Origin of the sequence: Thalassospira lucentensis MCCC 1A00383 = DSM 14000 (assembly GCF_000421265.1) — a bacterium.
Lineage (GTDB): Bacteria > Pseudomonadota > Alphaproteobacteria > Rhodospirillales > Thalassospiraceae > Thalassospira > Thalassospira lucentensis.
Genome location: NZ_ATWN01000001.1, coordinates 576,347 through 634,017 on the forward strand (window position 1 = coordinate 576,347; position 57,671 = coordinate 634,017).

The 57,671-nt window shown below is 52.3% G+C and carries 48 protein-coding genes (1 of these 48 cut by a window edge); 29 read left to right on the top strand and 19 right to left on the bottom strand.

Features of this window, described 5'->3' with window-relative positions:
• Positions 1-52 precede the first annotated feature (52 nt).
• Positions 53-2,482, top strand: a complete 2,430-nt coding sequence (locus K355_RS0102770) for a tetratricopeptide repeat protein (RefSeq protein ID WP_028791255.1) — start codon at positions 53-55, stop codon at positions 2,480-2,482.
• Positions 2,483-2,550: 68 nt separating this feature from the next.
• On the opposite strand, the gene K355_RS0102775 is transcribed toward K355_RS0102770, so the two are convergent.
• From K355_RS0102775 to K355_RS0102785, 3 genes are all read right to left on the bottom strand, one after another.
• Complete coding sequence (locus K355_RS0102775) at positions 2,551-3,054, bottom strand: universal stress protein (RefSeq protein ID WP_022730588.1); 504 nt, start codon at positions 3,052-3,054, stop codon at positions 2,551-2,553.
• Positions 3,055-3,293: 239 nt separating this feature from the next.
• Positions 3,294-4,058 carry a TIGR02186 family protein gene (locus K355_RS0102780; RefSeq protein ID WP_022730589.1) on the bottom strand — a complete coding sequence of 255 codons (765 nt, stop codon included), beginning with the start codon at positions 4,056-4,058 and terminating at the stop codon, positions 3,294-3,296.
• Positions 4,058-4,981, bottom strand: a complete 924-nt coding sequence (locus K355_RS0102785; protein ID WP_028791257.1) for a sulfite exporter TauE/SafE family protein — start codon at positions 4,979-4,981, stop codon at positions 4,058-4,060. The genes K355_RS0102780 and K355_RS0102785 overlap by 1 nt, the downstream gene beginning before the upstream one ends.
• A gap of 24 nt (positions 4,982-5,005) precedes the next feature.
• Here K355_RS0102785 and K355_RS0102790 point away from each other — a divergent pair, with 24 nt between their 5' ends.
• Complete coding sequence (locus K355_RS0102790) at positions 5,006-5,353, top strand: sulfurtransferase TusA family protein (RefSeq protein ID WP_309471169.1); 348 nt, start codon at positions 5,006-5,008, stop codon at positions 5,351-5,353.
• 83 nt (positions 5,354-5,436) lie between these two features.
• A complete protein-coding gene (locus K355_RS0102795) occupies positions 5,437-5,919 on the top strand; it encodes a GNAT family N-acetyltransferase (RefSeq protein WP_022730592.1) in 483 nt (160 codons plus the stop codon).
• Between the two features lie 53 nt (positions 5,920-5,972).
• On the opposite strand, the gene K355_RS0102800 is transcribed toward K355_RS0102795, so the two are convergent.
• The 3 genes from K355_RS0102800 to K355_RS0102810 are packed head-to-tail and all read right to left on the bottom strand — an operon-like array spanning position 5,973 to position 10,945.
• Complete coding sequence (locus K355_RS0102800; RefSeq protein ID WP_022730593.1) at positions 5,973-7,358, bottom strand: DUF2336 domain-containing protein; 1,386 nt, start codon at positions 7,356-7,358, stop codon at positions 5,973-5,975.
• A 12-nt stretch (positions 7,359-7,370) separates the two neighbouring features.
• Positions 7,371-9,095, bottom strand: coding sequence for a sensor domain-containing diguanylate cyclase (locus tag K355_RS0102805; RefSeq protein ID WP_022730594.1), 1,725 nt, complete (start codon positions 9,093-9,095; stop codon positions 7,371-7,373).
• Positions 9,092-10,945 (bottom strand): EAL domain-containing protein, encoded by a 1,854-nt coding sequence (locus K355_RS0102810; protein WP_022730595.1) that lies wholly within the window; start codon positions 10,943-10,945, stop codon positions 9,092-9,094. Before K355_RS0102810 ends, K355_RS0102805 begins: the two co-directional genes overlap by 4 nt.
• A 600-nt stretch (positions 10,946-11,545) precedes the next feature.
• Between K355_RS0102810 and K355_RS0102815 the strand changes: the two genes are divergently transcribed.
• Entirely contained in the window at positions 11,546-12,925 is a 1,380-nt protein-coding gene (locus tag K355_RS0102815; protein WP_022730596.1) for a flavin monoamine oxidase family protein, read from the top strand.
• 51 nt (positions 12,926-12,976) lie between these two features.
• Here the strand turns inward: K355_RS0102815 and K355_RS0102820 are convergent, their stop codons facing one another.
• Complete coding sequence (locus K355_RS0102820) at positions 12,977-13,672, bottom strand: GGDEF domain-containing protein (protein WP_022730597.1); 696 nt, start codon at positions 13,670-13,672, stop codon at positions 12,977-12,979.
• Positions 13,673-13,818: 146 nt separating this feature from the next.
• Here K355_RS0102820 and K355_RS0102825 point away from each other — a divergent pair, with 146 nt between their 5' ends.
• Positions 13,819-14,127: a DUF5818 domain-containing protein gene (locus K355_RS0102825; protein WP_022730598.1), complete on the top strand. Its 309-nt coding sequence runs from the start codon at positions 13,819-13,821 to the stop codon at positions 14,125-14,127.
• A gap of 24 nt (positions 14,128-14,151) precedes the next feature.
• On the opposite strand, the gene K355_RS0102830 is transcribed toward K355_RS0102825, so the two are convergent.
• The 3 genes from K355_RS0102830 to K355_RS0102840 form a co-directional block, all read right to left on the bottom strand.
• Positions 14,152-14,964 (bottom strand): SPOR domain-containing protein, encoded by an 813-nt coding sequence (locus K355_RS0102830; RefSeq protein ID WP_081649439.1) that lies wholly within the window; start codon positions 14,962-14,964, stop codon positions 14,152-14,154.
• Positions 14,912-17,296, bottom strand: a complete 2,385-nt coding sequence (locus K355_RS0102835; RefSeq protein WP_022730600.1) for a Lon protease family protein — start codon at positions 17,294-17,296, stop codon at positions 14,912-14,914. Before K355_RS0102835 ends, K355_RS0102830 begins: the two co-directional genes overlap by 53 nt.
• Positions 17,297-17,548: 252 nt before the next feature.
• A complete protein-coding gene (locus K355_RS0102840; protein WP_022730601.1) occupies positions 17,549-18,991 on the bottom strand; it encodes an aminotransferase-like domain-containing protein in 1,443 nt (480 codons plus the stop codon).
• 79 nt (positions 18,992-19,070) lie between these two features.
• Here K355_RS0102840 and K355_RS0102845 point away from each other — a divergent pair, with 79 nt between their 5' ends.
• The 10 genes from K355_RS0102845 (at position 19,071) to K355_RS0102890 (ending at position 31,778) form a co-directional block, all read left to right on the top strand.
• Positions 19,071-19,355 (top strand): DUF1127 domain-containing protein, encoded by a 285-nt coding sequence (locus tag K355_RS0102845; protein ID WP_022730602.1) that lies wholly within the window; start codon positions 19,071-19,073, stop codon positions 19,353-19,355.
• A gap of 117 nt (positions 19,356-19,472) precedes the next feature.
• Positions 19,473-20,438 carry a threonine dehydratase gene (locus K355_RS0102850; protein WP_022730603.1) on the top strand — a complete coding sequence of 322 codons (966 nt, stop codon included), beginning with the start codon at positions 19,473-19,475 and terminating at the stop codon, positions 20,436-20,438.
• Positions 20,438-21,871 (top strand): pyridoxal phosphate-dependent decarboxylase family protein, encoded by a 1,434-nt coding sequence (locus tag K355_RS0102855; RefSeq protein ID WP_022730604.1) that lies wholly within the window; start codon positions 20,438-20,440, stop codon positions 21,869-21,871. The genes K355_RS0102850 and K355_RS0102855 overlap by 1 nt, the downstream gene beginning before the upstream one ends.
• Positions 21,872-21,932: 61 nt before the next feature.
• Positions 21,933-22,757, top strand: a complete 825-nt coding sequence (locus K355_RS0102860) for a PhzF family phenazine biosynthesis protein (protein ID WP_022730605.1) — start codon at positions 21,933-21,935, stop codon at positions 22,755-22,757.
• A 274-nt stretch (positions 22,758-23,031) separates the two neighbouring features.
• Positions 23,032-24,903, top strand: a complete 1,872-nt coding sequence (locus K355_RS0102865) for an SLC13 family permease (RefSeq protein ID WP_022730606.1) — start codon at positions 23,032-23,034, stop codon at positions 24,901-24,903.
• A gap of 175 nt (positions 24,904-25,078) precedes the next feature.
• The gene (locus K355_RS0102870) at positions 25,079-26,260 is read left to right on the top strand and encodes a phosphoserine transaminase (protein ID WP_022730607.1); all 1,182 of its coding nucleotides are present in this window, start codon (positions 25,079-25,081) and stop codon (positions 26,258-26,260) included.
• 154 nt (positions 26,261-26,414) lie between these two features.
• Entirely contained in the window at positions 26,415-27,581 is a 1,167-nt protein-coding gene (locus tag K355_RS0102875) for an ATP phosphoribosyltransferase regulatory subunit (RefSeq protein WP_022730608.1), read from the top strand.
• A gap of 35 nt (positions 27,582-27,616) precedes the next feature.
• Entirely contained in the window at positions 27,617-28,912 is a 1,296-nt protein-coding gene (locus K355_RS0102880) for an adenylosuccinate synthase (protein ID WP_022730609.1), read from the top strand.
• A 250-nt stretch (positions 28,913-29,162) separates the two neighbouring features.
• Positions 29,163-31,295, top strand: a complete 2,133-nt coding sequence (locus K355_RS0102885; protein ID WP_028791262.1) for a serine/threonine-protein kinase — start codon at positions 29,163-29,165, stop codon at positions 31,293-31,295.
• Positions 31,296-31,304: 9 nt separating this feature from the next.
• Positions 31,305-31,778 (top strand): hypothetical protein, encoded by a 474-nt coding sequence (locus K355_RS0102890; protein ID WP_022730611.1) that lies wholly within the window; start codon positions 31,305-31,307, stop codon positions 31,776-31,778.
• A gap of 115 nt (positions 31,779-31,893) precedes the next feature.
• Here the strand turns inward: K355_RS0102890 and rpoH are convergent, their stop codons facing one another.
• Together rpoH and K355_RS22950 are read right to left on the bottom strand one after the other, a co-directional pair.
• Positions 31,894-32,760 (bottom strand): RNA polymerase sigma factor RpoH, encoded by an 867-nt coding sequence (gene rpoH, locus K355_RS0102895; RefSeq protein ID WP_022730612.1) that lies wholly within the window; start codon positions 32,758-32,760, stop codon positions 31,894-31,896.
• Positions 32,761-32,871: 111 nt separating this feature from the next.
• Positions 32,872-33,870, bottom strand: a complete 999-nt coding sequence (locus K355_RS22950; RefSeq protein WP_022730613.1) for an RluA family pseudouridine synthase — start codon at positions 33,868-33,870, stop codon at positions 32,872-32,874.
• A 291-nt stretch (positions 33,871-34,161) separates the two neighbouring features.
• On the opposite strand from K355_RS22950, the gene K355_RS0102905 reads away from it, so the two are divergent.
• A complete protein-coding gene (locus tag K355_RS0102905; protein WP_022730614.1) occupies positions 34,162-34,548 on the top strand; it encodes a hypothetical protein in 387 nt (128 codons plus the stop codon).
• Positions 34,549-34,583: 35 nt separating this feature from the next.
• Positions 34,584-35,078, top strand: coding sequence for a M67 family metallopeptidase (locus tag K355_RS24950; protein WP_022730615.1), 495 nt, complete (start codon positions 34,584-34,586; stop codon positions 35,076-35,078).
• A gap of 51 nt (positions 35,079-35,129) precedes the next feature.
• Here the strand turns inward: K355_RS24950 and K355_RS22960 are convergent, their stop codons facing one another.
• The 3 genes from K355_RS22960 to K355_RS0102925 all read right to left on the bottom strand — a co-directional run bounded on the left by K355_RS22960 (position 35,130) and on the right by K355_RS0102925 (position 38,202).
• Positions 35,130-36,224, bottom strand: a complete 1,095-nt coding sequence (locus K355_RS22960; protein ID WP_147250374.1) for an HD-GYP domain-containing protein — start codon at positions 36,222-36,224, stop codon at positions 35,130-35,132.
• 89 nt (positions 36,225-36,313) lie between these two features.
• On the bottom strand, positions 36,314-37,342 hold the full coding sequence (locus K355_RS0102920) for a quaternary amine ABC transporter ATP-binding protein (protein ID WP_022730617.1): 1,029 nt from the start codon (positions 37,340-37,342) through the stop codon (positions 36,314-36,316).
• Positions 37,342-38,202, bottom strand: a complete 861-nt coding sequence (locus tag K355_RS0102925; RefSeq protein ID WP_022730618.1) for an ABC transporter permease — start codon at positions 38,200-38,202, stop codon at positions 37,342-37,344. Before K355_RS0102925 ends, K355_RS0102920 begins: the two co-directional genes overlap by 1 nt.
• 310 nt (positions 38,203-38,512) lie before the next feature.
• Between K355_RS0102925 and K355_RS0102930 the strand changes: the two genes are divergently transcribed.
• A complete protein-coding gene (locus tag K355_RS0102930) occupies positions 38,513-39,103 on the top strand; it encodes a PDC sensor domain-containing protein (RefSeq protein WP_022730619.1) in 591 nt (196 codons plus the stop codon).
• Between the two features lie 83 nt (positions 39,104-39,186).
• Positions 39,187-40,854, top strand: coding sequence for a methyl-accepting chemotaxis protein (locus K355_RS0102935; protein ID WP_022730620.1), 1,668 nt, complete (start codon positions 39,187-39,189; stop codon positions 40,852-40,854).
• A 128-nt stretch (positions 40,855-40,982) separates the two neighbouring features.
• Here K355_RS0102935 and proX read toward each other — a convergent pair whose 3' ends face one another.
• From proX to proV, 3 genes are all read right to left on the bottom strand, one after another.
• Entirely contained in the window at positions 40,983-41,999 is a 1,017-nt protein-coding gene (proX, locus tag K355_RS0102940) for a glycine betaine/L-proline ABC transporter substrate-binding protein ProX (protein WP_022730621.1), read from the bottom strand.
• 100 nt (positions 42,000-42,099) lie between these two features.
• Positions 42,100-43,215 (bottom strand): glycine betaine/L-proline ABC transporter permease ProW, encoded by a 1,116-nt coding sequence (proW, locus tag K355_RS0102945; RefSeq protein ID WP_022730622.1) that lies wholly within the window; start codon positions 43,213-43,215, stop codon positions 42,100-42,102.
• Positions 43,208-44,413, bottom strand: a complete 1,206-nt coding sequence (proV, locus tag K355_RS0102950; RefSeq protein WP_022730623.1) for a glycine betaine/L-proline ABC transporter ATP-binding protein ProV — start codon at positions 44,411-44,413, stop codon at positions 43,208-43,210. The genes proW and proV overlap by 8 nt, the downstream gene beginning before the upstream one ends.
• Before the next feature lie 241 nt (positions 44,414-44,654).
• Between proV and K355_RS22965 the strand changes: the two genes are divergently transcribed.
• On the top strand, positions 44,655-45,191 hold the full coding sequence (locus tag K355_RS22965; protein ID WP_022730624.1) for a MarR family winged helix-turn-helix transcriptional regulator: 537 nt from the start codon (positions 44,655-44,657) through the stop codon (positions 45,189-45,191).
• Between the two features lie 84 nt (positions 45,192-45,275).
• Here K355_RS22965 and K355_RS0102960 read toward each other — a convergent pair whose 3' ends face one another.
• The gene (locus tag K355_RS0102960) at positions 45,276-46,310 is read right to left on the bottom strand and encodes an ABC transporter substrate-binding protein (protein ID WP_022730625.1); all 1,035 of its coding nucleotides are present in this window, start codon (positions 46,308-46,310) and stop codon (positions 45,276-45,278) included.
• A gap of 322 nt (positions 46,311-46,632) precedes the next feature.
• On the opposite strand from K355_RS0102960, the gene K355_RS0102965 reads away from it, so the two are divergent.
• From K355_RS0102965 to K355_RS0103005, 9 genes are all read left to right on the top strand, one after another.
• A complete protein-coding gene (locus K355_RS0102965; protein ID WP_022730626.1) occupies positions 46,633-47,466 on the top strand; it encodes a 3'-5' exonuclease in 834 nt (277 codons plus the stop codon).
• A 214-nt stretch (positions 47,467-47,680) separates the two neighbouring features.
• On the top strand, positions 47,681-48,697 hold the full coding sequence (locus K355_RS0102970; protein ID WP_022730627.1) for a Fe(3+) ABC transporter substrate-binding protein: 1,017 nt from the start codon (positions 47,681-47,683) through the stop codon (positions 48,695-48,697).
• Positions 48,698-48,923: 226 nt separating this feature from the next.
• The gene (locus K355_RS0102975; protein WP_022730628.1) at positions 48,924-49,949 is read left to right on the top strand and encodes a Fe(3+) ABC transporter substrate-binding protein; all 1,026 of its coding nucleotides are present in this window, start codon (positions 48,924-48,926) and stop codon (positions 49,947-49,949) included.
• Between the two features lie 216 nt (positions 49,950-50,165).
• Positions 50,166-51,902, top strand: coding sequence for an ABC transporter permease (locus tag K355_RS0102980; RefSeq protein WP_114091520.1), 1,737 nt, complete (start codon positions 50,166-50,168; stop codon positions 51,900-51,902).
• A 68-nt stretch (positions 51,903-51,970) separates the two neighbouring features.
• Entirely contained in the window at positions 51,971-53,224 is a 1,254-nt protein-coding gene (locus K355_RS0102985; RefSeq protein ID WP_022730631.1) for a molybdopterin molybdotransferase MoeA, read from the top strand.
• A gap of 214 nt (positions 53,225-53,438) precedes the next feature.
• Positions 53,439-54,641, top strand: a complete 1,203-nt coding sequence (locus K355_RS0102990; RefSeq protein ID WP_022730632.1) for a glycosyltransferase family protein — start codon at positions 53,439-53,441, stop codon at positions 54,639-54,641.
• A gap of 22 nt (positions 54,642-54,663) precedes the next feature.
• Positions 54,664-55,944, top strand: coding sequence for a glycosyltransferase family 4 protein (locus K355_RS0102995; RefSeq protein ID WP_022730633.1), 1,281 nt, complete (start codon positions 54,664-54,666; stop codon positions 55,942-55,944).
• Positions 55,945-56,022: 78 nt separating this feature from the next.
• Positions 56,023-57,096 (top strand): glycosyltransferase family 4 protein, encoded by a 1,074-nt coding sequence (locus K355_RS0103000; RefSeq protein WP_245562893.1) that lies wholly within the window; start codon positions 56,023-56,025, stop codon positions 57,094-57,096.
• On the top strand, positions 57,093-57,671 hold the 5' portion of the coding sequence (locus tag K355_RS0103005) for a histidine phosphatase family protein (protein WP_022730635.1). 39 nt of this gene lie beyond the right edge of the window; 579 of the gene's 618 nt are visible here — the first part of the coding sequence; its start codon is at positions 57,093-57,095; its stop codon lies beyond the right edge, outside the window. The genes K355_RS0103000 and K355_RS0103005 overlap by 4 nt, the downstream gene beginning before the upstream one ends.

The window sequence follows — 57,671 nt, forward strand, 5'->3', positions numbered from 1 at the left end:
TTGGCCCGTATGGTGACGGGATAAATTGATACTCTAACGGCGAAGGCATCCCTTGTCTGATTTCGACAACATATTCCGGTCTGCGATGGATCTGTATGAATCAGGCCAGCTTGCGGAGGCTGAACAAGCCTGTCGCAAGATGACACGCGCATTTCCACAGGCAGCAGAAGCAATGCATCTTGCCGGTCTTGTCGCCATGCGTCAGGGAAATCAGGCCGTTGCTGCCGAACGCATGGGACGTGCTGCCATTGCCGACGCCAACAGTGCCGAAATCCAGCATGATCACGCACAAGCCTTAAAATCCGTCGGTAAATTGCGTGATGCAATTGGTGCATTTAAACGGGCTATCCGACTGTGTCCGGATGCACCTGCACTTTATTGCAATATCGCCAATACATATCGCCAACTTGATGAACTCGACGCAGCCCGGGAAAACTACCAATATGCGTTGGAACTGGCCCCGGAAGTTGCCGAAATTCATGCTAATTATGCTGCCTGCCTTTATGCGTTGGGCGATGTTGGTGGGGCTGAAACGTCTTGTTTGACCGCGCTTAAAATGCGTGATGATATCGTCAATGCACTCGTTCTGATTGGCCAAATCAGGCTAGATCAGGGACGAACGGTTTCAGCGAGCGAGCCGTTACGCCGCGCGCTTGATCTTGAACCCGGTCATCAACGCGCCTTAACGGCCTATGGTGATGCTCTTTTCCGTTTGGGACAGTTTGCCGGGGCGCAGCATTGTTTGCGTCAGGTTCTTGCGCTTGATCCCACCGATGCGCCCGCACGTCGAACTTTGGCATTGCTCAATTTGCGGGTCGGGCAGGGAACAGAAGCCATTGGGGCGCTTGAGCCACTTTTAACGGCCAACCCCGAAGATCCTCAACTTTTGCTGATGATGGGCGAGGCGCTCAGCATTGTGGGACGTCATAGTGAAGCCGTTGAACGGTTTGGCGCGGCAATCGGTGTTGGGGGCGGCGATGACGCGGTATTCCGCCTTGCGGTCGAACTGGCCGAAGAAGGCGATACTGCATCGGCGCAATCGGTCCTGCAAAACGGCATTGATCGCAAGATCGCAGCAGGCGAAAACGCCGCCCTGTTTAGAACGGCCCGCCGGTTGCTGTTTGCCCCCGTGCCGACCAACATTGCGGCACAGAATGACGAAGTCGTTCGTGAGTTGCTTGATGACACGATGGATGAAGACTCGCTTGAACCGGGGCTGGAGTATGTCGGTGCAGACCGTATTGATCCGACTATTCTGACACGTTTTCCGCCAGTTTGGCGTGCCGCCCTTCGTCCTGAGGGGGACAAGCAACTGCGCGCGGTTGGTCATTACTGGGAGCAGCTGGTGTCGGGATACGACGTGCCCGAAGTCAGCAAGGACAAGGTCCATAACGGCGGTAAAATCCGCATCGGGGTCGTTTCCGCCAATATGTGCGAAAATGGTATTGGGCGATGGATTGTCGGGCTTGTGGATGCGATTGACCGGGATCGGTTCGATGTCACTGTCATCCGCCCGCCAACTGGCGAAGACGATATTACTGTGCGTATTGACGAACATGCCGATCTTGTCGTGCCATTGCCACTTGATCCATTGCATTCCGCGCGCGTTATTGCCGGGCTTGATCTTGATGTCTTGCATTATGTCGATCCGCAGGCTGATGCCTACACAATGCTGCTGGCAAGCTGGCGTTTGGCCCCGATGCAGATTTCCGGTGGCGGTATTGCCGCAACCAGTGGTCTTTCAAATATCGATTATCACTTGATTGCCGAAGACTGGGAAACCGCAGGCGGTGAAAAACGGTTTAGCGAAAAATTGATCCGGTTACCCGGATTGTTTGTCAATGCCACACGGCCAGATGACCTTGGTCTGACAACGACTGATCTGCAACGACACTGGCGTCTGGCGCAAGATAGAAATACCTATTTGTGTCCGCAGCCATTGGATGTTTTGACCGCCGAATTTGATCCGCTGATTGCCGAAATCCTGCGACTTGATGAAACGGCTGAACTTATTTTAATCGCACCGGAACGTGATAGTTGGGACGCGGCATGGGGACGGCGGTTTGCTGTCAATTATGCTGATGTTGCCGGACGCATGCGGTTTGTTTCGGTGCGCAATCGGTCCGATATGCTGTCACTTTTGTGTGCGGTCGATGTGGTGCTTGAAAGCCCGGCATGGAACGATGCAATGCTGGCGTTTGATTGCCTTGGGCTTGGTGTGCCGTTGGTGACCTTGCCCGGTAGTGCGGCACGGTCACGGCGCAGCCATACCTGTTATCGTCAGATTTCAGTGTTTGATTGTGTGGCGTATCATTCTGCCGATTACGTTGATACAGCACTCACGCTGGCGACCGATAAACGCCGCCGTTCGGTCGTCTCACAAGCAATCCGCAGTCGATCCCACATCCTGTTTGGGCAAAAATCATCCTTTGATGCTTACATGCAGTTTCTTGAGAAAACCATTCAACCGGCCTATGCCTAATCCCGATGTAGGAGGATAGGCGGCCGGTTGATTTGATGTTCCATCAAGGTTTTCAGCAAAAGCTTGCGTCAGCTTAACGCATCGATGTCTGCTTCTGACAGGGCGGCGGGGACGATGGTTAATGGCAAACGCAACTGGCCAACCGTGTCGCTTTTGGTCAGGTCAGTGATAAGCGGGCCGGGGCCCTCGGAATTGGTGCCAGCGGCGAGAACAAGAATGGAAATTTGTTCTTCTTCTTCAAGCAACGTCAGCAATTCGTCCTTCAGGCGGCCTTCGCGGATAAACAGAAGCGGCATGGCGCCGGTTTGTTCATGGACATAGGCGGCCAGTTCATTGACGCGGGCTTCTGCCTCCTCGCGGGCTTCTTCCTTCATCAGGTCGCCAACAGCGACCCAGTGCTGAAATTCTGCAGGTTCAATAACGCTCAATAACGCAACGCGACCACCCGTATGTTGCGCACGGCGGCAGGCATAACGAAGTGCCTTAGTCATCTCGTCACTGTCATCGACCACAACAAGAAACGTTCGGTTTGTTGATGTGCGCAGTTCCGCATCGGCATCGTGTGAAGTCATATGTAAGCCCTGATTAGTTTACCTGATCGGCAATCATGGCACTGAGTGTGGGACAGCGACATTGGCCTGTTCCATAAAGTGTGCCGTAATTCGAGGCCTGTTTCCAAGCTGTTTTTTAGCTCTTCGGGCAAAGAATTATCTATTGCGCAAGTGCGAGATAATTGCTGCGTACGCACAGTCAACTGTTTTGAAAGCAGGCAATAAGGGACGTTAGCCTTGTCAGGCGACGGTTTGGAAAATTATCCCTTGCGGAAGACGACGCTTGCGACCCAGCCAGAAATCACGGCAATGATCACGGCAATGATGCCGTAAAGTGCCGAGTAACGGTGGGCAAAGTCATAGACTTCTGCGCTGACCCCGGTTTTAGAAACCACCAGCGGGGTTGTTTTGACACTGGCAATGCGTCCATCGCGGATCAAATAGACATTGATCATGTAGGTGCCGGTCGGTGTGTTGGCCGGAAAATGGATATCGGTCCTAAACAACTGGTTTGACAAAAAACTGATTTTTGCCGGGCGCTGGTTAAACAAGCCAATGTTTTGCATGTTGCGCACCAGCGCGTCACGATAGGCCTTCTGGTCGACTTCCGTGATGTCGGTGGCTGCGATAAAACGCTGATGTTCCAAGCCAATACGATAATCTCTGAGCACATTGTCGTTGGCAATAATGTCCATCGGTCGGTTTGATGCGCTGGCGTAGTATGTCGGAACGTTTTTGAAGGTGGCACTTTCGCGGTTCACCCATATTCCGACAGTGCGTTCCTTGCGCCGCACGACCATATCCTGATCCGGGCCGCGCACAGTGACGATAATGTCGCCTTCGTTCTGAACCGCACCAAACAGCAAAACATCGGTGCCGGTAAAGCCGGTTGTGATGGCAACAAGGTGGTTTGACAAATCCACCACCAGCGCATCGGCACGGCTGTTCTTAAGCGGCAAGGTCGCTGCGATGACGGTAACAGCAGCCATGAATGCGATGCGAAACATGTGCGGGGAAAATGGCATCACAGGTTCCCCGGCATGATCGAATAAAGCTCGCTTGGTTCGATCACCAAATCAAACAACAGTTTGAGACAGACCGACAGCACAAGCAAACCAAGGAGCGCACGAAGGTGTTCTGCCTTCAGGCGCGATCCGAACCGCGCGCCAAACTGTGCGCCAATCACCCCACCAATCAAAAGCAAGGTCGCAAGGGCGACATCAACCGTTTGAGTCTGGATCGATTGCAGGAATGTGACGTTCGCAGTGACAAAGATGATTTGAAAAAGCGACGTACCGATCACGACGCCGGTCGGCATACCCAGAAGATAGATCATGGCGGGGACCATGACAAAGCCGCCACCAACCCCCATCAGGGCCGTCAGCATGCCGACGAAGAACCCAATAACAAGGGGCAAAAGCGCACTGATGTAAAGGCCCGAACGGTAAAACCGCATTTTGAACGGTAGGCCATGAATATAACTGTGCTGGTGTTTCTTACGGCGGCGGATGCCGCCACCTTTGCGGCGCGTACGGAAAATGGCGCGTGATGCCTCAAACAGCATCATGCCGCCAATGATGCCAAGGAAGATCACATAGCAAAGCGAAATCACAAGGTCGATCTGCCCGAGTGATCGCAACCAGGCAAAGACCCAGACACCAACCGTTGATCCGACGATGCCGCCGACCAACAAAACCAGCCCCATCTTCAGGTCAACATTACCGCGTCGCCAATGGGCGAAAACACCCGATACTGACGATGCGACGATCTGGTTTGCTGCCGTGGCAACAGATACTGCCGGGGGGATGCCATAAAAAATCAAAAGCGGCGTAATCAAGAAGCCGCCGCCGACGCCAAACAGGCCAGACAAAAAGCCTACCCCGCCGCCCAGTCCCAGAATAAGGAATATATTTACCGATATTTCGGCAATCGGGAGATAGATTTGCATCTTGGGGAGGCTAACAGCGTTTGATTGATTGTTATTATTCAGTCTAACATATTGTGCAAATGCAACAATCGCCAATTGGCGCTTTATCATACAGAAACCGCTTTTTTTATAAGGTCCTTCATGTCGACATCTTCAAGTGATGATTTTGATGTAATTTTGGATGCGCGGGGCTTGATTTGCCCGATGCCCGTACTCAAGGCGAAAAAAGCCCTCCGGGATGTTCCTGCGGGCGGTATGCTTAAGGTTATGGCCACAGATCCAGGATCAGTGGCGGATATGAAAGCATTTTGTGAGATGACCGGAAACCGGTTGCGATCGTCCGAGAAATCCGATGACGTTTTCATTTATCACATTGAAAAAGTCGCCCCCTGATCCGGCATCGCACAATCCCATCAATGCTGAACATCTGTGCATCTGTCTGACAATGCTAAACGCCCCTGAGAAAGACGATTTCCATGCAAGACGCCCCACAAAAACTGACATGGGTTTCCTGTCGTTTTGACGAGATGACCCCGCATCAGGTTTACAGCCTGCTAAAGTTGCGCCAGCAAATCTTTATCATCGAACAGGAATGCATTTTCCCCGAGATTGATGGTCTTGATCCGCTTTGCGATCACATCATTGCCCTTGATGGGGAGACTGTTCTCGCCGCCGTTCGCATCGTCGGACCGGGCATTGATCCTGATCATGTAGAACAAGGCGACCGACCTGCGATTGGCCGTGTCGTGGCAAGTGAAGTTTTGCGGGGGAAGGGGATGGGGCGCCAATTGATGACCCATGCGATTGACCATTGCGATCAAAAGTTTTCCGGCAAGGCGATCTATCTTAATGCGCAGCTATATCTAAAGAAGTTCTACGAAGACATTGGCTTTATTCAGTTTGGCGAGGTGTACGAGGAAGACGGCATTCCTCACATTTGTATGGAACGCCCGGCGTAATCTGCTTCTTGATACATTGATATGGGGGACGGAATTGCGCTGATTGTTAGGGATCAGCGCAAGCCGGTCGTTGTCATCCCGGTAAAGAATTCCAGCTGCCAGTTCATGTCATCCTCGCTAAGCGGGTATTGATTGCCGTTGCGTGGATTAAGCGTCTGACTTGGCGGGACGTGGCCCAATTTGACCTGAATTTTAACGGCAAGGTCGGCAGGCAGCCCGGCTTTCCATGTCAGGGCAACAACCCCTTTGGCTGAATGCGTGTTGAGCACCTTTGTCACAGCTTCCGGGGGAATACCGGCAAGAACGGAAAGGGCCGCACGGGCGAATTTAACATCATTGGCGGCAAGGGCTTTGGCGACTTCCTTGTCGGTCAGCTTCTTTTTGGCGTGCATGGCAACCGCCTTGTCATAGGCTGGTTCTTCTTCCTCTTCTCCGGCAGCCGCCGTTGCCGCATCCTTGCCATCGGCTTTGCCTTTGACCGATTCAGCTGGCGCGCCTTTTTTGGCTTTATTCTTGGGCTCTTCGGCAGGGGCTTCGCGTTTTTCGAACTCGCCAGATGCAATTCGACGCTGGACGACTTCGCGCACGGCCTCGAGTTGGTCTTTCTTAAGGTCCTTGCGCCGTTCAAGTACGCTGATCAGGTTTTCTGCAACAAACCGGGCAAGTTTACCCGCCGCAGTTGGTGGCAGTTCCGGGCGCTCGACCAATGGCTGGTGCCATTCTGGATAATCAGGGGCACGGTCAATCAGTTGATCAAGGGTTTCTTCGCGGATTTGTGCCGAACGGTTGCCCAAAAGATGCGAAATGGCATCTTTGTCACTGCTCGCAGCAATGGCATCAGCCAGTTTTTCGCCGACATTGCGTCGACGCGAGACAAAGCTCAGCGCGCCGCGACCAGAACTCCCCTCGATGATTTCAAGAAGGTCGTCTTCGCTTAGAACCGGCGAATATTGCAAGACCGGACCACACACGACACTTTCGGCATCACGCGCAAGCTGCTGAATGATCGGCTGCGGGGCGTCGGCGATGTCTTTAAGTGTTTGGGAAATAACCTGACGAACATGGACGGCCTGATCGCGCGCCAGTTTATCAAGTGCCTCATAGGTCATACGGCGGAGTTTGTCGCTTTCGTTTGGCGTCAGGCCAGCCGAAAGATGGGCGATTTTTTCGGCAAGGCTGCCACGAACGCTGTCATCTGTATCGTCGGTTAGAAAGACGTCAGCTTGCACCGGGGTTGCTTCGTTGGCGGCAATATGCCGACGCACCGAAGAATCGGTGTCGTTGGCAAGGAAATACAGGATTTCAGGGCGCGTATCATGGCGCTGGGCAAGCGTTCCTCGCACACCGGCATCAGGACTTGCCGCCATTTCCTTGGCTTCGTCGTAGGTGATGGGGGTTTCGCGTCGCTTGGTGAATACCCGCTGCAAAAATCCCTTCATCGGGCATTCCTCCTAATCTTCGATCTTAGCCGAATTGGTTGTACCGGGGGCAGATGCAATGCCAAAGCGGCCCTTGCCGAGTTTTTTAACTTGATACATCGTTTGGTCAGCACGCTGCACAAGGAGTTCCAAATCTTCTTTCGAACCGGCTTCATGCACGGCAATCCCCACTGATATGCCCAGCGGATGGTCCTTGTCACCGGAATACTTCGAAAGTATGGCGCTTTCTTTCATCAGTGTCTTGGCACGATTTGAGGCGGCCGCCACATCAGCACCTTCAAGCCATAAGACAAACTCGTCGCCACCCAGCCGCGCAACCAGATCTGATGGGCGGACATTTTCTTCGAGCACCTTGGTTAAGGCCAGAATGGCTTCATCTCCAACCTGATGTCCGTGGATGTCGTTGACCATTTTGAAGTTGTCCATATCGACATACATCAACGATGCTGGCTCAAGGTCGCGTTGCAGGCGGCTGTGACGGCGTTTGAGTTCATCAAAGAATGCCCGGCGGTTCAGAAGTCCAGTCATACCATCTGTACGTGACAAGGTCAGAATGCGTTCATGCTGAATTGCCTGTTCGATGGCGATGCCGATTTGATCAGCAACTTCCGTCATGATCGCACGTTCGCCGTCATTGGGGTCCGGATGATTACTATCAAACAGGAAGATGACTGCACCATTGTTACGCTGGTGATAGTGGCAGGGCAGGGCAAAGACATGCCATGTGTCAATCTGGGCGTCGAAAACTTCGCCCGATTGCTGGAGTTTCGCTAGTGCCTGTCTGGAAATCTCGTTTGCGTCTTTGTTGTCATCACCTGCTGCGATCTCCAGTTCGTTGGTTTCATCATTGCGTTTGAAAATGACACAATTTGCGCAGGCCAGTGCGCGTGTGCTGGCCTCCGACGCGCCCTTAAGAACCATCAACGGATCAATTTCATCACGCATGGTCCGCACGATATACGTCATCAGTCGATCACGGTTTCGCGCGATCGACACTTCGCTTTCGCGGCGGCGTTGTTCAGTGATGTCATGCGCAAGCCCGCGGGTGCCGATCCATTTTCCTTCGCGCGAATAAACCGGTGTTGACGATACTGCAAGACAGGCATCATTGCCGTTTGACCGGCGCAACCATACCGGAACATCGCGCACGGCCTTCTGGGTGCGGAAAACGTGCTCGGCATCCTGATCGGCGATATCAAGAATGAAATGACGTGGAAAACGGTCGACGATTTCTTCGGCGCGATAGCCAAGTGCACCGCGCGGCGAAACAAAGATAAACTTGCCGTTTTCGTCGGTTTCCCAGGCAAATGCAGACGATACTTCGACAATGTCGCGATACCGTTGCCGCGAATCAATCAGGGCTTCTCGCAAGTTGCGGTCCATGCTGACATCGCGCGGCAGCAACATCACATGGTTGTTGGTCGTCGGAAGCGCTGTTAACTCAAGTGTGGCTGTGCCGCGCTGAACTTCAAAGGTCAACATTTCAACCACACCGCCGGGTGTAGTTAACGCGCGGCGGATCAGTTGGTAAATTTCGGGAAACAACCCGTCGCGAATACCATTGGCAAAACCAACCGCATTCTTATTGGCAAACAATGGAACGCCATGCGCGTCCATGACAATCACTGGTGCTTCGGCATCTGCCATCACCTTTGGATCAAGCGCAAAGACTTCTGCGTCGTAACCTGTCAGGTCGTCACTATTATGGTCGATGGGGGCAGGATGACGGGTGTTCATGATCGTCCTCCTGAAACTGTTTGACTGCGATCTGTATTGCTTGAGCCCATTTCAAGGTCGCTGTTGGTTGGAGTACTGCCAATGGTTACCGGCGGGCCAAGGTAATACCCTTGACCATAATCAATCCCAAGCTCGCAGACCATCTCGTAACTGGCCTGATCATGGATCATTTCTGCAATCGTATGAATGCCAAGATCACGGCAAAGAAGGGCCGTTGCCTTAAGGAATGCGCGGCCTTTGGGGTTGGCAAGCGCTGTTCGCATTGCACCGCCGTCAAACTTGATGATGTCAACGTCAAGGGCACTCAGATATTCAAAATTGGCCGCCCCGGCGCCAAAATCATCAAGACAAATTTCGTGACCGCGTGCGCGCAGTTTCTGCAGGCCATTGTTCACGTCCTTAAGCCCACGAATGCGCGATGTTTCGGTTACTTCAAACAGAACATGTTCCGATCTAATATCATACTGATCGAGAAGGCTGATCAAATCAGGCAAGAAATCAGCTTGTTCAAGCGAATGCCCCGAAAGGTTAACCGCGACCGGATAGGGGATTTTATCAGGTGTGTCACGTACATGGTCGAGAACCTTGCGGCTCATCGCTAGATCAAATTCTGTAATCAGGCCCGTGCCCTCGGCAAAGTGTATGATTTGATCAACAGCAAGTGGGCTACTGCCATTGGTGAAGCGTGCCAGGGCTTCGAAATGGTGCATTTCCTGACTGCCCAAATGAACAATCGGTTGCAGGGCGACAGCAAATGAACCGTTTTCAACGATCTCACGAAAAGCCCGAACGGATTTTAATGTTTCCTGAATAAGGTGAGGCAAGCTGGCCGACAGGCGTTCGGCCGATACATCGCTTTGGCTTCGGTGCTGCATACGGTTAAGCGCATAGGCGACTGCGCGTGTCAGGTTGGTTTCACGATCATTGTCGCCACCAACAAAGTTTTCTGTGGTGTCAAACTGATGAAAATTCCGCGCACTTTCATAGTCGCTGCCAAACATATCCTTGTTAGATGATGTGGTCTTCTGTGTGCTGGTGACGGTTTCTGCCATGCCGTTGGTCAGAGACAATAACGCATCTGTCGTTTCACCCGTAGTGGCATCGCCAAGATCAACACGCAATGCGCTGGCATAGGCAACGATCCGGCGTTCAAGTTCGATCATCGGTTCATCAACCGGGTGGATCGGGTCTGATGTACGCTTACTCGCAGATGCAAACAAGTTCGATGATTGCACGGCACGCATGCCAATCAAGTGGGCTAATTCGTTGGTTGCGGCTGTTTCGGCCTGTGATCGTGATGCCGCCAGATTTTCAAGCACCACCAGTGCTTCGCTGTGATATTTCGACGATATATGATCAAGGCTTCGGGCCACCGACAGCGTGTCTGATCCGCGTTTTTGTTCTTGAACCGCACTTTGCAAGATCAATCGATCAATACCTGAACGTGCACGCGGGCGGATGGCCCGGTGGCGTGCTGCAATGTAATATCGGCTAGCTGGATTGGCGATCATATAACCGCTCAGTGACAGCGGTACGATATCCTGTGCCGGAGTGCCATCTGCATCAAACAGTTGGAAATCAAGATCAAGCTCTTCAAGCCGTTTTAGGCCAGATCCGCTGTGCAGGTAAGCCCGCAACAGTGGGCGTTCCGACTTCACAACAAGCTTTTCAAGCGCTTCGCCAATCAGACGGTCCGGGGTGCAACCCAAAAGGCTTTCGGTGGCACCGGCAACAAACAGCACATATCCGTTTTCATCAACTTCCAGCAGCATGTCTGCCCAGCAAAATGCCATTGCAGCCAAAAGGTCCAGATCGTTCGTTTCCGCTGAATAGCCAACGCTGTCTGTCATTGAGGACCCATCATCAAAAACGCCTGATTCACGTAGGCATAGTATTACCTGTCCATACTAAATAGCAATTCCGCAAGGGATTATGAAGGATTTGCATTTCATTCGGTCAAAAAAATCAAACGACTAGGGTCTGATCTCAACTCAACGATTGAAATGGTCACGATGCAATAGCTCTTAAAAGCCCCAAGATCCGAAAGACGTCAGAATGATCGACTACGTGTGTCTTCAATCCTCTTTGTCGGAGAAATGCCCCAGACAGCGGCGTTTCCTCAGAATGTCTTGATCGTTCTGGTGCCATTTTTCCATTGAGTTGAGTTTAGACCCTAGTCATCGACGGGGGCTGGCCTAGTCGGTTTTTATAGATGTCGTTAAAACAGGTGTTTTTAATGACAATGAAAATTAGGGTTTTATATCCAGCGCAAAATTTTCGCTGCGGCACCTTACCTGTGATCGCGAATCAGGTGAGCAATATAAGGGTTGCATAAATTAATGATTGTTGTTGGACGAGAGTGCGTGCCAATCTTGGGTTATGTTCTTTGGCGTTTGTGGATGGTTGACAGTGCCGTGTGCAGATACTTTTTATGATTGATTGGGGAAATTATGCAGCATCGAAACATCAATCGGCGTCATTTTATCAAATCTGTTCTGTTGGGGAGCAGTGCAATTGCTCTATCGACAAGGGTGGGGCTCAAAGCAGCCGGAGCGCTTGAAAATACTTCTGTAATTGTTGTCGGCGCAGGGATAGCCGGGCTCGGTGCTGCTGATATGTTGCGCAAGAATGGCGCAAGAGTAACTATTCTTGAAGCAAAACCTCATATCGGCGGCCGGTTACTCACCGATTGGTCTTTAGGCGCGCCATTTGAGGTCGGTGCGGGCTGGATACATGGTCCATCCTCCGACAATCCCACCAAGCAACTGGCGGACGCCGTGGGGGCAAGTTACGTGGTCACAGAAGATGAAAATGCCTGGTACTTTGATCCTGAAGGATATGAATACGACGATGACGAATTTGAACGCATTGTTAGTTCCTGGGAGGGAGTTCTTGACTACATCGACAGCAACTACGAGGAAAACGATCCACGCAGCTTGCTACAAGCGATCAAGGATTATCGCCCTGACTACTTGAATGATCCGGGAATCATGTGGGCGTTTTCCGCGTTTACAGAGTTTTCCAAAGGTGGTGCAATAGAAAAGCTCTCAGCCCCTCTTTTCAATTGGGATAGCGCGTTCGATGGTGCTGATGTTGTTGTCACATCTGGCTACGATGAATTGCTTAAACCACTCGCTCAGGGACTTGATATCAAACTATCCCATGATGTAACAGTGATCGACTATGACAATGATGATAAAGTGATTGTCAAAACCGACAAGGGATCGTTTGAGGCCGACTATTGCATTTGCTCTGTGCCGCTTGGCGTGCTGAAAGCTGGCAAAATGAAATTCAGTCCCGAATTATCCGGTGATTATAAGCTTTCGATTGAAAAGCTTGGTTTTGGCAGTGTCACCAAACTAGCTCTGAAGTTTGACAAACCTTTTTGGGATATTGAAACACAGTACTTTGGTGCAGCTACAGAACCTAAAGGCCGTTGGAATTATTGGCTTAATTACAGAACTTTCTCGGATGAGAACATTTTACTTGGGCTTAGCGTCGGTGACTATGCGCTTGAAGCGGATCGCATGAGCGACGAAGAAATGGTTGAAGATGCTCTCGAGGTCTTGCGCAATATTTGGGAAGATGACGTGACAGACCCGATTGAGGTGCTGGCCACTCATTGGTCAACCGATCCGTTTACCTTAGGGGCCTACACGTTTCCGCAACCGGGCAATCGTAAGTCAGATTTTGATGATTTGTCTGATCCGATTGCAAATCGTCTCTATCTTGCTGGTGAACATACAATCTTTGATTATGCAGGGACAACGCACGGTGCATACATGACCGGGTTACGTGCGGCAGAATACATCATTGATGAAGTATCCTAAGTTATGTGTAAGCAGCGCAGTAGCTTTGCTGGAAAGAGTGCCAAGCCTTGATTAAGCGGCGTTATGGTCAGTTTGGGCGGATTTTTGACTATCGCGGCCCGCGTGCTTGTTCTTATACATGTCTTTGTCAGCATCGCTTATCAGGTCGGAAATATCATTCTTGGTGGTGTAGACCGAAAAACCGAAACTGGCCTGAATACGAAGTGGCGTACCATGCCAGATCAGCGGGAAGCGTGCGGTTGCCTGTTGAAGCTGTTTAAGGCGTTTTTCTGCGGCATCCGGGTCGCTTCCGGTCATGAGGATGGCAAATTCGTCGCCACCAAACCGTGCAACAAAATCATCAGCCCGGGTATGAGTTCGCAGGTTTTGGCCAAAATGGCGCAAGACTGCGTCGCCCGCCGCGTGGCCGTGCTCGTCATTTACCTGTTTGAATCCATCAAGATCGGCGATCACCATAAGGCCCTTTTCGCCATTGCGCGCAGAGCGGGCAAGAGCTTCGCGGGTGCGGCGCATAAAGCCGCGACGGTTATACAGGCCGGTGAGTTCGTCGGTTTCGACCATTAGCTCAAGCTGGCGAATACGGTTTTGCTGCTGGTCCAGCCGGGCTTGCATGTCACGCGCCAGATCAACCAGCGTCGACAGTGCGTCGCTTTGCTCGGATTCCTCCGTCGCGCGATTGTTAATCGCAGTCTGTTGCTGAAATTCTTCAGCAAGTTCTGTCAGAAATTCGATTTGCGACTTTTCCATAACCCGTCTGGTAACCCATGACATCAGATTGCGAAACCCGTAAAAGGATGAATACCTTTTTACAGCTGGCTGCGTTACAAGAACCTTAACGCGACACGAAAGAGTTTGTGATGAAGAACAATCGTTCACACACAGGAGATTGAAGAATGAAGACCGGTTTAATGGCAGGGCTTTCAGGGAAAATTGCGATTCTTGCAGTCGCAGCGGCATTGTCAGCCTGTTCATTTATACAAAAGAACAATTTCACCATTGCCGGTGAAATTACGGATCAGGGGCAAGAATGCGTAACTTTCCGTGCCGATGATGGCACATTGTATGCGCTGGCGAACAAGGCAACGAAATTCCGCCCGGGCGATAAGGTTCGTGTCACGGGACATGAAGCCTTGATGACAACCTGCACCGAGGCGTCGACGCTTATTGTTGATAAGATCGTTTTGCTTGTGCCTGCGAAATAAATCGGGACTTTGCCTCGCCATCGTTTACGGACGGATGGCGAAACAATCAGTGCCGTCAGCAATAAGCTGACGGCATTTTTCATCGGCGGTTACCTGATTGGGAAAGCCCCCCAGACGAAGGCGATGAAAAATGCCTTTGCTTCCCAGGTTCGCCGTGGCGATTTCACGCGGGTGGGATTGGGCCAGGTCGGGATAGCGGATACGAAAACTGGCCCAATATGTTTGCGCACTGATGGTGTCGTGAAAGGCGCCAAGTTGTATCTGATACTGGCCCGTTGCCCGGCCAAGCGATGCGTTTTCAACGGATTGTGACGGTGTGGCTGCGACTGTCACAGTTTGCACCGGGGCAGGACGTTTGACTGCCGATGTTTTTTGGGGCGCCGAAGAGACTTTTGGTTTTTTAGGGGCTTGCTTGATAGCGCGCGGGGCTGTGCCGCTTATTGTCTGGTGATATTGCGCTGCTAACGACGGAACTTCTTCTAAGAATTCTGCTGAGTCGCTGATTGGGATGGTTCCGGGCAGCAGGCTTACCGGCTGTTTGGGATCGCGCACAGTTGAGGCATGCACAGGAATGTCTGTTGGAATGGCATCAATCCCGCTGATTGGTGCATCATCAGAATTTTGTTGTGCGATGGCCGCGTGTTGAGTGGCAATAGTCATCATAGAAAATGAAATTATGCTGGCTTTGCCGAAATTGAGAAACCCCCGCCATAAAACCACGCAAGGGTTATGCGAAGCGAGTTTCGCATAAGGTGGTCTATGGCAGGTGGGTTCTGACATTTTCTTAACGCTCGCCCCGTGGCGGATAGGCATATCTGTCACGCAATATAATGTCATTCTGGCGCAACCGTTCCATGGCCTTACCGTAAACACTTTCGGCCGGATATTGCCCGTCAGCACGGTCTCCAGATGGCATGCTGCTTAAAAGTTCAATCGCATCATTGATGTGTTCAATGGTCCAGATGTTGAACTTTCCCTGACGGATGGCTTGCACGACTTCTTCGCGCAAGACAACATTTTCGGCGTTTGGTTGCGGGATGATAACGCCCTGATCACCGGTAAAGCCCTGATCGGCACAAATGCGATAGAAACCTTCGATCTTATGCGAAATGCCGCCAACCGGCTGAGCTTCGCCAAACTGGTTCATCGAACCAGTTACGCCGATGTTTTGACGCATCGGAATGTTGGCAATCGACGAAATGATCGCGCAAAGCTCGGCCATTGATGCCGAATCGCCCTCTATCCCGCCGTAATTTTGCTCAAACGTAACGTTACATGCGAACGAAAGCGGGAATTGCTGAGCAAAGCGTGATTTCAGGAACCCTTCGATTGTCATGACCGACTTTTGCTGAAGCGGACCCGACATATCCACCATGCGTTCAATGTTTAAAACCCCAAGGCTACCGACATAGGAGCGTGCAGACACGCGCGCAGGCAGACCAAAGGCGTGATCGCCATAGTCGAGAACGGTGAGCGCGTTCACTTGACCGGCAACTGATCCGTAACTGTCAATCAGGATCTCCCTGCGTTGCACGCGTTCGTGGGATTTGTCTTCAAGGCGGCTGTTGCGGTGTCGGCGTTCTTCAATGGCTCGGCGCACGTCGGCAGCCCGAATGCTGTCACGGCCATCGGTTTTGGCAAGTGCGCCGGCTTCGGTGCCGACATCTTCCACCCGTTCGATCTGGGCGGTCAGTTTGTCGCGTTCGCCTGCCCAACGAGCGGCTTGGCCAAGAAGTTGGCGAATGGCCCCGTTATCGACCGGAATGCCGGACCGTGACAAGGCGGACTCGCGCAAGAGTCCGGTATAGATCGATATGTTGCGACCCGCAGCCGGCATATCGGCGTCAATATCGGCTTTGACCCGGAAATGGTTTCGGAAATCCACATCCAGCGAGAAGAAGCTGTAATAGAATTTCGGTGCCCCAACGATCACGACCTTAAGATCAAGCGGGATCGGGCGCGGCTCTGGCGCACCTGCGGTCGGTGGTCCGCCCTTATGGGTTTCTTCAATGCGGATTTCGCGGTCACGAAGGGCTGCCTTGAGGTAGCCCCAGCTGTCTTCATGTTCAAGTAGCGATTCAGCACGCAAAACCAAAACGCCACCATTAGCACGATGCAGCGCACCGGGCTTAATCAGGCTGAAATGCGGGTGCATCCCACCCCCCATTGGGCGGTACTGGATTTGCCCGAAAAGGTTGTCATAGCTTGGGCTTGGTTCCAGTACGACATCGGGGTGGGTATCGCGTGAATGATCGATTAAAAGATTAACCGCATAGCGATCATCCACGGTTTCGGGGATCTTGCCATCGCCACTTTCGATGGCGGGTTGATCGCTTTCTTCTTCAAAGGCATCAATATTATCAAGGATGTCTTTTTCAAGTGCTTCAAACCATGCCTTCAGGCCGGGGCTTGTGAATTTGTCGCGGAGTTTCTTGATGCGGGGTTTCAAAACCACCTTTGCGGCATCGCGGCGCAGGCTATCAAGGGTATCAGCGATTTGTTCTTCAAGGTCGCGGGTCGAAAGCAGGGTTTTGCGGGCTTCTTCGGCGACGTCTTCAAACGATTTTTCGGCCTCGCGACGGCGTTCCTTAGGGATTTCGTCAAGCGATACCGGCTCGCCTTCCTCGTTCAGGGCGACGATCATGACACCTTTTTCATTTTCCTGAACATCAAGGTCGCGTTCACGGGCGTATTCACGCAGGGCATCAAACTTTTCGCGCACCTGAGCACGGGCTTCTTCCGTTTGTGACTGGGTGTCGGTCAGATGTGCCGGGGCATTGAAGGCGGATGAAAAGGCTTCGCGCAGATGCGAAATCAGCGTTTCCATCGCCGTCATTAATTTGTGACCGTCACCGGCCGCCATCGCATAGGGGCGGGGCCGGTTGGTACGTGAGAAATTGTTTAGATATACCCAGTCATCAGGGGCCGCGCGTTCTTCCATGGCCTTGTTAAGGTAATCAAGCGTCGCGGTCATGCGGCCGGCCCGATCAAGTCCCAGAACAAAGATGTTGAACCCTGGTTCTTGCATGGAAAGCCCGAATTTCAGGGCCTCTGCGGCACGGTAATGCGATGAAAAATCAAAAATCTTTGGCGTTTGGTCTTTGTGTGGGCTTCTAATCCGAAAGTGCGGGAAACCGCAATCTTCTGCGTCGAGACGGGAAACTGGCATCTGCTGACTTTCTTCTGCCCAAGATAATAAATGGCGACGGGATTTTAGGCCGTGCGTCATATCTTGGAAGCAACGCAATACAGTGGTCAAGCGCTGCTTGGAGAAATTGTTGTTATCACAACAAAAATCATCGCCCCAAAGATCGCGGCGATTAAAAGAAAGACCAAAACAACAAGCTTTAAGTGCGTGATGGCAGGGGCGCGGTGCGCCCGAAGGTCCACGCCACGCCACACAACACCGCATCAGGTCACATTACATGACAACTGAATTGCCAAAATCGCTACTTTTAAGCAGTCGGTCGATTGTTTGAACCCCACGACGGAGCCGCTCAACCGACTTTTCGGCCCCAAAGCACAGGCGAAGCCCACGCGGGACCGGGCCGACAGCAAATTGCTGTGCCGCGGTTAACAACACACCGCTGTTGGCGGCGTTCATAACCAGTTCACCAGGGTCAATGTGGTCAGGAAGGTCAAGCCAGATGTGATAATTCGTCGGGTGCGATCGGATGTCGTATCCTTTGAGCGTACCAAGGATTATGGCAAGACGTTTGGCCGCTTCTTCACGGTGCCATGCTTCAAATTGTTGCAGGCTGCCATCCATGATCATCCGCGACACCAGTTCAAGGTTGATGGTTGAAACCATCCAGCAGGTTGCGCGGATGGCACTTGCCAGCTTGCCGATGAGTTCGCCCGGTGCATGGATATAACCAACGCGCAATCCGCCACCGATGCTTTTGGATACACCATCCAGGTAGATGCTGCGTTCTGGTGCAAAGCATGAAAGCGGGGGCGGGGCGTTCGGATCAAGGAAGTGGTAAATGCCGTCTTCTATCAAGGTCAAATCGTATTTGCGCAAGATTTCGGCGATATCAATGCGACGTTGCTGGCTCATGGTGCTGCACAGCGGATTGTGAAGGGTTGGCATCAGATAGATGGCGCGCGGACTGTGTGTGCGGCACAGGTTTTCCAAAACATCCGGGATGATGCCATCGTCATCCATTGCAACACCGCGCAGACGAAATTGCAGCAAATTGGCAAGGCTGCGCAAATTCGGATAGGTCATTTCTTCACAGAGAACCAGATCCCCGGGGCGAATGGTTGCCAGCAACGACACGGTCATGCCGTGCTGAACGCCTGCAGTCGGAACAACGCGTTCGGGGTTGTCGTCCAGCCCAAGTCGCCCAGCCGCAGCGGCAAGAGCCTTGCGCTGATGGGACATGCCATATTCCGACTTGTAGGTAACCATGTCGTCAAGCGGCATGGTTTGGGCAATTTCAAGCAACGTATTGCGCAAGTGATCATTCTGCGGCGGCAGAGGACAATTCATCCGAAAATTGATTGGTCCGGTGTTTTCGACTTCGACTTCCGGCGCGCCATGGCGCATCGGGCCGATGTTGTTGGTAAATGACGGTGGTAACGGCGTTGTTGCCGCCATGTCGAGTTGGGCCTGAATGTTATCAAGAACATACGTGCCGCGTCCGACTTCCCCGGCAACAAGCCCAATCCTTTCAGCTTCCCGATACGATCGGGTGATGGTCCCGACGGTAACACCCAGATGATAGGCGAGGTCACGGTGTGTGGGTAAGCGTTCGCCCGGCTTTAACGTGCCGTCGTCGACCGCCGTGCGGATGGCCTGTGCGATCTGTCGATAAACAGGACCACCGGCATCTTTAAGGTTTGGAAGCCATATTGTCATGGTGACAATGTTTAAATTGACACAATGACGATGTCAATGACAAAACAATATCGAGACAATTACCCGATAGGAGATGGATATGGTAAATTGTAACGATACAATTCGGATTTCCAATATCGGGGTCGATGATCGCAATGTGATGAACGGCCCCACGACGGTAAAGACCGTAACTTGGCGTTCAGCGATGATTGGCACTGCCATCTCCGTTGTCGAGAAGTTCCGCCATTTGCAAGAACGTGCGCGTGATCGTAAGGCATTGCAAAACCTTGATGATCACTTGCTTAAGGATATCGGAATGACGCGTGCCGAACTTGATCGGCAGTTGTCGCATTCACACTGGACCAATTTCCCCCCGCGCGGTTAGCCACTGCCGCGTTGAACGGAGACACCATGCTCCCGGTGTCTCCGTTCCGGTCCGGTTTCGATGTACTTTGCGTGCACATGTGTTGATGTTCTTCTTGTTATGGATTGAAGGGGTACAATGTCTTTGTTTAATGTGACTGAATTACGTGATGCGGCGGACTTTGTGCATCAGCATGTTGCGCCAACCCCGACGATACGTTGGCCGCTTCTGGATCGTGCAACGGGATTGTCGCTGTATGTGAAGCATGAAAATCACACCAAACTGGGTGCCTTTAAAGTCCGTGGTGGTTTGACATTCTGCCGATATCTGGGGAATTCCGTTGATGTGAGCCGCGGGGTGATCAGTGCAACACGCGGCAATCATGGACAAAGCATTGCACACGCTGCCAGCCGCTTTGGTATGGCTGCGACCATTGTCGTGCCGCACGGTAACTCGATCGAGAAAAATGCCGCCATGCGGGCATGGGGAGCCGAGGTCATCGAACACGGCGATGATTTTCAGGAAGCTGCTGAATTTGCTGCCAAGCATGCCACGAACGAAGACCTTGTAATGATCCCACCCTTTCATCGCGAACTTGTGCGCGGAGTGGCAACCTATGGACTTGAATTGTTTGATGCCGTTTCGGGGCTTGATCGCGTTTACGTGCCAGTTGGGATGGGATCGGGGATTTGTTCGCTGATTACGGCGCGTGATGCCCTTGGACTTGAGACTGAAATCATCGGTGTTGTCGCCAGCGGCGCGGATGCAATTGCCCAGTCGTTTAAGGCCGGTAAGGTTGTTGAAACGGCGGCTGCGCGTACCTTTGCCGATGGGGTGGCGTGTCGCAGTCCGAATCCGACTGCCCTTGATATCATCCTAAAGGGGGCGGCGGATATTGTAACGGTCGGTGAAGAACAAATTCGTGACGCCATGCGACTTTATTTCAGTTCGTGTCACACGGTGGCAGAAGGTGCAGGTGCTGTACCGCTGGCCGCGGCCATTGCCGGGCGCGACGACAATATCGGCAAAAAAGTCGCCGTCATTTTGACCGGCGCGAACATTGATCGGGCTGAATATGCCCGAATTCTAGCAGGAGATATCTGATGAACCGCGTCGAAAACCGTGCCGAAAGCAGCCCCACTGCCGATACAGCACGTCATCTGATGTTTGATGACCTTGAAAAGCTTGGCCGTATTCTTGTGCAAACAGGGGACGTCGCACACAGCTTTGTTCAAGGCGCGGATGACATGGATGCGACATGCCGCGACTTTTCTGCATTTGACCCTTCGCGCCCACTACCGCAGAAAGGTCGCGGCACACTCGATGCGTTGCGCGCAGTGCAGGATGAAATTCTGCCACTGCTAGCAGCCTCAATTGGTCCAAGATATCTTGGTTTTGTGACCGGCGGCACGACGCCAGCAGCCCTTGTCGGCGATTGGCTTGCCGGGGCCATCGATCAAAATGCCACTGGACCAGAAGGATCGGTAAATGCCGCCGTCGAAGAACAGGTCATCAATTGGTTGTGTGAAATTGCCAGCCTGCCAGCAAAGAAATTTGATGGCGTTTTAACAACCGGGGCCACCGTATCAAACCTTTTAGGGTTGGTCACAGGTCGCCAATGGTGTGGTGAAAAAGTTGGTGTCGATATTGACGCGGACGGTGCGGTTGCTTTGCCCGATTTGGAGCTTCTTGCCGCCAGCCCGCACGCCAGCATGGTCAAGGACCTTTCGATTGCCGGGATTGGACGGAACAACTTTACCAAGGTTGCGACCCTTTCCGGAACAGAGAAAACCGATGTTGATGACCTTAAAGCCAAGCTTGCTGCCAGCGATGCACGCGGTAAAATCGTGATTGCCTCGTCCGGGACGGTTAATGCGACGGACTTTGATGATTTGACTGTCATTGCAGATCTTTGTGCGGCCTATGGCGCGTGGCTGCATGTTGACGCCGCATTTGGAATGTTTGCCGCCCTTGATGATCGGAGGTCACACCTTTTGGCGGGCCTTGATCGGGCAGACTCGATTACGTCCGATGGGCATAAATGGTTGAACGTTCCTTATGATTGCGGAATTTTCCTGACCCGTCATATCGGCGTTTTGGAAAAATGCTGCCGGGCGTTTGCGCCGTATCTCGACACCAAGGCCGAAGGCAACATGTATATCAACCGCGGGGTGGAAAATTCGCGTCGGTTCCGAGCCTTGCCGCTTTGGGTGTCGATGCAGGCCTATGGCCGCGAAGGATTTGCCGGGATCATTCGTGCAAACTGTGACCAGGCAGCCGATCTTGCCGCGTGGGTTCGAACCCATGAAAAGCTTGAACTGCTTGCCGAGCCCAAATTGAATGTCACAATGTTTGCCAGTCTTGGATCGGATGATGACAATCGTGCCTTGCTCGCGCGGATCAATGCAAGCGGTAAACTGTTCCTCACGCCAACGGTATATGGCGGGCGGTTTGGTTTTCGCGCGGCATTTAGCAATTGGCGGACGCAGGACTATGATCTTGTCATTATCAAGCAGGCAATTGACGCTGTGTTGTAATGCTGCGGTGTTATAATAGGCTGCTATATATCGGAAAACAGTACTGTTTCAGGAAGTGACGATGACGACCAAGAATTTGCCCATCTATCAGATTGATGCCTTTAGCGACGTTTTGTTTGCCGGTAATCCGGCGGCTGTTGTGCCGCTGTCGACATGGTTGCCTGATGACGTGCTTCAGAAAATCGCAATGGAAAACAATCTGTCGGAAACGGCGTTTTTCGTGCCGGTTACGGCAGGGGGAGCAGATTTTCACATTCGCTGGTTCACTCCGACAGTTGAAGTTCCGTTGTGCGGGCATGCGACCCTTGCGAGCGCCTATGTGATTTTTAATCAGCTTGGGTTTGAGGGCGATATTGTCCGTCTTCAAAGCAAAAGCGGCATTCTGACTGCCCGCCGTTATTTAGATGCCATTGTTCTGGACTTTCCAAAACAGCCGATTGTGCCAGAAACAATCGCAGATGATGTGATTGCGGCCCTTGGTGGCGATACGCCGATGGAAACATTTGGCGTGGCAAGTCGCGATACTGATCTTGTTGCGGTTTATGACGATGCGGCGATTGTTCGTTCGATGACGCCCGATATGTCACTCTTGGCCAAGCTTGCTGATCGTGGGGTTATCGTGACGGCACCGGGGGACAAGACCGGGCTTGATATGATTTCACGCTATTTCGTGCCGGCCATTGGCATCAACGAAGACCCGGTGACGGGATACATGCACTGTGTTGTCGCACCGTATTGGGCAGACAAGCTCGGTCAGGACGATGTTGTCGGTTATCAGGCATCCGCACGTGGTGGTGTCGTTGCCTGCAAGGTGGTTGGTGATCGGGTGCATCTTACGGGGGAGGCGATGCTGTACCTAAAAGGTGAAATCACCGTTCCAGCCTAATTGGTTGAGAATGTCGAATATGAATTTCGCGAAACGGGCATCTAGTGAGGGTGCCCGTTTTTTGATGCGGATATCGTGAGGATTTACCTGTATTTTGGTAATCGTGCGACTACCGATTAATCCGCATTGCGCTGGTTTCGGTTTGTTTTTTATTGACCACGGTATGGGGCTTTCGTCTAAGTAATGGGAAAATACGATGATTGCGGCAGGGCCAGACGGGAAAATCCACTGGTCTGAAACCGCATGGGTTTGCAATAGCAGGGGAAGATAGATCGTGATCGAAAGTGTTGTCGCCAGTTCTGCAACACCAATGCAGATGTGGGTGGTTCTGGCACTTGTTGCTGGGTCGCTTGTTCTGTATGGGCTGGAGCGTATTTCGCTCGAACTGACCAGCATGGCGCTGATCGCGACCCTGTTGTTGTTCTTCAACTTCTTCCCACTTGCCGATGCCAATGGCGACAACATGATGGGGGCGGCAACCATCATGTCCGGCTTTGCCAATCCGGCATTGTTGACAGTGCTGTCGTTGCTCGTGGTCGGGCAGGGCATGGTTCTGACCGGTGGGGTAAGTTATATCGCCGGTCTCATTACCGAACATGGCGGCAAGCAGCCCGCTGTGGCCATCTTTATCGGCTTGTTCGTTGTGATGTTGATGTCGGCATTCCTGAATAATACCCCGGTTGTCGTTATCTTTATCCCGATCATTCAGGCGCTGTCCGAGCGTATTCAGCGATCGCCAAGTGCGCTTATGATACCGCTATCCTACGCGGCCATCCTTGGCGGGATGACCACCCTGATTGGCTCATCAACCAACCTTTTGGTGTCGAGTTCGTTGATTGAACTGGGCATGCCGCCGCTTGAATTCTTTGAGTTCACCGTCATAGGCAGTGTGTTGGCTCTGGTCGGCTTTGCCTATGTTTTGTTCGTTGCGCCGCGACTTTTGCCGGCACTGGCCTCCATGAGCAGCAAGCTTGCCAACCCTGATAGCAGTGGCAAACAGTTCATTGCCCAAATCACGGTCGGTCCTGCATCGCAAATGATCGGAACGCGTCCGGTTGCCGGGTTCTTTAAAAACTTGCCCAACATCACCATCCAAATGATCGTGCGCCGCGAACATGCCGACTTGCCACCATTCGAAGATGACATGGAAATTCAGGCAGGTGACGTTTTGGTGGTGGCCGCCACGCGCAAGGCCCTTACAGAAGCGCTGCAAAAAGACCCCGGTTTGCTGCATGCTGATGCCGCAGCGGTCAGTGATAGTGGCGAGGACACACCGCAAAAGTCGACCCAGCTTCTGGCCGAGGTCATGTTGCCGCCTGGTTCGCGCCTGATTGGTTTTAACCTTGAGCAGATCGGTTTCCGGTATCAGTACAAATGCCTTGTTTTGGGCATTCAGCGCCGGTCCCGTATGATCCGCACCCAGATGACAGAAATCCGGCTTGAGGCCGGTGACGTCTTGCTGGTGCAGGGCCGTTCCGAAGATGTCGAGGCACTTCGCACAATCCGTGATGTGGTGTTGCTGGAATGGTCAACACGTGCCTTGCCCCGCCCGTTCCACGCCCGTCGTGCGGCAACGATTTTCCTGACTGTGATTGCCTTGGCGGCGACGGGAATTGTCCCGATCATGATTTCAAGCTTTATCGGTGCGGGATTAATGATTGCGTCAGGCGCGCTTAATTTGCGTCAGGCATCGCGTGCGATTGATCGCAAGATTGTTTTGATGGTTGCCGCCGCCCTTGCGCTTGGCAATGCCTTGCAAATGACCGGTGGTGCGGAATTTGTAGCTGATCAGTTGCTTGCCGCGACGCGTGGTGCACCGGCCCCTGTGATCTTGTCATTGTTCTTCCTAATCGTTGCAGCCTTTACCAATGTGTTGTCAAACAATGCCTGTGCGGTGTTGTTTACCCCGATTGGAATCGGTATGGCACAGCAACTTGGCGTGCCCCCGCATGTGTTTGCGATTGCCGTGGTAATGGCTGCAAACTGTTCGTTTGCGTCCCCGGTTGGCTATCAGACCAACCTGCTTGTCATGGGGCCGGGGCATTATCGCTTTATCGACTTCCTTAAGGCCGGGACGCCCTTGATTATACTGCTTTGGGTGACCTTCAGCCTGTTTGCGCCCTGGTACTACGGTATCCCGTTTTGATCTGGGGCTTCACGCAATAGCAACCCTCAATGACTACCCGGGTCAGCCATGCAAATTTGGCTGGCCCGTTTGTGGTGATGGCGTTTGACTTTTGCCTTCGTCTCAATAGGATCAGCCCCGTAATTTGATCTGAAATAATCCATCCAGATCGTTCTTCTTGCTCAGGAATATGCCGATGGCCCAGAATGCTGTAAACGCCAAGCCCGTCCTTCGTCCTGCCAGTCCGAACTTTTCATCGGGTCCGTGTAAAAAGCGTCCCGGTTGGTCCGCAGATGCGCTTGAGACAACCGTGCTCGGTCGTTCACATCGTTCGAAGCTGGGTAAACAACGCATGGAAGAGGTCATTGACCGTTCACGCGCAATCCTGAACCTTCCTGATGATTATTTGCTCGGCGTTGTGCCCGCGTCCGATACCGGGGCGGTGGAAATGGCGCTTTGGTCGATGCTTGGCGCGCGCGGTGTGGATATGCTGGCGTGGGAAAGCTTTGGCGCGACATGGGTCACCGATGTGATCAAGCAACTGAAGCTTGAGGATGTCCGAACTCTTGAGGCCGATTACGGCACGTTGCCCGATCTCAATACAGTTGATTTTGACCGCGACGTGGTTTTCACCTGGAACGGAACGACCGCTGGGGTACGTGTGCCCAATGGTGACTGGATTGCCGATGATCGCAAAGGGTTGACCATTTGCGATGCGACGTCAGCGATTTTTGCTATGGAACTGCCGTGGGATAAACTCGATGTTGTGACCTATAGCTGGCAGAAAGTTCTGGGCGGTGAGGGTGGTCATGGTGTGATCATCTTGAGCCCGCGTGCCGTCGCGCGTCTTGAAAGTCATGTGCCAGCCTGGCCAATGCCAAAAGTTTTCCGCATGACCAAGGGCGGGAAACTGATTGATGGCATCTTCCGGGGCGAAACCATCAATACCCCGTCGATGCTTGTGGTCGAAGACGCGATTGATGCCTTGAAATGGGCTGAGGACATTGGTGGACTTGAGGGTCTTTTGAAACGGACTCGGGCGAACCGTGCGTATCTTGATGCTTGGTTGGCGACTAGCGACTGGGCCGCAGACCTGGCAGCGGACCCGGAAACGGCGTCAAACACGTCGATGTGCATCAAAATCGTCGATCCGTGGGCGTTGTCATTGTCTGATGACCAGCAAGCAACCTTGCCCAAGCGCATTTCACAGATTTTGGAAGCCGAAGACATTGCAATGGACATCAATGGCTATCGCGATGCGCCCCCGGGCTTGCGAATTTGGGGTGGGGCAACGGTTGAACCCGACGATGTAAAGGCTCTTTTGCCATGGCTTGATTGGGCATATTTGTCTGTAAAAGCTGAAATTCAGACTGGATAAGACGTATTTCGTACGTATTATTTGCGTTTTAGGACTTTTCCCCGTTGCCCTGTCCGGCACAAAGCGGTAGTAACCGCTACCGGATAGTGAGCCATGACCAAGATCAGGCTGCCATCAACTTGAATTTGCGCGCCCAGTCCGGAAAGCACACAAAATGACCGAACTCGCCAGGAAAGCACTTTTGCCCGCCGGCCTGCAGGATGTCCTGCCAGGAACCGCCGCACGGGAAGCTGAAATCCGTGAAAAGCTGATGGCCAGTTTGGCTCATGCAGGCTATGACCGGGTGAAAACCCCGTTGGTCGAGTTCGAGGAAAGCCTTCTTGAAGGTGCTGCCCCCGAACTTTCCACCCAGACATTTCGCCTTATGGATCCCGAATCACGCCGCATGATGGGTGTCCGGTCCGATATGACCCCGCAGGTTGGTCGAATTGCTGCAACCCGATTGGTTGATGCACCGCGTCCGCTGCGCCTGTCGTACTCGGGTGATGTTCTGCGGATCAAAGGATCGCATTTGCGTCCGGAACGTCAGTTCGCCCAGGTTGGTGCCGAACTGATTGGCGTATCAAGTGCCGCAGCCGATACCGAGATTGTTCTTTTGGCCCTCGAAGCCCTTGATCGCATCAATGTGCCATTTGTTTCGGTTGACCTGAATTTGCCGACTTTGCCCGTACGTCTGTTTGATGCCTTTGGCGTTAAGGGCGATCAGCGTGAGGCGCTCATTGAGGCGCTTGAGCGTCGTGATGTCGCCGCCCTTAAGGGGATTGATGGCAAGGTGACAGATGTTCTGGTGGCCTTGCTTGAGGCGGCAGGCCCTGCCAAAACCGCATTGCCAAAACTTAAAAAACTCGAATTGCCGCTTGGCGCGTCTGATGAGCTTTATCGCCTGATTGATGTTGCCGAACGCGTTCTGGCATCCGGGCTTGATGCGGCATTGACGATTGATCCGGTTGAAATGGCCGGTTTCCGGTATCAAACCGGCGTCAGCTTTACCCTGTTTGCCAAAAATGTTCGTGGTGAAATTGGCCGGGGTGGTCGTTACCGTGCCGGGGGGGCTTCCGGCGAAGCCGCAACCGGTATGTCGCTTTATATGGACAGTATCCTGCGCGGCTTGCCGGATGGTGACGCGATCGTGCGTGTTTACCTTCCGCTTGGAACGCCACAGCACGAAGCACGTCAGCTGCGTCTGGATGGTCATTACACGGTTGCCGCCCTTGAAGGGGCGGCAGAAGCCAAAACAGAGGACGGCGCACGCGTTGAGGCGCGCCGTATGGGCTGTGATTATATTTACCTTGGTGGCCAAGTCGTGCCGCTAAGCGCGTAACTTTACGAAATCTCTATCGCACAAGGAGTTTTGCGATGACCAATGTTGCCGTGATCGGTTCCCAGTGGGGGGACGAAGGAAAAGGCAAGATCGTCGATTGGCTGTCAGAACGCGCCGACGTTGTTGTTCGTTTCCAGGGTGGTCACAATGCCGGTCATACTTTGGTGATCGACGGGACGACCTATAAGCTGAGCCTTCTGCCGTCAGGCATTGTGCGTCAGAACAAGCTTTCAGTGATTGGCAACGGTGTTGTTGTTGATCCGTGGGCATTGCTGACCGAAATTGCGCGCCTGAAAGAACAGGGCGTGGATATTTCGCCGCAAAACCTGCGTGTGGCTGAAAATGCCTGCCTGATCCTGCCTCTGCATGGCAACCTCGACCGTGCCCGCGAAGCTGCGGCTTCGGGTGACAACAAGATCGGCACGACCGGTCGTGGTATTGGCCCGGCATACGAAGACCGCGTTGGTCGCCGTGCGATCCGTGTTGGTGATCTGGCCGATGAGGATTTGCTTGAAGCCAAGGTCGAAAACCTTCTGACCCATCACAATGCGCTTTTGCGCGGTTTGGGCCAGCCGGAAGTCGATGGCGCCGAGTTGCTGGCACAGCTTAAAGAAATCGCACCGAAAATCCTGCCGTTTTCTGACACGGTTTGGAAATCGCTGAACCAGTTCAAGGAAGCTGGGAAGCGTATCCTGTTTGAAGGTGCGCAAGGTACGATGCTTGATATTGATCACGGCACGTATCCGTTTGTGACCTCATCAAACACTGTTTCTGGGCAGGCGGCTGCTGGTTCAGGCATGGGGCCATCGGGTGTTGGTTATGTTCTTGGGATCACCAAGGCATACACCACGCGCGTTGGCGAAGGTCCGTTCCCATCCGAACTATTTGACGAACACGGTACGCGTCTTGGCGAACGTGGTCATGAGTTCGGTGTTGTGACCGGTCGTAAACGCCGCTGTGGCTGGTTTGATGCCGCACTTGTCCGTCAGTCGGTCAAGGTCAACGGCATTACCGGTATTGCGCTGACCAAGCTTGACGTTCTTGACGGGTTTGAAGAAATCAAGATCTGCACAGGCTATGACATTGATGGCACGATCTATGATCATTTGCCCGCAAACCAGCGTCTGCAGGCCAAAGCCAAACCAGTTTATGAAAGCATCGAAGGCTGGTCAGATACCACGATGGGGGCACGCAGCTGGGCCGACCTTCCGGCAGCGGCGATCAAATATGTCCGTCGTATTGAAGAGCTGATTGAAGCACCGGTTGCGTTGCTTTCGACCAGCCCGGAACGTGACGATACCATTCTGGTGCACGACCCGTTCAGCGGATAATATTAAGATTTGTGCCATGCACTGCAAAAGCCACCAGTCTCGCTGGTGGCTTTTTGCGTTCTAGATGAAAGACTTGCTGGCACGCTTAGCCATGCCGACGGCTTATAACCGCTTGCTACGGTGTGATATCAGAAGTATCGTTTTATCAACCTTTTGAGGGTAGCGTATTGATCGTCCCGTCAGGCAGACATTTGGTCAATGCGATGCTGCCACTCAGGGAATGATGCAGTCGGTAATGAATATCGGGATCATGGCAGAGCAAGCGGAAGACCAGAAACAGGACGCTTCAAACGACGCTGGGCAAAAACCAGAGATGGACAAGCCCGGCGGTGGTGCGCCTGTGGACGAAACCGCGGATGCCAAAGCCAATCTGGAAGAAGAAATTTCGACTGGCGGTAAAAATCTGGAAATCGGTAATTTCCGTGTCTTCACCGATTTGCGTTTACCTGAATTTGATATGGGCCATTGTAAGGCCTATGCCGCAGATAACCTGCGCCGGAGCGAGGGCAATGCATTTGCGCTTGTGACTGACCCGGTTTTGCCGACACGTTATGATTTGATCAAGTTTCTGTCTGGCGTTCATATGGCGGGCCAGATTGATCTTCTTGATAGTGCTATCGCTCATTGGCCGATTTTCGGGCGTAAAACCATGGTGCTTTTCTTTGAAAAGCCAAAGGGTGGCCACGTTATCGTTTCTTCTGGCAAGCAGCGATCAATTAATGAACAAGACATCGCCGCATCGGTGGTCGAGCCACTGATGAATGTGCTTCAGGCACTTGGCGAGAAAGGGCTTACACACCGTGCGGTCCGGGCGACCAACCTTTTCTTCGGCGATCCGGAGGGGGGTAAAGTTATTCTGGGGGATTGTGCTTCGGGTCCCCCTGGTTATGACCAACCATTGGTGTATGAAACGACTGCACGCATGGCCGCAGACCCTGCAGGCCGTGGTGTCGGAACCTTGAGCGATGATCTTTATGCGCTGGGCATGACCCTTGCTGAATTGGCAATTGGGCGTCGGCCATTGGCGAATATGACCGATCAGGAAATCATGGACATTAAATTGTCCAAGGGATCGTTCCAGGCCATCGCGTCACAAGAAAAACTCCCGCTTATCATGATTGAACCTGTACGCGGATTGCTGTGCGACGACCCCGAAGAACGTTGGGGCTTTGCTGAATTGCACGCATGGCTTGACGGGCGTCGTACCAAGCCGGTTCAGGGAAATACGGAAAAGCGTGCTGCGCGATCACAAAATATTTCTGGCAAGGATTACTACACTGTGCGCGCCCTTGCCCAAGGGGTTGCCAAAAACTGGGTAAATGCTCTGACACCTTTGCGCGATGGCACGGTGGAAATCTGGTTGCGCCGGGGGCTTGGTGACAATGATCGGGCAAAAGCCATGGCCGATGCCATGCGCCAATTACAATGGGCAGGTGCGGATAAACGATCAGCCGAGGAAGTTCTTGTTGCTCGGTCGATCCTCATCCTCGATCCGAGCGGCCCTGTTCGTTACAAGGGCTTTTCGGCGATGGTCGATGGGTTTGGTAATATGCTGTCTTATGATGTGCAGCATGGCAGCGGCCCGCAGCGTTTTTCCGATGTTATTGTGCGCGATATTCCTGCTTTCTGGTTTGGCCGCCAGGAAGGCTACAGCCCTGAAGTGCAACGGCTTCAAAGTGCATATAAAAACCTGCGCTACTACATTCAGCAAAAAAGTGCCGGATATGGGTATGAAAGATGCCTGTATTCGATGGTGCGGAACCAACATTGCCTAAGTCCGATGATCGAACAGGAATATGTTGTTGATATCGCGCAATTGTTGCCTGCGTTGGAAAAGGCTGCTGAGAATGTATCGGACGATGCATGGCCGGTAGATCGTCACATCGCAGCCTTTATCGCGACACGCCTCGAAGATGATGTTGAAGGCCAGTTGATGGCGATGCAAAATCCGTCTGACGAGGTTGAATATAGCCGTGCGATCATCAGTATGTTGGCGGTTGTTCAATGGCGTCACGGGCCGGACAATTTGCAGAACTTGTCGCACTGGGTCGCACGTCTGATGGAGCCTGCTGTGAAGGTCTTCCACAGCAAGGCACGTCGTGAACGTGTTGAAACCGAAATTCCGAAACTGGCGAAGCGCGGCAACCTTGTCGAACTTTACAACCTGATCAACGATGAACAGGAACGTCGTAAGGACCAGTCTGAGTTTGTCGAGGCGGTGGCGGAATATTCCGAAGCCGAAAGCGAGGTCTTTGATCTTGAATCTTCTGGCCCCGCACGTCTTGAAATGGCCGAAAAAGTCGGGCAGCAGGCAGCTGCATTCGCATCAACCATGATCGCACTTCTGACAGTGTCCGCGCTGTTTTTGATGCATATCTTTTAAGGGACTGACATGGCAGCAAGAGGCAGAAAGCCCAAAGGACGCAGCGCATTTTCCGGCTTGTCGGTTATTGCATCAGCCGTTTTGTTGTTCATGGTTGCGTTGCCGACATTCATTACACTGACGGTGGGGCTATTGCCATCCTTGGTCGCGTTCATCTTTGACCGCAGCCCGGGACGCATGATGGCGCGTTGTGTGTTTGGGTTGAACTTTTCTGGTGTGGCACCCTACATTCTTGAGCTTTGGCAAGATGGTGCACAGACTGTCGGCGGGGCAACACAACAGATTTTCCAGCCACTTGCTCTTTCAATTATGTATGGTGCGGCTGGGTTGGGCTGGTTGCTGTATCTTGCGATGCCGCCAATTGTTGCAAATGTTCTGAACCTGTCGGCTCAGCGCAGAGTTACCGAATTGCGCAAAAACCAACGCGGACTGATCAAAACCTGGGGCGATAGCCTGATCAAGGAAGTAGATCGGTCAAGCTAATTAAGCCTGCACGCAATCAAATCAACGATGTAACAAAAAAAAAGACGGCGGACAATGTCCGCCGTAGTTTTGTTTGATGGAGGGACGCGTATCAGGAACTCAACCCGAGAAGGGGTCAGTGCGGAAGATCAGTGTGAATTGATTTACGGACTTTCTCAAACGCGCGAACTTCGATTTGACGGATGCGTTCACGCGATATCCCATAAGCAACACTCAGGTTTTCCAGTGTGACCGGGCTTTCCAGCAAGCGGCGTTGTGTCAGAATGTCACGTTCACGTTCATTAAGATGCGACATCGCACTTTTGAGCATATCCATACGCTGAAGAAACTCTTCGCGTTTGCCATATGTCGTTTCCTGATCTTCTTCGTTGCTTTCGATCCAATCAAGCCATTCACCGTCACCTTCCACGCGTACCGGTGCATTTAACGAATGATCAGGACCTGCAAGGCGACGGTTCATCATGATTACTTCGTCTTCGGTAACGCTCAGCTTGGTGGCGATGAATTCGACCTGTTCTGGCTGAAGATCACCTTCATCAATAGCCTGCATCTGGCTTTTGAGTTTGCGAAGGTTGAAGAATAGTTTTTTCTGAGCAGCAGTGGTGCCCATTTTGACCAGCGACCAGGAATGAAGGATATATTCCTGAATGGCGGCACGGATCCACCACATCGCATATGTAGCAAGTCGGAAACCCTTGTCCGGGTCGAACCGTTTGACAGATTGAAGAAGACCTACATTGCCCTCAGAGATCAGCTCGTTGACGGGCAGGCCATATCCGCGATAGCTCATCGCGATTTTGGCCACCAGCCGCAAGTGGCTTGTAATCATGCGCCCTGCGGCGGCATCGTCATCGTGGTCTCGGAAGTCACAGGCGTACTGCGTCTCTTGTTCCGGTGTTAGCATCGGGTAACGGCGAATACGCTGTAGATATACAGTCAAACCATCTTGAGAAACTGTTGGAAGTGCATTTCCCTGTTTCATTGAAGCCTCCCGTTATGCTTCGAAATGGTGCGGTTTATCCCCGAGCACCTTCCATCATGCTATACATGGGTATTAGGCTCCGTCAATGGTGTTTAGACCATAAAGTCTAGTTCAACCTATCTCAATGGATAGGTTTAGGCTTTCAATAAGGGCTATAAGGTCGTCGGGGAGGGGGGCTGTCGTCGAAATAAACGTACCTGTGTTTGGGTGCACAAACCCAAGGGTTCTGGCATGTAGGGCTTGTTTATTGAATGCGTTCAAAATTTCTTGCGTTTCGAAGTTGAACTTCTGTGAATATTTATTCTTGCCGTAAACAGGATCACAGACAAGTGAGTGCCCGATATGGCTCATATGAACGCGGATTTGGTGGGTTCTACCGGTCGCGAGGCGGCATTCAACCAGTGATGCCAGCGAGTCGTCGCGTTTTTGCAGTAATTTGTATCTGGTAAGTGCGTATTTCCCCCCAGATTTCAAGACCGTCATTTTCTTGCGATTACGCGGACTACGCCCGATGTTTCCTTCGATTTCGCCGTCGCTTTTGGCCGGAACGCCCCACACAACCGCAAGGTATGCTCGGTCGATATTGTCTTTATCTTCGGAAAACAGGGTCGAAAGACCACGATGTGCGGCATCGTTTTTGGCAACAACCATCGCCCCGCTGGTGTCTTTATCAAGTCGATGGACAATCCCCGGGCGTCTAACCCCGCCAATCCCCGACAGGCTGTCGCCACAATGCGCGAGCAAGGCATTTACCAGTGTGCCGCTTTCATTGCCTGCGGCCGGATGGACGACCATGCCGGCGGGCTTGTTGATCACCAGAAGGTCATCGTCCTCATAAAGCACATCAAGCTTGATATCTTCGGCTTCGGGCAGGGCCGCTTCAGCAGGTGGGATCGTAAGGACGAATTTATCGCCGTCTTTGACCTTTCCCGACATTTTCAGAACGGTTTGATCATTTTGCAAAAGATGCCCGTCTTCAATCAGGGACTTGATCCGGGAACGCGATTGTTCCGGCCATGCATCAGCCAGAACCCTGTCAAGACGTGCACCTTCATCCGCGGACGTGGCGGTATGTTCAAGGATCTCTGTACTCTGATCGGTTTCGTTCATCTGCCAAATATGTGTTGTTATGCCATGCAAGGCGACATCACTATGACGTCAGGGCAGGCGTGATACCTTTGTTTTGCAGGTTTTAGCGCGTCTGACGTGTAATGCAATCAAATGAAATGTGGTGACAGACTTTTAATCATGCTTGATCCGCATCACAATCACGGATCAATCCCATTTTGGGAACTTGCAATTCGTTGACCATGGCGCTATGGCGTTGACATACGTTTTGCGTGACCAGTTTCACAAGGTCGAAAATGCAGCGATCACACAGTTTTATCGGTTGGAAATACGATGCGTATCGTTAAGGTTTTAGTTCTTTTTATGGGGGTGCTGATTGTTGTCGGCATTGGTCTGGTGGCCTATGGGCTGTCCCTTGATAAGAACGCAGATGATCCAAAAACGACATCGGTTTCACCCGCAACCCCGTCTGTTCCTTTGGCGGGAGATGCGGTGTCATCAAATTCGGCACCAGTCGTGCCCTCTGTTTCGCTGTCTGCATTTGGCGATATTGCGGTTGATATGGCCCCCGGCGAGAAACTTGTTAGCTATTCACGTCAGGGCAACGATGTGACCCTGCATATCGAGGGAGATGAGGGCAACGCTTCACGCCTTGTCATCGTATCGATTGAGAAAAAAAAGGTTCTGGGGCGTATCCTGCTTGGATCATCCGCGCAGTAGGCGGCCATTCGGGCCAATCAAAAGGAAAACAATGCATGGGGGGGCAGGGCAGTGAACAGAACCGGCAGAACCAAAACCGGGTTTACTTTTCGGCACGCCTGCATGGAGAAATTCGTGATCTTTGCGCCCTGCATTGGCCTGAGGAAACTTGTGGCCTTCTGATTGCGTCAAACGCCGTTCCTGATCGCGTTCAGCGCGTGGTTGTTGCCCGAAATGTTGCTGATGAACCGCAAAAGACCTTTGAAATTGATCCGCAAACCTTGATTGATACCCACCGGACCGTCAGGGAAACCGGCGAGGAAATTGTCGGCTGTTTCCATTCCCATCCGAACGGCAACGCCTTACCATCCAATACCGACCGGGATCGGGCCGATGAACACGCATTCTTGTGGTTGATCGTCGCGACCAACCACACCGGCGCACTGGCCAGTGGCATGTATCGTATCATTCATCAAAAAATGATCGATGCCGATAGTGGTGAAAACATCCGCTATTTCCAGCGCTGCAAACTGATTGAACAAGATATCTGATCAAGGAAACGCAGGCGATTTGATCGGTGCGCGCATGGGCGGGGGATCGTTCTAGGCTTTCAGCGCGCCAGAATTTTTCGCCTGCTCTGCCGGTGTCCAATGCTGGGTCATCACATGTGCAAGTGCACGAACAAGAGCCCGCTCAACTTTACCGTCATCGGCCATCTTCATCAGAATGGAGATGGATTTTTCGATGCTGAAAGGTGGCTTGTAGGACCGGTCTTCGAGCAAGGCGCCCATGATGTCACATATGGTTAAAATGCGCGTTAGATCAGGAATTTCGGGCGCCGACAGGCCATCGGGATAGCCACTGCCATTGAGATATTCATGATGATGCCGCACACCATGCAGGATCAACGGATCAATATTTCCCTGAGAAGATAGCTTGTTATATCCATCCATCGGGTGACGCTTGACGATGTCAAACTCATCCGCAGTCAGCTTCCCAGGTTTGTCGAGGATCTCCTCGGGGATCCAAACCTTACCGATATCATGTAAAAGACCCGCCTGGGTCAGCTTGGCAATGTCTGAATTGCTCATGCCGGTGTTTTGCGCAAATGCACAGGCAATGCCGGTCACCAGCAGAATATGCTGGAATGTGGATTGGTGATAAACCCGGACTGTGCTGAGCCATTCTGAAATACCGAGATCAGCAATCGAGGCCGCAATGTTCTTACCAGCTTCGCTTATTTTATCGATATTGACCGGTGTGTCGTCTTTGGCCTCGTCAAAACTGTCCTGAATGGCTTGGGCACCGGCTTGTGCTGCGGTAATGGCTGTTTGCCCGGTCATGCCCAAGGCAACGCGGCGTTCTTCAATATGTTTGGCCAATACCTTTTCGGTGATTGGCTTGGTGATGGTCTTTCTGGCTCCCAACGCGGTTGCCTGTAGTTCGTCTTGCAAATCGTTTTTGCCAATGGCAAAGATCTGATCCGAACCACGTTGCGATACTTTGCGAAATTCGCGCAATCGGGCGACCATTTCCGGATTCCGAAGGTCGACATCAACCAACAAAATCATCGTGCTGCCCGGGATTGGCTTTTGCGGATCAAGCAAACGTACCCCGAACCCCATAAGTGCTGATGGCAACATATGGCGGTGTTCTTCGTCGCAGAGGACATGGATAATGTTCTGTCTGTCGTTCACCGCGGCCCGCTATTTAAAGTGTTACCTTTGTTATTCCTGTCGACTTATACCTGTATGAGATGAAATTCAACTATAAGCATTTATTCATGTTATCGAGACAATGCGGAAATAACTTGATCTCGGTCAATCAATCCCACCCGATTGTCATCTCGATCCATTACTGAAATGGTCTGTCCGGTTTTGAGTGATATGCTCACGATATCCTCAAGCCGTGTGTCGTCGCGAATGACAGGCGTATTACTGTCATCCTCAGATCGGTCTGACCCGGGTGTTAAACGCTGCATGACGCTTCGGGCCTGCAGCACACGCCCCCGGTTCACATCACGGGTAAAGTCTTGCACATAATCATCGGCGGGATGAAGGATGATTTCCTCAGGCCGTCCGACTTGCACCAGTTTGCCGTCTTTCAAAATTGCGATCCGGTCGCCGAGTTTAAGTGCCTCGTCGAGATCATGGGTGATAAATACAATGGTTTTATGAAGCTCTGCCTGAAGCTTCATCAACTCGTCTTGCATGTCGCTGCGAATAAGCGGATCAAGGGCCGAGAAAGCCTCGTCCATCAAAAGAACTTCCGGGTCGGTCGCAAGCGCGCGCGCAAGACCAACACGCTGTTGCATGCCCCCTGAAAGTTGATCGGGGAATTTGGCTTCGTATCCGGCAAGTCCAACTCGCTCAATCCATTTTGATGCGGCGACCTCACGGGATTTACGGTCTGTACCCTGAATTTCGAGGCCATAGGCAACGTTATCCATCACATTGCGATGTGGTAGCAGTCCAAACCTCTGAAACACCATGCCAAGCCGTTTGCGCCGAAACGCATTCAAGGCCGGAATATCCATCGCAAGGATATCCTCACCGCCAAAAGAAACGCTTCCCACCGTTGGGTCAATCAGGCGGTTTAAGTGTCGGATCAGGGTTGATTTCCCCGATCCGGAAAGACCCATGACGACAAAGGTTTCCCCCTGTTCAATCGACAGGGAAACATCATGCAGGCCAACCGTATGTCCTGTTTTGGCAAGGATTTCATCCTTATCAGAACCGGCCCTTGCCAGTTCAAGGGCCCCCTCGGGATCAGGGCCAAAGATTTTGAAAATATTGCGGATTTCGATATAGCTCATCACACGTCCTCCGCATGGCTGCGTTGTGATCGTTTGCCATAAGCCTGTCCGATCCGGTCAAACACAACCGCCAGCAATACAATCGCAATCCCGGCTTCCATGCCGGCCCCAACGTCCAAGCGCTGAATGCCCATCAATACCTGCTCGCCAAGGCCTCGTGCGCCAATCATCGATGCGATCACCACCATTGAAATCGACATCATCGTGGTTTGATTGATTCCGGCCATGATATTGGGAAGTGCTAATGGCAACTGGACGCCAAACAGGATTTGTTTGCGGCTTGCGCCAAACGAGCGCGATGCTTCGATGACCTCCTGATCGACAAGGCGAATGCCCAAATCGGTTAGTCGGATGACCGGTGGTGCGGCGTAAATAACCGTGGCCAAAATGGCAGGAACCTTGCCCAAGCCAAACAGCATCAGGGCAGGGATCAGGTACACAAAGCTAGGCATGGTCTGCATGGTATCAAGCACGGGCAACATGATGGCCCTTAGACGGTTTGACATCGCCATGGCAATGCCGACTGGGACCCCAATAATCACTGAAAGCGACGTGGCAACAATCATAAGGGCCAAGGTCTGCATCGCCTTGTCCCAAAGGCCAAGTGTGCCAATGGCAAACATCGCAATCACAAGGCCGGCCGCCAGTTTCCAGTTCTTGCTGGCATGCCACGTGATCGTGGCAATCGCAATCAGGACAACCCACCACGGGGCGCCGCGTAAAACTTGTTCCAACGCGACCAGCACCGTTAGCAGGCTATCGGCAAAGGCCTCAAACGCCGCACCATAATTGATCACCAGCCAATCAACGAACTGATTGACCCATTTGCCCAACGGCACATTCAACTGTTCTGGAAACATGATGGCGCTTTGCCCGATTTGCTCAATAAATCAACGAGCGGAAGAGCCTAACAAGATCAATCTCGTAACACACGGTTAAAATGACCGAGCAAGGTGCTCCTGCCAGACGCTCCTGACAGCAAGGTGAGGGTGATAGGTTGTGTTCAGTGAAGCGTTAGGGAATGCAAACCTGCAATCAAGAGGCAGAAAGCGAATTTATCGAAATAATTTTAATTGATATCTGTGTGGTAATTCCCACGTCCATACTTGTTTGTATTCATTGATGAATGCAGCCCACCTGTAGAACGTTGAAATGATCCGGGAGAGTATGATGTCACTGAAATTGGTAACGATAACGACGGCATGCGCACTAACACTTATGTCGTTTGTTAGTGTAGGCCCTGCGCATGCCAATGAATATGAGGCCGAATTGAAAAGCTTCGCCGAGGACGTCAAAGGGTGGATCGGTGATCCGGTGGTGATCGATGCCGTCAAGATGCAGAACGAAAAGAATGCGTCACTCGGTCAGGCCGACATTGACGAGCTGGACAAACAGTGGCGGGCGGAAACATCCGCCGCCAGTCAGCCCATGATCGATGAGATTCTTGGTCGTGATCTGTCGAGCTTCCTGATACAGAAATCCGAAGAATCCGAAGGACTGATCACTGAAATATTCGTGATGGATAACAAGGGCCTGAATGTCGGGCAAAGTGGCATCACCAGTGATTACTGGCAGGGTGATGAAGCCAAATGGCAAGAAACATACAGTGCCGGAAAAGATGCCATTCATCTTGGCGATGTCGAGCTTGATGAATCGACCCAGACCTATCAGTCGCAATTAAGTCTTCCGGTGGTTGATACCGCTGATGGCAGCGTCATCGGGGCGGTCACAGTCGGCATTAACGTCGAACTCTTGCAATAGAAACCTGATCAAAACAAATGCCGGATGGATATGCCCATGTCTCATCCGGCATATAAATTTTGCAATATGACCGGAGTGATAAGATGAGCCTGGCAGCGCAAAGTTCCAGTATCCCGGACTTTAAAAAAAGCGGGTGGTCGATCCGGGGGAAGTTGTTGGCAGTGGTCGCCGCCGTAGTGACAGTCGCGTTTTTGGCAGTGATCTATCTGGGGATCGCGTTCTCTGTTGACTCGGCCCGTACAAAACTGTCTGAAAGCAACCGGGTCGTTACAAACCTGATTGCCTCGCAGATTGGTGGCGCGGTCAAATTTCGCAAGGAAGATGCGATTGTCGCCAGCTTCGGCTCATTGATCGAAAATAGTGACAGTGGTCTGGCATCTGCGATTGTGTTTGATATTGCGGGCGAAGAAATAACCAGATTTCTCCAGCCTAATGAAGCCGCCCCTGACGTCGCAGAAGTTCAAAAAATGGTTGCTGCTGTGCTCGCCGATGGCGCGCCGCAGGAAAAAATGATCGCCGGAAAGCAAGTTGTTGCATCGCCATCGTTTTTTGGTAAATCGGATGCGCCCAACGGTGTGATTGTATCGGGCTGGGAGTTTGATGCCCTTGAAGCGGACATGCGTGATAACGCATTTCGCCTTGCCGCAATCGCATTTGTACTACTGGCGGTGCTGTTGATTGTGCTGGTTGTTATCATTCAGAAAATCGTAGCAAGCCCCTTACAGTTGATGTCCGGGGTCATGACCGATCTTGCCGATGGTCATCTTGAGGTTGATATTCCGGCCTCAGGCCGCGGTGATGAAATCGGCGAAATGGCGCACGCGCTTAGTATCTTTAAGGTCAATGCCATTCGGGTCGAGCATCTGCGTAAAGAACGCGATGAACTCGAAGAACGCAACCGTTCGGAAAACAAACAGCGGCTTGCAGACACGTCCGTGTCGTTCCGAAACACCATCGGGCAAATTGTCGATAGCGTCCGTAACGCCGCAAGCGCTCTGAGCGGCAATGCGCAAACACTGTTTACAACAACAGATGACTCGCGTCAGAAAACTGAAAAAGTTCTCGAACGGGTCGCAGAAGCAACTGCCGATGTGCGTTCAATCACCGAAGCCGCTGGAACGTTACGCATCGCACTCGAAGAAGTGTCTCAGCAGGTGTTTGGCGCACGGGCGGTAATTGAAACAGCAGTTGATCAAACCCGCCACACGGATGAAACGGTCGCCAGCCTGTCGTCAGAAGCCGAAAAGATCGGCGACGTTGTTAAACTCATTCAGGACATCGCCGAACAAACCAACCTTCTTGCCTTGAACGCAACGATTGAGGCAGCTCGTGCGGGTGACGCTGGCAAGGGCTTTGCCGTTGTGGCCAACGAGGTCAAGACACTAGCAAACCAAACCGCCAAGGCGACGGAGGATATCACCCGTCAGATTGCGTCGGTTCAGTCTATTTCGGGACAAACCGCCGATGCGATTTCCGAAATCCGCGAATGTATTGATCAGGTGCAGAGCGTTTCGATTGAGATATCAAACGCGGTTGAACGGCAATCAAGTGCAGCAAACGATATCACAACAACGATTGAACACGCCGATACCACCATCCACCGGGTGAGCCGCGATATCGAAGACGTCTCAAGCTCAATCCATCACGCCAGCGAAATCACCGAAGAGGTCCGTCGGTCTTCGTCTGACTTAACCGGCGAGGCGGATCGCCTGCACCAAAATGCCAACAAGTTTATTGAAAACATTCACTAAACCTGTGTGAAAGGCAAAAGGGCCCGTGACGAACACCCCAGATAAGTCAAACACCCCGCAAGATTTCTCCTGCGGGGTGTTTAGTGATTGGCGATCAGGTTAAATCCTGATCCCGGTAATCAATTGGATTACTTCGCCGCAGCGCGGGCTTCTTCGAGCCAGCCGTCGAAGGTTGCGCGATGGCCTTTGATCCATGCATCGGCATGACGTGCGATGTCTTCGGCGGATTTTTCGCCGTCGCGCATGGCAAGGTTTTCAGCCGAGATGTCATTGGCCGACAGTTCCATGATTGAAAACAGCTTGGCGGCTGCCGGGTTTTCATCAGTCCATGCCTTATTAGCGATGATCTGCTGGTTGTTTACCTGGAAGCCATAGTTGCTGCCGTCTGGAAGGGCAGTATCAGCATCCTTGTTTTCACCCGGAAGCGATGAGAACGGAACTTGCAACCAGGTTACGTCTTTACCCGGGACCAGAACGCCAGACACCCAATACGGGGTCCATGTGTAATACAGAACCGATTCACCGGCTTTGTAACGGGTGATCGTATCGGCGATGATGGCCGAATAGGAACCCTGATTGTGGGTAACGGTATCGCGCAGGCCATAGGCATCAAGATGGTTTTCAATCACACCTTCACAGCCCCAACCCGGGTTGCAGCCCGAAAGGTCGGCTTTACCATCGTCGTTGGTATCAAACAATGCCGCGATTTTCGGCTCTTTAAGCTGTTCGACATTGGTGATGTTGTATTCATCAGCCGTTTTTTTATCGATCAGGTAACCCTGAAGCGCGCCCGGTGAATAAACACCTTCGCGATAGATTTTTTCAGCACCGCCAGCGGCCTTGTAGAAATCGGCATGCAGCGGATTCCAGTGATCGGCCATAAAGGTCGCATCACCATTGCCAATGGCAACATGGCCAGCAGCATATTCGATTTCCTGGATGTCTTTAACGTCGTAACCAAGCTCTTCAAGAGCCTTCATAACCACAACGGTCTGAAAGGTTTCTTCCGCGATGGAGCTTTTAAGCGGCTGAACTTCAACGCCTTCACCCGGCATCATGTTGTCAGCAAACCCAGTACCGGTCATCAGCATCGAGCCGGTAACGGCAATAGCAGCACCCGCAGAAAGTTTCTTCAGGAACGTCATGAACTTCTCCTTGTTGATAGATTGAGGTCTTGTTCGTTGACCCGGTTCTCCAAACAGATGGAACCGCAAAAGGTTCCGTCTGCTATCTCGTTTAAATGTATTATTTTTTGCCCAGAACTGATCGCACAAGTGCCGCAGGACCAGCTTCATACCAGTGCCGTGTGCCTTTGGACCGCTGGTCCTTGCCCAGTGCCTGGGTCATGCGATCGAGAACGATGGCCAGCAGAACAATGCCAACCCCGCCAATCGTTGCCAGCCCCATATCAAGTCGGCCAATACCGCGCAGAACCATCTGACCAAGACCGCCAACCGCAATCATCGATGCAATCACTACCATCGAAAGGGCAAGCATCAGGGTTTGGTTGACGCCGGCCATGATGGTCGGCATCGCAAGCGGCAACTGCACACGAAACAGAAGCTGTTTCGGGCTGGCCCCAAATGAACGGGCGGCTTCAACCAGATCGCTTGGGACCTGACGGATGCCAAGGATGGTCAAGCGGATCAGGGGTGGCAGGGCAAAGATAATGGTCACCACAACACCTGGCACATTCCCGATACCAAACAGCATCACAATCGGCACCAGATAAACAAACGCCGGGGTGGTCTGCATTGCATCAAGGATTGGACGGACTGCATTCGATGCGCGTTCGTTACGCGCCAGCCAAATGCCAGTCGGAAGACCAATCACAATACAGAAAAATACCGATGTCAGAACAAGCGACAATGTCACCATTGCTTCCGACCATGCGCCAATAAGGCCAACAACAATCATGGAAATCATGGTGCCAATGGCAAGGCGGCGTCCGGCCAGTTGCCATGCAATCAGTGCCATAACAATGATGACGATGATGGCTGGTGTTGCCTGAAGTCCGGTTTCAACACCGCTCAGAACAGCATCAATTGGCCAGCGGATGGCCTGAAAAACACTACGGAAATGCGTGACAATCCAATCAAGACCATCATTGACCCAGCCATCCAGCGGGATCACCGCATCCTGAAACGGATGCAGGATATCAAAATGCTTTTCCGGGGCAGGGGAGGCATTGGACAGCCAATCGGTTGATGATGCCGCGTCGCCAGTGCCTCCGCCCGGACCAGATGGGGGCGCGGTGCCAGTAGCGCCACCCGGGCCGGATGCACCAGTTGATCCTGATGCGCTATCGGTACTCTCGGTAGTGGCGTTGGTTTGGCCCCAAGGATTACTGTTATCAGCCATTGGTGCCATCTCCTTCACGGTCGAGTGTTGCCAGCAGGTTGGCTTTCTTGATCACGCCCATATATTTTCCGTCATCACCAACAACAGGCACACCGCACGGGGCGTGCGCCACAGTTCCGATCAGTTCGGAAAGCTGTGTGTCATGGGAAACCGGTTCAACACCGGGTAAAAAGGCGGCTGAAAGTTTATCCGCGCCCGATTTAATGGCGGCATCAAGGGTATCGATCGAAATCACACCGTGGAAATCAAGCTTGTCGCCAACGATATAGGCGTATTCGCGGTCTTCCTTATTCAAACGGCTGAGCGCGGTTTTAAGGCCAACACCGTCGCGTTCGATCACGGTGACTTCGCGTTTTGACGCAATGTCCTTTGCGCTGAGGATGGTGGAAACATCAACCCCGCGGAAAAACGATTTGACATAATCATTGGCCGGATTGTTCAGAATTTCTTCTGGAGTGCCGACCTGAACGACAATGCCGCCTTCCATAATTGCGATACGATCCCCGATCCGCATGGCTTCATCAAGATCGTGCGAGATAAAGATGATCGTGCGTTTATGTTCGCGCTGAAGGGTCAGGAGTTCATCCTGCATTTCCGTACGGATCAAAGGATCCAGTGCGGAAAAGGCTTCATCCATCAACATCACAGCCGGATCATTGGCCAACGCACGCGCAAGGCCAACGCGCTGCTGCATGCCGCCCGACAGTTCGTCGGGATATGAATTGGCGTGTGCGGGAAGGCCAACTTGCTCAAGTGCGACAAGGGCGCGTTTATGGCGCTCTTTTTCATCCATATCCGCCAGTTCAAGACCAAACGATGCATTGTCGATGACCGAAAGATGCGGCATCAGGGCAAAGGATTGAAACACCATCGCCATGTCGCGGCGGCGCAGGTCGCGTAATTCTTCGTCGGACATTGCGGCAATATCAACACCATCATATAAAACCTGACCCGACGTCGGTTCAATCAGGCGGTTCAATAGTCGTACAAGGGTCGATTTTCCCGAGCCAGACAGCCCCATGACGACAAATATTTCACCTTGTTTGACGGTGAAGTTTGCCCCGCAAACACCAACGGTCTGTCCAGTTTTGTCAAAGATTTCGTCTTTGTCGATCCCGTCATTGATCATTTGCATTGCCTGATCAGGACGGTCGCCAAAGACTTTATAAAGGTCTTTTACAACGATTTTTTCGGTCATGAGTCCTTGTCGATTTTTGGCGACAAACAACGCACATCACGCAGGCAAACAGCCTTTGCGCGGCAAACATCGTTCATCAGTCTGTTTTTATGTCGATGGTGGCATAAGAGGCCAAAAGCCCCGCAGGTTTCCCCAAGCCATGTCTGAATTTGTCGGCAGATGGTTACAGGTCAAAATATTTGATGTCAAATTATAATCACGTTACGCTTCCGACGATTGGGGAACGAGGAGACGTGGTGTTATGGTTGAAAAACAACAAAAAAAGCGGGAATTTCTGGATGTTCTTGTTGCGTTGCGGCAGATTATCCGGGCAACAGACCTTCATTCAAAATATGTTATGAAAGTTTGTGGTCTTACTGTTCCGCAGCTTGTTGTTCTACTCGCGATTGAGGAGCTCGGAGCTGTGACGGTGCGGCAGATTTCCCACCACGTGTCGCTCAGCCAGGCAACGGTAACGACAATCCTGAACCGGCTTGAAACCCGTGATTTCATCAAGCGCACGCGCAATGCCACGGACAAACGCGTTGTGAACAGTTGTCTGACCGATAAGGGGCGTGAAATTCTTGTGGATACGCCGCCCTTGATGGACGGGCACTTCATGCGCCGCTATCAGATGCTTGATGTCGCCAAGCGCGGAGAAATTCTTGAGACACTTCAGCATGTCGCACACCTGATGGCGTCCGATGACGTCGACACCTGCCCATCGGTCAGTGATGATGAACTTGATCCGATATTATCGTCATTCCCAATCCATCTTGAACCCAGCCAAGATCGATGAACGCGCAAATAGTGTGATCAAAAGCTGACAAGGCGCAGATATTTCACTGCGCCTTGTTTGGAAAATCTATTGGTATCAGGGGCCTTAAAGCGCGCTTTCAACCTTTTTCGCAACACGTTCAGGAACCCATGATTTCCATATATCAGGTTTCTGTTTCAGGAAATAACGCGCAGCCCCATCTGGCTTTTCATCATTTTCCTGCATGTAGGCCAGCATTTCAGAAACCAGCGCATTGCTTGTTTCATAGTTGGTCAGGAACGTGATCAGATTGGGGGCAGCTTCCTTGAAATCATTATTCACACCCACCGTTACCGTACTTTGCGGATAGGCTGTTGCCTTGGTCGGTGTGGCATCGGTTTTCAGCGCATCAAAGATTTCCTTGTCATACGCCGGTTCTTCAAGACGATAGCTGTCATAAAGACCCATCACCCACGTCGGCCCCCAGTAGTAATAAAGAGCTGGCTTACCGCGTTTGTGTGCCGATGCGATGGCGGCTGAAAGTGCCGCCCCGGTACCAGGACGGAAATTGGTGAAACTGTCATCAAGACCATAGGCCGCGAGCTTACCCGAATTGACCTTTTCACAGACCCAGCCCGACGGGCAGTTGTAAAAACGTCCTTTTCCGGGTTCTTCGGCATCGGCAAACAGGTCGGTGTATTTGGGCAGATCATCGACCGATTTCAGATCAGGGGCCATCGGTTCGATACCACGTTCGGCATCGCCTTCAATGACATAGCGCGGGACAAACCAGCCTTCAACGGCGTCATCGAAGTTAACCCCGATCTGGCTGACATTGCCGGCGGCCTCGGCCTTTTTCCAGGCGTCAGCAACATTGTCGCGCCAGATTTCCATGACGACATCAACATCGCCCTTGCCAGCCCCGGTCAAGAGCGGGATGACATCGCCGGGCAGAGCATCGGTTTTACAGCCGTAGCCTTTTTCTATGATGAAACGGGCCACGGCATTATGGAACAGGGCGCTGTCATAGTTCAGTCCGGCGAACATCACCGGCCGATCTATTTCACAGGATGCGTCCTGTGCCTGTGCTGTGGTTGCGAATGTGGTAAATGCGAGGCCAGCGGCCATCAACATTGCGGCTCCGGTAGGCAGGGTGTTCATCCTTCTGTCCCTTCGTTGTTGCGGTCCGGAATCGCATCAAATGCAATGTCTTGCAGGTTCGTGCCGTGATCTCGCGGGTTCAAACCAGACCTTGCCCCTGATACAGGTGATGTGAGTTTAACCGTGGGTTCAAAAGTCATGCAACCCTGCGCATTGGTATTTATCGCAAAGAATGCCGGACACGGTTTGAATGATCATCGCAGAAGGCTCCTGACATCCATGGCAGGAGCTGTCAGTGGAATGCATTTTTATGTGGCGATAATTCCGTGAATTTAACGGGTTTTATCGTTATGTTGGGCAAAACAAACCTGTGGGGCCTGTCATGATGCATACCAGTCTGTTCGTCTTTGATATCGAAACCGTTCCCGATATCGACGTCTTGCCGCAATTGACAGGCGAAACGGCCCCGGACCCGGAAACCGGGCGCAAGATGCTTGAAGATTATCACCTTGAAATCACCAATGGACGCAATGGCTTTCCCCGTCAGCCGTTTCACAAGGTTGTTGCCATCAGTTTCCTGCGCGCCACCATTCAGCGCGATGACAATCTTGAAATGTACGAAATCGAAGAACTGCGGTCGGGCGGTGATCTAACGTCTGAGGAAAAGGATCTGGTCAACGGGTTCTTTGCCTATTGCGGCAAGCTTTTCCCACGTCTTGTCAGTTTCAACGGTCGGGGATTTGATTTGCCGGTTTTGAAGTACCGCGCGATGAAGCACGGTGTGACGGCGCGCTGGCTGCATCAATCGATCAACAAGTGGGAAAACTATACATCGCGTTATGCACCGAACTGGCATTGTGACCTGGCCGAAGTTCTGTCTGATTATGGGGCATCGGCGCGAACCAAAATGAACGAAGTCTGTGCTGCCCTTGATCTGCCGGGGAAAACCGGGGTGGATGGCAGTAAGGTGTCGGGCATGTTCGACAACGGCGAGATTGACGGCATTCGACGCTATTGCGAAACCGATGTGCTCAATACCTATCTTTTGTATTTGCGCCATGCGCTGCATACCGGGCTGACCGACCATGACAGCTATAACCATGCGATCAATCTAACCGTGGCGTGGCTTGAAGAACGCGCTGGCGATATTCCAGCCTATCAGGAATTCCTTGATGGATGGCGGGACTCAAGTGGCGGATCATTTAATGTTCTGTGATTACATCAACCCGATTTGAGACAGCCTGATCGGCCTTTCCGAGCTTATACGCTGTTCTGTGTATTAAGTGAAAAAGTTCACGTTCCCGGGTTGAATGAGCAGTTTCTTGTTGAAATTATTGGTGATGCGACTTAATTGCAGCAGGTGACTGCAATTGAGTTGCAGCCTCAAAGATCGGATACAAGGCAATTGAACTTCAAAAGGGAACGGTCTGATGGAAATCGGGAAACTTATCGGCGGTGCAGTCTTTGGCGCAGTAGCATTTGGTGCAGTGGCGGCATCCGCACAGGAAGTGAATGTTTATTCTTTGCGCCAGGCATTTTTAGTCGAACCATTGTTTGAAAAATTCACGGAGCAGAGTGGCGTAAAGGTCAATGTGATCTTTGCAGAAAAAGGTCTGGTTGAGCGCATCAAGCAGGAAGGTGCCAACAGCCCGGCCGATATCCTGATGACAGTTGACATCAGCCGTATTCAGCAGGCGGTCGATGCCGGTGTTACCGAAGCCGTTTCGAACGACACCCTTGCTGCCAATATTCCGGCACATCTGCGTGACCCCGAAGGGCACTGGTTTGCCCTGACCCAGCGTGGTCGTGCGATCTATGCCTCCAAGGACCGGGTTGCAGAAGGCGGAATCACATCCTACGAAGATCTTGCCGATCCGAAATGGGAAGGTCGCATTTGTACCCGTTCGGGCACCCATGTTTACAACGTTGCCTTGTTTGCTTCGATGATTGCCGTTCACGGTGAAGAAAAAGCCAAGACATGGCTTGAAGGCCTGAAATCAAACCTTGCACGCAAACCGCAGGGTAATGATCGCGCACAGGTCAAGGCGATCAAGGAAGGCGAGTGCGATCTGGCAATTGGTAATACGTATTACTATGGCAAAATGCTTGAGAATGAAGAACAGCGTCCATGGGCGGAAGCGGTCAATATCGTCTTCCCCAATCAGGATGGTCGCGGCATGTCGATGAATATTTCCGGCATGAGCCTGATCAAGGGTGCCCCTAATCAGGAGAATGCGGTCAAGCTGATGGAATTCCTAAGCGATGACGTGGCACAGAAAATCTATGCCGAGGTAAATTACGAGTATCCTGTCAAATCGGGTGTCGAGTGGGCCGAAAACGTTAAATCATGGGGCACGTTCAAGGCTGATACCGTGTCATTGGCCGAGATTGCCCGTCTGACGCCGGCGGCGATCAAGATGGTCGACGAAATCGGGTACAACGAATAGTCAGACAATTTAAGACAGCGTTGTTTTGCAAAGGGGATGGTCATATGCCATCCCCTTTCTACGTTCGTGATCACGTTATTTTGACAGAGTTTCGGCACGTGAGCATTGCTCGTATGTGGTTTTGGGGCTTGCAAAATGGGGGGCGAGGTCGTTAATTTCGGCCAAAGCAAATACAAATCATTCCTAATTGCTGCAAACCTGCGTGGCACACCCAAGAGAGGCATTCATGATTTCACTGCGCAAAACGGTCTTTGGTCTTGTTGCGGTCGCAATGGGCATATCGTTGAACCAGCCGGCCACTGCAGCAGAAGAAGTGAATGTCTATTCCTTACGTCAGCCATTTTTGATCGAACCGATGTTTAAACGGTTCACCGAGGAAACCGGTATTCGCGTCAATACGCTGTTTTCACAAAGTGGACTGGTTGAACGGATCAAACACGAAGGGCGCAATAGCCCGGCGGATTTGCTTTTAACCGTTGATATTGGCCGCATTCAGGATGCGGTTGATGCCGATATTGCCCAACCCCTTCAAAGCGATATAATCCATAGCAACATCCCAGATCAGTTCCGTGACGAGAATAATCTCTGGGTCGGGCTGACAACCCGCGCACGTGTCATTTACACCTCACTTGATCGTGTTGCCCCCGATGAAATCTCCACCTACGAAGACCTTGCGGACCCAAAATGGAAAGGCCGCATTTGTATCCGGTCGGGCATGCATGTTTATAACATTGCGTTGATCGCATCGATGATTGCCAATCATGACGAAGCATATACCAAAAAATGGCTGACAACCCTTAAGGACAATCTTGCGCGCAAGCCTCAGGGGGCCGATATCGACCAGATTGAAGCGGTGTCACAGGGCGTATGTGATATCGCGATTGGTAATTCGTATTATTACGGCAAGATGCTTGATGATCCCAATAAGGCCCCGGCAGCCAAAGACGTGCGCATTGTCTTCCCCAATCAGGGGGATCGCGGCACACACGTCAATATTTCCGGCGTTGCTCTGATGAAGCATTCCCCCAATCAGGAAAACGCCATCAAGCTGGTGGAATTCCTGTCGGGTGATGAAGCACAACACATGTATGCCGATATCAACTTTGAATATCCCGTCAAACCGGGCGTGGCTTGGTCGGAAATGGTGCGTTCATGGGGCACGTTCAAACACGACGATTTGTCGTTGAATGTCGTTGCCGAAAAACGTGGGGATGCGATCCGCATGATTGATGAAGTCGGATTTAACGAATAGATTCGGCGCATTAATCATATCGTCCGTCGTGTTGGGCGTATGTGTGGTCGAAATGTTGTGCAATGGTGCATTAACCGGGGTGGGGCGCGCCTGAACGTTTGCCTTTAAGCGCCATTGCAGGCTATCACGATGTGGCCAAACAGCTTTTGGATGATGTGGCCTTCGACGAAGAAGACGAGAACGATATTGAACACCGCACGCCAAACAAGCCGCAAAATGAAAAGGGACGAAGATATTCGTCCGACCGTCGCCACGGAAACGTTTGATCCGATGCGGACACCAACCGGAAGCGTTGCCATGCGCTGGTTGCCGCGTGGGCAGTCGGCGATATGGTTGTTTGGCGCGTTTGTGATTGCCCTTCTGGTGGCGGCTCCGATTGTCGCGGTGATTTATATCGCGCTCTTTCCGACTGAAAACATCTGGCCGCACTTGGCATCGACGATGCTGCCTCGGTACCTCAAAAATACAGGCATTTTGATGCTTGGCGTCGGGGTGGGGGTGACATTGATCGGGGTTTCAACCGCGTGGGTTGTCACCATGTGCAAGCTGCCGGGTAAGCGGTTCTTTGAATGGGCGATGTTGCTGCCGATGGCGGTTCCGGCCTATATCGTTGCCTATGTTTATACCGATCTTCTGGAATATGCCGGGCCGTTGCAGCGAATGTTGCGTGATGTCTTCGGCTGGCAATCCGCGCGCGATTACTGGTTTCCCGATATTCGTACCAAGGGCGGGGCGATTGTGGTGCTCAGCCTGACGCTTTATCCTTACGTCTATATGCTGGCGCGGGCAGCCTTTTTGGCGCAATCGATCTGTGTGCTCGAAGCCGCCCGCATACTGGGACGCAGTTCATGGAATTCATTCATCACGGTGGCTTTGCCCTTGGCCCGTCCGGCGATTGTGGTCGGGGTTGTCATCGCATTGATGGAAACGCTCAATGATTTTGGCACGATTGACTTCTTTGCTGTCCACACCCTGACAGCGGGGATTTTCAATGTCTGGCTTGGGATGGGCAATGCCGGCGGTGCAGCACAGATCGCCTTGACGATGCTGGCTGTGGTGATTGCGCTTTTGGTGATTGAACGCTATTCACGTCGTCGCCAGCGGTTCCACGATACCACCAACCGGTTTCAGGAATTACCGGGCTATGATCTCGGCCCCATGGGCAAGGTGGGTGCCTTGGCCGTCTGTATCCTGCCGATCCTGCTTGGTTTTGTCGTACCGTCGGCTGTTCTGATCTACTATTCCATCGGCTATTTTGATCAAAGCTGGACGTCAGACTTCTTTGAGTTTGCCGGGAACAGTCTGCTGGTGTCGGGGCTGGCAACGCTGGTCGCGGTTGGATGTGCGATTTTCATGGGCTATGCCCTGCGCCTGTTCCCGCAACCATTGTTGAAATTCTGTGTTCGTTTTTCATCGGTGGGCTATGCAGTGCCCGGCGCGGTATTGGCGATTGGCGTTCTCATCCCGTTTGCCCGTCTTGATAATGCAGTTGATGCGGTCATGCGCGATACATTCGGTATTTCGACCGGTTTGTTGCTGAGTGGAACGGTGTTTGCGCTGGTCTTTGCCTATGCTGTGCGGTTCATGGCGGTATCGTATGGCTCGATCGAGGCGGCATTGGGTAAAGTTCGCCCCAGCATGGATGACGCGGCACGCACTTTGGGCGAAAGCCCTTGGGGGACGCTAAAACGCATTCATTTCCCTATGGTGCGCGGCGGCATTCTGGCAGCATCGGTGCTTGTCTTTGTTGACGGAATGAAAGAACTCCCCGCAACCTTGATCCTGCGGCCGTTCAATTTTGATACACTGGCGACGTATGTCTATCAGTTTGCCAAGGATGAAATGATTGAACAGGCTGCGCTGGGGGCCTTGACCATTGTTGTGGTCGGGGTGATCCCGGTTATTATGCTCAGCCGCGCGATTTCACGGTCACGTCCTGGCCACGGCAAGTGATTTTGTCCTTGCGGTGACATCGCATCAGATTATCTAAGTCAGGTACATCACAACAGGCTCCCAGTTTTATGCAAACCATCAAACCCGGATTGACGACACTTTCCGATGCGCTTGATATCGCCTTTGCCGAGGTTGGTATTGTGCAGGATGTCGAACAACGTCCGCTTGACCACTGCTTTGGTGCGGTGTTGCGGCGTGATGTGATTGCGAAGGTTGCTGTCCCATCGGTTGATAATTCGGCCATGGATGGCTATGCGCTGCGGTTTGCTGACCTTGCGAATATGACGGGGGCAATTGATGTGATCGGCAGTTCCATGGCCGGTCATCCGTTCGAAGGCACACTTTCCAAGGGAAAAGCCATTCGGATTGCCACTGGTGCCGCCATTCCGAATGGTGCAGATTGCGTGATCATTCAGGAAAACGTTTCCGCCAATGAAAATGAAACCATCATTGAAATTCGCGATGATGTGATTGCACGCACCCAACTTGCGCAGAACATTCGCCGTGCGGGCGAAGACATCAAACAAGGAACGGTGGTCCTTTCATCGGGCAGGGTCCTTCGACCCCAAGATATTGCGATTGCCGCCGGGCAGGGGCTTGGGACTTTGGCCGTGGCGCGGCCATTGTCGGTTGCGGTGTTTTCAACCGGCGATGAACTGGCAAAGCCGGGTGACCCGTTGCCGCCTGGCGGGATTTATGATTCCAACCGATTTGCCATGATTGGCATGCTGCGTAATATCGGCTGTAAGGTTACTGATCTTGGTCTGCTGACCGATGATTTCGATGTTTTGCGCGATGCTTTGGATAGTGCGGCCAAGACCCACGATGTGATTATGACGTCGGGCGGAGTATCAGTTGGTCGGGCAGATTTGCTTAAGTCGGTTGTTGACCAACTGGGTGAAATTCACGCATGGAAGTTGGCGATAAAACCCGGAAAGCCCTTGATGCGGGGCAAGATTGGGGACTGTCTTGTTCTTGGTCTGCCGGGCAATCCGGTTTCGGTGCTGGTTGCAGGGCTGTTATTTGCTATGCCGTTGTTGCGCTATGTGATGGGGGCTGATCGTGCGCAAACAGTTCCGGTAAGGATACCCGTTCGTGCTGGATTTGATTTTAAGCGCGGTCCCGGACGAAGAGAATGGCTGCGCGCACGACTGGTGCAAAATGATGATGGCGCGTTTGAAGCAATTGCCTTTAATTCCACCAGCTCCGGGATGCTGTCATCGATGGTCTGGGCCGACGGTTTGATCGAAATACCGGAAGACTGCGGTCAGGTTTCAGTCGGTGATCAGGTGTTCTATCTTCCGTTGCGCGGATTGCAGTAACATGTGCGTACAACATAAAAAACGATGCGCAACGTCGTGATCTGGTTGAAAAAGTCTTGCGCGATATTGCTTCTGTATGAGAGCAATAGGGAGGATTAAAAATTATGGTTTAAAAGTGTATCCAAAACGGATTTACTTACCAATGAGGGATACCTTGCCATCCATATTTGTGGTTGAATAGGTGTTAGGGACCACTGCGTAAGCGGGCGAATATATGTCAATCGTAGGGAACTCCGGCTATCGGGTTCTAATCTATAGCCACGATACCTTTGGGCTCGGCCACTTGCGCCGGTGCCGGACTATTGCGCATGCGCTGGTCTCTCGCAGGGATGATGTTTCTGTTCTGATTTTGTCGGGATCCCCGATTATCGGCAGTTTCGAGTTCCGTTCACGAGTCGATTTTGTTCGTATTCCCGGCGTGATCAAACTCTCGAACGGGGAATACACGTCGCTCAATCTCAATATCGATGTTGATCAGATACTTGAGATGCGAGAATCCATCATCAAACATACTGCAGACGTGTTTAATCCTGACATTTTCATCGTCGATAAAGAGCCGCTTGGACTTCGCGGTGAGGTGGAGTCCACTTTGCGTATGTTGCGCCATCGCCGCACCCGTCTTGTTATGGGGTTGCGCGATGTGATGGATGATCCGGCTCACTTGCGCGAAGAATGGGACCGCAAGCAATGCGTGCCTGCCTTGGCCGAACTCTATGACGAAATCTGGGTTTATGGTCTGCAGGAAATCTGTAATCCCCTCGAAGGGATTGATTTGCCTGCGGGCGTGGAAAACAAAATGGCGTATACGGGGTATCTGCCACGTACCGCAACCCGACGTCCAACACCGGAACACGGGGCCCTTGGTCTTGAAGAACCCTATTACCTTGTGACCACAGGTGGTGGTGGTGATGGGGTTAATCTGGTCGATTGGGTGATCAGTGCCTATGAAGCAGATGAAACCATTGCTGTACCATCGCTTGTCGTGCTTGGGCCGTTTATGGCGCCAGCCGAACAGAAATCCTTTATGGACCGGGCCGAAAAGATCGACAAGCTGTCGGTCATTACATTTGATGCCAATGTCGAAATGCTGATGCATAATTCTGCCGGTGTCATTGCCATGGGCGGCTATAATACGTTCTGCGAAATTCTGTCATTTGATAAGCCTGCCGTCATTGTGCCGCGCACCGTACCGCGTCTTGAGCAATATGTCCGTGCCTCGGCGGCGGAAAAGCTTGGTCTTGTCAAAATGCTCACGGAAGACAACGGTCGGGATCCGCGTCAAATGGCCGATGCGCTTCATGGATTGATTTCGCAGCCCAAACCGTCGCATGTGACTGTTCCCAACCTGATGGGCGGGCTTGATCGGGTCGGTGATCTTGTTGATCGCTGGCTCCCGCCGCAAATGGCGGCCGAATAGGTAACGCCGGGATGCCCAATTTATGACACGCGACACTCTTGCAATCGTGGTTAAAGGTTATCCGCGATTGTCGGAAACCTTTATTGCGCAGGAAATCCTTGGCATTCAGCAGGTAGGTATTCCCTATCGGATTGTCTCACTGCGTCATCCCACGGATAAAAAACGTCACCCGATCCATGAAAGGATTACGGGGGATATCGATTATCTGCCAGAATATGTCAATCAGGAACCGCTGCGTGTTGTGCGCAGTTGGTTAAAAGTCCGAAAATTGCGTGGCTATCGCCGGGCAGTCAATATCTGGTGGCAGGATTACCGCCGTGACCGCACACCAAACCGCGCCCGACGGTTTGTGCAGGCCATTGTCATGGCGGCGGAACTTCCCGATGACATCACCCGTATTTACGCCCATTTCCTCCATACACCTGCGTCGGTCGCACGCTATTGCGCGATCATGCGGGGAATTCCATGGTCCTGTTCGGCGCACGCCAAGGATATCTACACCAGTGCGGACTGGGACATGCGCGAAAAGCTGCGCGATATGGATTGGTTGGTGACCTGTACCAAGGCCAATGTCGATTACCTGCAGGGGCTGGCTGAAGACCCGTCAAAGGTTCATTTGCTCTATCACGGACTTGATTTTTCGCGGTTTCCCGAAAAGCTGCCAGATCGTGAAATGCGCGATGGCGGTAATGCCGATCAGCCGGTAACGATCTTGTCGGTCGGGCGTTTGGTCGGCAAAAAGGGTTATGACGATTTGCTAGGTGCCTTGGCTAAATTGCCCAAGGACCTTTCGTGGCGTTTTGTGCATATCGGTGGGGGAAGTGGCGATAAATACCGTAAACTTGCCGCTGAGCTTGGCATTTCAGGACGTTGTGAGTGGCAAGGTGCCCGCGATCAGAAAGAAGTCATTGCTGCCTGTCAGTCTGCTGATTTGTTTGTTCTGGCCAGCCGGATACAAAAGGACGGTGACCGTGATGGTCTGCCCAATGTGTTGATGGAAGCACAGCTTTGTGGTCTGGCGGCCGTTTCAACCGCGATTTCCGCAATCCCGGAACTGATCGAAGATGGCGTGAACGGCCTGCTGGTTCCTCAGCGCAATCCCGATGAGCTGGCCAAGGCCTTGCAAGCCATGATTTCGGACCCGAAACGGCGCGATGAAATGGGCCGGAAGGGCAATGAAATCGTACGACGCGATTTTTCCTTCTACAGCGGCATGAAGGATCTCGCGCATCGTTTTGGCGTTACCGACAGCGATCCGGAAAACATTTCTTCCAGCCATTCTCAGAAACCCGCAGCAGAGTAGGAGGCTACCATCTTGAAGGTTGCCTTCTATGCTCCGCTAAAGCCCACTGACCATCCGGTGCCATCCGGGGATAGGTTGATGGCGCGGATGTTGGTTGCCGCCCTTGAAGGGACTGACATGCAGGTTGATATTGCAGCGCGTCTGCGCAGCCGGGTTTCAGATGGCAATATCCTAAAACAGGCGCGTCTGGCCGAGTTGGGGACGAAGCTTGCTGCACGACTGTTGCGCCAATATCAAACCGGCTTTCGCCCAAAGCCCGACATTTGGTTTACCTACCACCTTTATTACAAGGCACCGGACTGGGTTGGTCCGCTTGTCGCCAATGCGCTGGACATCCCCTATGTCGTCGCCGAGGCATCCTTTGCGCCCAAACGCGCAGATGGCCCGTGGCAACAAAGTCATCAGGCAGTGGAATTGGCTCTGCGTCACGCCGATGCGGTCTTTTCGCTTAATCGCACTGATATGGAATGCCTAAGACCAATTTGTGATGCCAGGAAATTGCATTATCTCGCACCCTTTACCCAGATTGAAAACTGGCAGGTGCCCGAACGCGCCGATATTGACTGCACCTGCGTAAAACTTGTCACAACGGCTATGATGCGCGAAGGCGATAAGCTGAAATCTTTTGAGGCCTTGGCACGGGTGCTGGGCCGCGTTAAACGCGACAATGTTAAAAACTGGCATTTGACCATTGTGGGTGATGGCCCGGAGCGGACATCAGTCGAGGGTTTGTTTGCTGCACAGGGGATTAAGAAACAGAACCTTTTTTTTGCCGGGCTTTGCAGCGCAGGTCAAACACGCGACCATCTTGCGTCTGCCGATCTGTTTGTTTGGCCTGCGATTAACGAAGCATACGGTATGGCCTTGCTTGAGGCACAGGCCGCAGGGCTGCCTGTACTGGCAGGAAACACGGGTGGTGTGCCTGGTGTGGTGTCGGATCAGAAAACAGGTTGGCTTGTCCCGGCTGGGGATGAAGGTGCTTTTGGTGCGCAGCTAACAAGATGTCTGACAGATCAAATTGAGACACTGCGTTCTTTCGGGCGCAATGCGGCTGCAAAAGCCAAGCAGGATCACACAATCGGCGCAGCATCAAATGTATTGGGTTCAGAGCTTCGCAAGATCGTTGTAAATGCAACGCCGGACTGCACATGAACAAAATACGCTTTGCCCTTTTGCGACACGGGGTGACCGACTGGAACGTTGAAAAACGTATTCAGGGCCATTCTGACATTTTATTGCGGGCTGATACTGTCGCCAAATACCGTACCCGACGTTTGCCAAACGATTGGCAAACCGTTCCATGGTACTGCACGCCACTGTCACGCACACGCGAAACAGCTGATGCCTTGGCGATTTCACCGGTTACACCGCAACCCGATTTGATTGAGATGGATTGGGGCGATTGGGAAGGCCAACGATTGCCTGATCTTCGTAATGTGCTTGGGGAAAACATGGCACAGAATGAAGATCGTGGCTGGGCGTTTCGCCCGGACGGCGGCGAAAGCCCGCAAGATGTGCTTGTGCGTGTCCAGGGTTTCCTGGCCAGACAGATAAGTACGCACGGTGCCGTAAAATTTGGCGCCATCACCCACAAAGGCGTTATTCGTGCTGTTTATGCTGCGGCACGTGGATGGAACATGATGGGAAAAATCCCTGATAAACTTGATTGGGAATGTCTGCATGTTTTTGACTGGTCTGAACAAGACGGCTTTGAGGTGGTGAAACTC

What these genes read in the sequence shown, in the direction of transcription:
- K355_RS0102775 (WP_022730588.1), bottom strand. Translation starts at nt 3,054, where the DNA reads ATGACTTCACACGATGCCGATGCGGAACTGCGCACATCAACAAACCGA.
- K355_RS0102780 (WP_022730589.1), bottom strand. Translation starts at nt 4,058, where the DNA reads ATGCCATTTTCCCCGCACATGTTTCGCATCGCATTCATGGCTGCTGTT.
- K355_RS0102785 (WP_028791257.1), bottom strand. Translation starts at nt 4,981, where the DNA reads ATGCAAATCTATCTCCCGATTGCCGAAATATCGGTAAATATATTCCTT.
- K355_RS0102795 (WP_022730592.1), top strand. Translation starts at nt 5,437, where the DNA reads ATGCAAGACGCCCCACAAAAACTGACATGGGTTTCCTGTCGTTTTGAC.
- K355_RS0102800 (WP_022730593.1), bottom strand. Translation starts at nt 7,358, where the DNA reads ATGAAGGGATTTTTGCAGCGGGTATTCACCAAGCGACGCGAAACCCCC.
- K355_RS0102805 (WP_022730594.1), bottom strand. Translation starts at nt 9,095, where the DNA reads ATGAACACCCGTCATCCTGCCCCCATCGACCATAATAGTGACGACCTG.
- K355_RS0102810 (WP_022730595.1), bottom strand. Translation starts at nt 10,945, where the DNA reads ATGACAGACAGCGTTGGCTATTCAGCGGAAACGAACGATCTGGACCTT.
- K355_RS0102815 (WP_022730596.1), top strand. Translation starts at nt 11,546, where the DNA reads ATGCAGCATCGAAACATCAATCGGCGTCATTTTATCAAATCTGTTCTG.
- K355_RS0102820 (WP_022730597.1), bottom strand. Translation starts at nt 13,672, where the DNA reads ATGGAAAAGTCGCAAATCGAATTTCTGACAGAACTTGCTGAAGAATTT.
- K355_RS0102825 (WP_022730598.1), top strand. Translation starts at nt 13,819, where the DNA reads ATGAAGACCGGTTTAATGGCAGGGCTTTCAGGGAAAATTGCGATTCTT.
- K355_RS0102830 (WP_081649439.1), bottom strand. Translation starts at nt 14,964, where the DNA reads ATGACATTATATTGCGTGACAGATATGCCTATCCGCCACGGGGCGAGC.
- K355_RS0102835 (WP_022730600.1), bottom strand. Translation starts at nt 17,296, where the DNA reads ATGCCAGTTTCCCGTCTCGACGCAGAAGATTGCGGTTTCCCGCACTTT.
- K355_RS0102840 (WP_022730601.1), bottom strand. Translation starts at nt 18,991, where the DNA reads ATGACAATATGGCTTCCAAACCTTAAAGATGCCGGTGGTCCTGTTTAT.
- K355_RS0102845 (WP_022730602.1), top strand. Translation starts at nt 19,071, where the DNA reads ATGGTAAATTGTAACGATACAATTCGGATTTCCAATATCGGGGTCGAT.
- K355_RS0102850 (WP_022730603.1), top strand. Translation starts at nt 19,473, where the DNA reads ATGTCTTTGTTTAATGTGACTGAATTACGTGATGCGGCGGACTTTGTG.
- K355_RS0102855 (WP_022730604.1), top strand. Translation starts at nt 20,438, where the DNA reads ATGAACCGCGTCGAAAACCGTGCCGAAAGCAGCCCCACTGCCGATACA.
- K355_RS0102860 (WP_022730605.1), top strand. Translation starts at nt 21,933, where the DNA reads ATGACGACCAAGAATTTGCCCATCTATCAGATTGATGCCTTTAGCGAC.
- K355_RS0102870 (WP_022730607.1), top strand. Translation starts at nt 25,079, where the DNA reads ATGGCCCAGAATGCTGTAAACGCCAAGCCCGTCCTTCGTCCTGCCAGT.
- K355_RS0102875 (WP_022730608.1), top strand. Translation starts at nt 26,415, where the DNA reads ATGACCGAACTCGCCAGGAAAGCACTTTTGCCCGCCGGCCTGCAGGAT.
- K355_RS0102880 (WP_022730609.1), top strand. Translation starts at nt 27,617, where the DNA reads ATGACCAATGTTGCCGTGATCGGTTCCCAGTGGGGGGACGAAGGAAAA.
- K355_RS0102885 (WP_028791262.1), top strand. Translation starts at nt 29,163, where the DNA reads ATGGCAGAGCAAGCGGAAGACCAGAAACAGGACGCTTCAAACGACGCT.
- K355_RS0102890 (WP_022730611.1), top strand. Translation starts at nt 31,305, where the DNA reads ATGGCAGCAAGAGGCAGAAAGCCCAAAGGACGCAGCGCATTTTCCGGC.
- rpoH (WP_022730612.1), bottom strand. Translation starts at nt 32,760, where the DNA reads ATGAAACAGGGAAATGCACTTCCAACAGTTTCTCAAGATGGTTTGACT.
- K355_RS22950 (WP_022730613.1), bottom strand. Translation starts at nt 33,870, where the DNA reads ATGAACGAAACCGATCAGAGTACAGAGATCCTTGAACATACCGCCACG.
- K355_RS0102905 (WP_022730614.1), top strand. Translation starts at nt 34,162, where the DNA reads ATGCGTATCGTTAAGGTTTTAGTTCTTTTTATGGGGGTGCTGATTGTT.
- K355_RS24950 (WP_022730615.1), top strand. Translation starts at nt 34,584, where the DNA reads ATGGGGGGGCAGGGCAGTGAACAGAACCGGCAGAACCAAAACCGGGTT.
- K355_RS0102920 (WP_022730617.1), bottom strand. Translation starts at nt 37,342, where the DNA reads ATGAGCTATATCGAAATCCGCAATATTTTCAAAATCTTTGGCCCTGAT.
- K355_RS0102925 (WP_022730618.1), bottom strand. Translation starts at nt 38,202, where the DNA reads ATGTTTCCAGAACAGTTGAATGTGCCGTTGGGCAAATGGGTCAATCAG.
- K355_RS0102930 (WP_022730619.1), top strand. Translation starts at nt 38,513, where the DNA reads ATGTCACTGAAATTGGTAACGATAACGACGGCATGCGCACTAACACTT.
- K355_RS0102935 (WP_022730620.1), top strand. Translation starts at nt 39,187, where the DNA reads ATGAGCCTGGCAGCGCAAAGTTCCAGTATCCCGGACTTTAAAAAAAGC.
- proX (WP_022730621.1), bottom strand. Translation starts at nt 41,999, where the DNA reads ATGACGTTCCTGAAGAAACTTTCTGCGGGTGCTGCTATTGCCGTTACC.
- proW (WP_022730622.1), bottom strand. Translation starts at nt 43,215, where the DNA reads ATGGCTGATAACAGTAATCCTTGGGGCCAAACCAACGCCACTACCGAG.
- proV (WP_022730623.1), bottom strand. Translation starts at nt 44,413, where the DNA reads ATGACCGAAAAAATCGTTGTAAAAGACCTTTATAAAGTCTTTGGCGAC.
- K355_RS22965 (WP_022730624.1), top strand. Translation starts at nt 44,655, where the DNA reads ATGGTTGAAAAACAACAAAAAAAGCGGGAATTTCTGGATGTTCTTGTT.
- K355_RS0102960 (WP_022730625.1), bottom strand. Translation starts at nt 46,310, where the DNA reads ATGAACACCCTGCCTACCGGAGCCGCAATGTTGATGGCCGCTGGCCTC.
- K355_RS0102965 (WP_022730626.1), top strand. Translation starts at nt 46,633, where the DNA reads ATGATGCATACCAGTCTGTTCGTCTTTGATATCGAAACCGTTCCCGAT.
- K355_RS0102970 (WP_022730627.1), top strand. Translation starts at nt 47,681, where the DNA reads ATGGAAATCGGGAAACTTATCGGCGGTGCAGTCTTTGGCGCAGTAGCA.
- K355_RS0102975 (WP_022730628.1), top strand. Translation starts at nt 48,924, where the DNA reads ATGATTTCACTGCGCAAAACGGTCTTTGGTCTTGTTGCGGTCGCAATG.
- K355_RS0102980 (WP_114091520.1), top strand. Translation starts at nt 50,166, where the DNA reads ATGAAAAGGGACGAAGATATTCGTCCGACCGTCGCCACGGAAACGTTT.
- K355_RS0102985 (WP_022730631.1), top strand. Translation starts at nt 51,971, where the DNA reads ATGCAAACCATCAAACCCGGATTGACGACACTTTCCGATGCGCTTGAT.
- K355_RS0102990 (WP_022730632.1), top strand. Translation starts at nt 53,439, where the DNA reads ATGTCAATCGTAGGGAACTCCGGCTATCGGGTTCTAATCTATAGCCAC.
- K355_RS0102995 (WP_022730633.1), top strand. Translation starts at nt 54,664, where the DNA reads ATGACACGCGACACTCTTGCAATCGTGGTTAAAGGTTATCCGCGATTG.
- K355_RS0103000 (WP_245562893.1), top strand. Translation starts at nt 56,023, where the DNA reads ATGGCGCGGATGTTGGTTGCCGCCCTTGAAGGGACTGACATGCAGGTT.